At 57.5% G+C, this 57,671-nt stretch carries 52 protein-coding genes, 2 tRNA genes and 1 other RNA gene (2 of these 55 only partly in view); 31 read left to right on the forward strand and 24 right to left on the reverse strand.

The features are described 5' to 3' along the window. Positions 1-148: the beginning of an argininosuccinate synthase gene (locus BMX75_RS15580; RefSeq protein ID WP_066320407.1), read on the reverse strand. Its footprint begins 1,073 nt before the window's first position; only the first 148 of its 1,221 coding nucleotides appear in the window; the start codon lies at positions 146-148; its stop codon lies beyond the left edge, outside the window. Between the two features lie 192 nt (positions 149-340). On the opposite strand from BMX75_RS15580, the gene rnt reads away from it, so the two are divergent. Next, positions 341-1,009: a ribonuclease T gene (gene rnt, locus BMX75_RS15585; protein WP_092829479.1), complete on the forward strand. Its 669-nt coding sequence runs from the start codon at positions 341-343 to the stop codon at positions 1,007-1,009. Between the two features lie 83 nt (positions 1,010-1,092). Next, positions 1,093-2,352 carry a 6-phosphofructokinase gene (locus BMX75_RS15590; protein WP_092829481.1) on the forward strand — a complete coding sequence of 420 codons (1,260 nt, stop codon included), beginning with the start codon at positions 1,093-1,095 and terminating at the stop codon, positions 2,350-2,352. An 81-nt stretch (positions 2,353-2,433) separates the two neighbouring features. On the opposite strand, the gene BMX75_RS15595 is transcribed toward BMX75_RS15590, so the two are convergent. Next, complete coding sequence (locus tag BMX75_RS15595; RefSeq protein ID WP_092829573.1) at positions 2,434-4,149, reverse strand: bifunctional protein-serine/threonine kinase/phosphatase; 1,716 nt, start codon at positions 4,147-4,149, stop codon at positions 2,434-2,436. Between the two features lie 255 nt (positions 4,150-4,404). Between BMX75_RS15595 and ppa the strand changes: the two genes are divergently transcribed. The 8 genes from ppa to purH all read left to right on the forward strand — a co-directional run bounded on the left by ppa (position 4,405) and on the right by purH (position 13,224). After that, entirely contained in the window at positions 4,405-4,935 is a 531-nt protein-coding gene (gene ppa / locus BMX75_RS15600; protein WP_066320401.1) for an inorganic diphosphatase, read from the forward strand. 154 nt (positions 4,936-5,089) lie between these two features. Next, entirely contained in the window at positions 5,090-7,015 is a 1,926-nt protein-coding gene (gene dsbD, locus BMX75_RS15605) for a protein-disulfide reductase DsbD (RefSeq protein WP_092829483.1), read from the forward strand. Between the two features lie 259 nt (positions 7,016-7,274). Next, positions 7,275-7,748 (forward strand): acetyl-CoA carboxylase biotin carboxyl carrier protein, encoded by a 474-nt coding sequence (gene accB / locus BMX75_RS15610; protein WP_092829485.1) that lies wholly within the window; start codon positions 7,275-7,277, stop codon positions 7,746-7,748. Positions 7,749-7,778: 30 nt separating this feature from the next. Next, a complete protein-coding gene (gene accC / locus BMX75_RS15615; RefSeq protein ID WP_092829487.1) occupies positions 7,779-9,119 on the forward strand; it encodes an acetyl-CoA carboxylase biotin carboxylase subunit in 1,341 nt (446 codons plus the stop codon). Between the two features lie 73 nt (positions 9,120-9,192). After that, a complete protein-coding gene (gene prmA / locus BMX75_RS15620) occupies positions 9,193-10,104 on the forward strand; it encodes a 50S ribosomal protein L11 methyltransferase (RefSeq protein WP_092829489.1) in 912 nt (303 codons plus the stop codon). A 110-nt stretch (positions 10,105-10,214) separates the two neighbouring features. Then, the gene (gene dusB / locus BMX75_RS15625; RefSeq protein WP_092829491.1) at positions 10,215-11,255 is read left to right on the forward strand and encodes a tRNA dihydrouridine synthase DusB; all 1,041 of its coding nucleotides are present in this window, start codon (positions 10,215-10,217) and stop codon (positions 11,253-11,255) included. Next, positions 11,252-11,593 carry a DNA-binding transcriptional regulator Fis gene (fis, locus tag BMX75_RS15630; RefSeq protein WP_092829493.1) on the forward strand — a complete coding sequence of 114 codons (342 nt, stop codon included), beginning with the start codon at positions 11,252-11,254 and terminating at the stop codon, positions 11,591-11,593. The genes dusB and fis overlap by 4 nt, the downstream gene beginning before the upstream one ends. A gap of 50 nt (positions 11,594-11,643) precedes the next feature. Next, positions 11,644-13,224 carry a bifunctional phosphoribosylaminoimidazolecarboxamide formyltransferase/IMP cyclohydrolase gene (gene purH, locus BMX75_RS15635; protein ID WP_092829495.1) on the forward strand — a complete coding sequence of 527 codons (1,581 nt, stop codon included), beginning with the start codon at positions 11,644-11,646 and terminating at the stop codon, positions 13,222-13,224. A gap of 90 nt (positions 13,225-13,314) precedes the next feature. On the opposite strand, the gene BMX75_RS15640 is transcribed toward purH, so the two are convergent. The 4 genes from BMX75_RS15640 to BMX75_RS15655 form a co-directional block, all read right to left on the reverse strand. Then, the gene (locus BMX75_RS15640; RefSeq protein ID WP_092829497.1) at positions 13,315-14,772 is read right to left on the reverse strand and encodes an NAD-dependent succinate-semialdehyde dehydrogenase; all 1,458 of its coding nucleotides are present in this window, start codon (positions 14,770-14,772) and stop codon (positions 13,315-13,317) included. Positions 14,773-14,880: 108 nt separating this feature from the next. After that, entirely contained in the window at positions 14,881-15,432 is a 552-nt protein-coding gene (folE, locus tag BMX75_RS15645) for a GTP cyclohydrolase I FolE (RefSeq protein ID WP_066320379.1), read from the reverse strand. Positions 15,433-15,683: 251 nt separating this feature from the next. Continuing rightward, positions 15,684-16,658, reverse strand: coding sequence for a serine/threonine protein kinase (locus BMX75_RS15650; protein ID WP_092829499.1), 975 nt, complete (start codon positions 16,656-16,658; stop codon positions 15,684-15,686). 54 nt (positions 16,659-16,712) lie between these two features. Then, the gene (locus BMX75_RS15655) at positions 16,713-17,426 is read right to left on the reverse strand and encodes a ComF family protein (protein ID WP_092829501.1); all 714 of its coding nucleotides are present in this window, start codon (positions 17,424-17,426) and stop codon (positions 16,713-16,715) included. Positions 17,427-17,502: 76 nt separating this feature from the next. On the opposite strand from BMX75_RS15655, the gene BMX75_RS15660 reads away from it, so the two are divergent. Both BMX75_RS15660 and BMX75_RS15665 read left to right on the forward strand, forming a co-directional pair. Next, a tRNA-Leu gene (locus tag BMX75_RS15660) sits at positions 17,503-17,587 on the forward strand. A 226-nt stretch (positions 17,588-17,813) separates the two neighbouring features. Continuing rightward, positions 17,814-18,449, forward strand: coding sequence for a hypothetical protein (locus BMX75_RS15665; protein ID WP_092829503.1), 636 nt, complete (start codon positions 17,814-17,816; stop codon positions 18,447-18,449). A 34-nt stretch (positions 18,450-18,483) separates the two neighbouring features. Here BMX75_RS15665 and BMX75_RS15670 read toward each other — a convergent pair whose 3' ends face one another. Further along, positions 18,484-19,245 (reverse strand): SDR family oxidoreductase, encoded by a 762-nt coding sequence (locus BMX75_RS15670; RefSeq protein WP_092829505.1) that lies wholly within the window; start codon positions 19,243-19,245, stop codon positions 18,484-18,486. Between the two features lie 182 nt (positions 19,246-19,427). On the opposite strand from BMX75_RS15670, the gene BMX75_RS15675 reads away from it, so the two are divergent. The 4 genes from BMX75_RS15675 (at position 19,428) to BMX75_RS15690 (ending at position 23,022) form a co-directional block, all read left to right on the forward strand. After that, positions 19,428-19,934: an FxsA family protein gene (locus tag BMX75_RS15675; RefSeq protein WP_092829507.1), complete on the forward strand. Its 507-nt coding sequence runs from the start codon at positions 19,428-19,430 to the stop codon at positions 19,932-19,934. Between the two features lie 225 nt (positions 19,935-20,159). Beyond that, the gene (locus BMX75_RS15680; protein WP_066320359.1) at positions 20,160-20,453 is read left to right on the forward strand and encodes a co-chaperone GroES; all 294 of its coding nucleotides are present in this window, start codon (positions 20,160-20,162) and stop codon (positions 20,451-20,453) included. A gap of 57 nt (positions 20,454-20,510) precedes the next feature. Continuing rightward, positions 20,511-22,154: a chaperonin GroEL gene (gene groL / locus BMX75_RS15685; protein WP_092829509.1), complete on the forward strand. Its 1,644-nt coding sequence runs from the start codon at positions 20,511-20,513 to the stop codon at positions 22,152-22,154. A 133-nt stretch (positions 22,155-22,287) separates the two neighbouring features. Then, positions 22,288-23,022 carry an RNA methyltransferase gene (locus tag BMX75_RS15690; protein ID WP_092829511.1) on the forward strand — a complete coding sequence of 245 codons (735 nt, stop codon included), beginning with the start codon at positions 22,288-22,290 and terminating at the stop codon, positions 23,020-23,022. Positions 23,023-23,135: 113 nt separating this feature from the next. On the opposite strand, the gene BMX75_RS15695 is transcribed toward BMX75_RS15690, so the two are convergent. Continuing rightward, positions 23,136-23,822: a type 1 glutamine amidotransferase domain-containing protein gene (locus tag BMX75_RS15695; protein ID WP_066320355.1), complete on the reverse strand. Its 687-nt coding sequence runs from the start codon at positions 23,820-23,822 to the stop codon at positions 23,136-23,138. Between the two features lie 119 nt (positions 23,823-23,941). Then, positions 23,942-25,288, reverse strand: coding sequence for a Na+/H+ antiporter family protein (locus BMX75_RS15700; protein ID WP_092829513.1), 1,347 nt, complete (start codon positions 25,286-25,288; stop codon positions 23,942-23,944). A 208-nt stretch (positions 25,289-25,496) separates the two neighbouring features. On the opposite strand from BMX75_RS15700, the gene BMX75_RS15705 reads away from it, so the two are divergent. The 3 genes from BMX75_RS15705 to BMX75_RS15715 all read left to right on the forward strand — a co-directional run bounded on the left by BMX75_RS15705 (position 25,497) and on the right by BMX75_RS15715 (position 28,989). Then, positions 25,497-26,891: a GntP family permease gene (locus BMX75_RS15705; RefSeq protein ID WP_092829515.1), complete on the forward strand. Its 1,395-nt coding sequence runs from the start codon at positions 25,497-25,499 to the stop codon at positions 26,889-26,891. Between the two features lie 64 nt (positions 26,892-26,955). Beyond that, positions 26,956-27,405, forward strand: coding sequence for an ion channel (locus BMX75_RS15710; protein ID WP_092829517.1), 450 nt, complete (start codon positions 26,956-26,958; stop codon positions 27,403-27,405). Between the two features lie 30 nt (positions 27,406-27,435). After that, positions 27,436-28,989: a cation:proton antiporter family protein gene (locus BMX75_RS15715; protein ID WP_092829519.1), complete on the forward strand. Its 1,554-nt coding sequence runs from the start codon at positions 27,436-27,438 to the stop codon at positions 28,987-28,989. A gap of 8 nt (positions 28,990-28,997) precedes the next feature. Here BMX75_RS15715 and BMX75_RS15720 read toward each other — a convergent pair whose 3' ends face one another. The 3 genes from BMX75_RS15720 to BMX75_RS15730 are packed head-to-tail and all read right to left on the reverse strand — an operon-like array spanning position 28,998 to position 31,687. Then, the gene (locus BMX75_RS15720) at positions 28,998-29,924 is read right to left on the reverse strand and encodes a metal ABC transporter permease (RefSeq protein WP_092829521.1); all 927 of its coding nucleotides are present in this window, start codon (positions 29,922-29,924) and stop codon (positions 28,998-29,000) included. 11 nt (positions 29,925-29,935) lie between these two features. Next, on the reverse strand, positions 29,936-30,763 hold the full coding sequence (locus tag BMX75_RS15725; protein ID WP_092829523.1) for a metal ABC transporter ATP-binding protein: 828 nt from the start codon (positions 30,761-30,763) through the stop codon (positions 29,936-29,938). Positions 30,764-30,769: 6 nt separating this feature from the next. Further along, positions 30,770-31,687, reverse strand: coding sequence for a metal ABC transporter substrate-binding protein (locus tag BMX75_RS15730; protein WP_092829525.1), 918 nt, complete (start codon positions 31,685-31,687; stop codon positions 30,770-30,772). A gap of 163 nt (positions 31,688-31,850) precedes the next feature. Here BMX75_RS15730 and mntR point away from each other — a divergent pair, with 163 nt between their 5' ends. After that, a complete protein-coding gene (mntR, locus tag BMX75_RS15735; protein WP_092829527.1) occupies positions 31,851-32,327 on the forward strand; it encodes a manganese-binding transcriptional regulator MntR in 477 nt (158 codons plus the stop codon). Between the two features lie 19 nt (positions 32,328-32,346). Here mntR and BMX75_RS15740 read toward each other — a convergent pair whose 3' ends face one another. The 6 genes from BMX75_RS15740 to BMX75_RS15765 form a co-directional block, all read right to left on the reverse strand. Further along, a complete protein-coding gene (locus BMX75_RS15740) occupies positions 32,347-33,072 on the reverse strand; it encodes an RES family NAD+ phosphorylase (protein ID WP_092829529.1) in 726 nt (241 codons plus the stop codon). Next, complete coding sequence (locus BMX75_RS15745) at positions 33,066-33,470, reverse strand: antitoxin Xre-like helix-turn-helix domain-containing protein (RefSeq protein ID WP_245748597.1); 405 nt, start codon at positions 33,468-33,470, stop codon at positions 33,066-33,068. Before BMX75_RS15745 ends, BMX75_RS15740 begins: the two co-directional genes overlap by 7 nt. Positions 33,471-33,585: 115 nt before the next feature. After that, entirely contained in the window at positions 33,586-34,359 is a 774-nt protein-coding gene (locus BMX75_RS15750; protein WP_092829531.1) for a DUF3750 domain-containing protein, read from the reverse strand. A gap of 279 nt (positions 34,360-34,638) precedes the next feature. Beyond that, positions 34,639-34,735: signal recognition particle sRNA small type (ffs, locus tag BMX75_RS15755), an RNA gene on the reverse strand. Between the two features lie 46 nt (positions 34,736-34,781). Then, positions 34,782-34,858: transfer RNA gene (locus tag BMX75_RS15760), tRNA-Met, on the reverse strand. Between the two features lie 87 nt (positions 34,859-34,945). Continuing rightward, a complete protein-coding gene (locus tag BMX75_RS15765) occupies positions 34,946-35,860 on the reverse strand; it encodes a choline ABC transporter substrate-binding protein (protein WP_422822080.1) in 915 nt (304 codons plus the stop codon). Positions 35,861-36,063: 203 nt separating this feature from the next. Here BMX75_RS15765 and betI point away from each other — a divergent pair, with 203 nt between their 5' ends. The 11 genes from betI (at position 36,064) to BMX75_RS15820 (ending at position 50,619) form a co-directional block, all read left to right on the forward strand. Next, positions 36,064-36,687, forward strand: coding sequence for a transcriptional regulator BetI (gene betI / locus BMX75_RS15770; RefSeq protein ID WP_175474756.1), 624 nt, complete (start codon positions 36,064-36,066; stop codon positions 36,685-36,687). Positions 36,688-36,697: 10 nt separating this feature from the next. Then, positions 36,698-38,167, forward strand: coding sequence for a betaine-aldehyde dehydrogenase (gene betB / locus BMX75_RS15775; protein ID WP_092829535.1), 1,470 nt, complete (start codon positions 36,698-36,700; stop codon positions 38,165-38,167). A gap of 59 nt (positions 38,168-38,226) precedes the next feature. Continuing rightward, the gene (betA, locus tag BMX75_RS15780) at positions 38,227-39,900 is read left to right on the forward strand and encodes a choline dehydrogenase (protein WP_092829537.1); all 1,674 of its coding nucleotides are present in this window, start codon (positions 38,227-38,229) and stop codon (positions 39,898-39,900) included. 177 nt (positions 39,901-40,077) lie between these two features. Continuing rightward, the gene (locus BMX75_RS15785) at positions 40,078-42,567 is read left to right on the forward strand and encodes an acyl-CoA dehydrogenase (RefSeq protein ID WP_092829539.1); all 2,490 of its coding nucleotides are present in this window, start codon (positions 40,078-40,080) and stop codon (positions 42,565-42,567) included. 200 nt (positions 42,568-42,767) lie between these two features. Further along, the gene (locus tag BMX75_RS15790; protein WP_092829541.1) at positions 42,768-43,868 is read left to right on the forward strand and encodes an ABC transporter ATP-binding protein; all 1,101 of its coding nucleotides are present in this window, start codon (positions 42,768-42,770) and stop codon (positions 43,866-43,868) included. Further along, positions 43,861-44,967, forward strand: a complete 1,107-nt coding sequence (locus BMX75_RS15795; RefSeq protein WP_092829543.1) for an ABC transporter ATP-binding protein — start codon at positions 43,861-43,863, stop codon at positions 44,965-44,967. Before BMX75_RS15790 ends, BMX75_RS15795 begins: the two co-directional genes overlap by 8 nt. After that, positions 44,960-45,844, forward strand: coding sequence for a carbohydrate ABC transporter permease (locus BMX75_RS15800; RefSeq protein ID WP_175474757.1), 885 nt, complete (start codon positions 44,960-44,962; stop codon positions 45,842-45,844). Before BMX75_RS15795 ends, BMX75_RS15800 begins: the two co-directional genes overlap by 8 nt. 1 nt (position 45,845) lies before the next feature. Then, positions 45,846-46,742 carry a carbohydrate ABC transporter permease gene (locus BMX75_RS15805; protein ID WP_092829547.1) on the forward strand — a complete coding sequence of 299 codons (897 nt, stop codon included), beginning with the start codon at positions 45,846-45,848 and terminating at the stop codon, positions 46,740-46,742. 11 nt (positions 46,743-46,753) lie between these two features. Further along, the gene (locus BMX75_RS15810; RefSeq protein ID WP_092829549.1) at positions 46,754-47,026 is read left to right on the forward strand and encodes a DUF2160 domain-containing protein; all 273 of its coding nucleotides are present in this window, start codon (positions 46,754-46,756) and stop codon (positions 47,024-47,026) included. Between the two features lie 73 nt (positions 47,027-47,099). Continuing rightward, positions 47,100-48,839, forward strand: a complete 1,740-nt coding sequence (locus BMX75_RS15815) for an ABC transporter substrate-binding protein (protein ID WP_092829551.1) — start codon at positions 47,100-47,102, stop codon at positions 48,837-48,839. Between the two features lie 130 nt (positions 48,840-48,969). Continuing rightward, positions 48,970-50,619: a glycerol-3-phosphate dehydrogenase/oxidase gene (locus tag BMX75_RS15820; RefSeq protein WP_092829553.1), complete on the forward strand. Its 1,650-nt coding sequence runs from the start codon at positions 48,970-48,972 to the stop codon at positions 50,617-50,619. Positions 50,620-50,719: 100 nt separating this feature from the next. Here the strand turns inward: BMX75_RS15820 and BMX75_RS15825 are convergent, their stop codons facing one another. From BMX75_RS15825 to BMX75_RS15850, 6 genes are all read right to left on the reverse strand, one after another. After that, on the reverse strand, positions 50,720-50,944 hold the full coding sequence (locus tag BMX75_RS15825; protein ID WP_066320283.1) for a hypothetical protein: 225 nt from the start codon (positions 50,942-50,944) through the stop codon (positions 50,720-50,722). Between the two features lie 537 nt (positions 50,945-51,481). Then, positions 51,482-52,969, reverse strand: a complete 1,488-nt coding sequence (gene glpK / locus BMX75_RS15830; RefSeq protein WP_092829555.1) for a glycerol kinase GlpK — start codon at positions 52,967-52,969, stop codon at positions 51,482-51,484. Between the two features lie 122 nt (positions 52,970-53,091). Then, on the reverse strand, positions 53,092-53,850 hold the full coding sequence (locus BMX75_RS15835; protein ID WP_066320278.1) for a DeoR/GlpR family transcriptional regulator: 759 nt from the start codon (positions 53,848-53,850) through the stop codon (positions 53,092-53,094). 155 nt (positions 53,851-54,005) lie between these two features. Continuing rightward, the gene (locus BMX75_RS15840) at positions 54,006-55,856 is read right to left on the reverse strand and encodes an SLC13 family permease (protein ID WP_092829557.1); all 1,851 of its coding nucleotides are present in this window, start codon (positions 55,854-55,856) and stop codon (positions 54,006-54,008) included. Between the two features lie 174 nt (positions 55,857-56,030). Beyond that, positions 56,031-56,834: an enoyl-CoA hydratase-related protein gene (locus tag BMX75_RS15845; RefSeq protein WP_092829559.1), complete on the reverse strand. Its 804-nt coding sequence runs from the start codon at positions 56,832-56,834 to the stop codon at positions 56,031-56,033. Further along, positions 56,831-57,671: the end of an acetate--CoA ligase family protein gene (locus BMX75_RS15850; RefSeq protein WP_092829561.1), read on the reverse strand. 1,337 nt of this gene lie beyond the right edge of the window; 841 of the gene's 2,178 nt are visible here — the last part of the coding sequence; the start codon falls outside the window, past its right edge; its stop codon occupies positions 56,831-56,833. The genes BMX75_RS15845 and BMX75_RS15850 overlap by 4 nt, the downstream gene beginning before the upstream one ends.

Here is a 57,671-nt window from a genome sequence, read left to right on the forward strand (position 1 = left end):
CGCGCGCTGGCTCAACCTCTTCGCCTTGACCGATGTCGGCGGTAAACGTCACTACCTCGCAGTTGTAGGTTTCTTGCAACCACTTAACGATAACGGATGTGTCCAGGCCGCCTGAATATGCCAGCACAACCTTTTTGACATCGGACATTCTTGACTCCTTTTCTGAACGAGTGCGCGCCAGACTCGCTAATCGGGGAATGGCTCACGCTGAAAAACACCAGCCTCCAAGTATAGCGTTCTCAGTGCTCAGCGAATACCGCCAACGACGCCTTAACAGGAAACTGCTAGAATCACCCCACGAAAAGCGCTAACCGATTACTCGCAGACTAAGGAGAGCTGCATGAGCGAGGCGATTGCCCGCGAATTAATGGCCCAACGTTTTCGCAGTTACCTGCCCGTTGTCGTTGATTTGGAGACCGGGGGCTTCAATGCACAAGGCGACGCCTTGCTGGAAATTGCTGCCGTTACCCTGACAATGGACCCAGAAGGCAACCTTTTGCCCGATGCCACTCATGCCTACCATATTCAGCCGTTTGAGGGCGCCAACGTTGAGCAGTCCGCGCTGGATTTCACCGGCATCAACCTGGATGACCCCTTACGTCAGCAGGTCGCACTGAGTGAGGAAGAAGCCCTGGGCGAGATTTTTCGGCCTATCCGCAAGTCGATTAAAGCCCATGGCTGTTCGCGGGCGATCCTGGTCGGTCATAACGCTGCGTTCGATCATGGTTTTTTAAACGCGGCCGCCAACCGTTGCGGTGTCAAGCGCAACCCCTTTCACCCTTTTTCCAGCTTCGACACGGCGACCCTGGCGGGGTTGGTCTACGGCCAGACCGTTCTGGCACGCGCCTGCCATGCAGCGGGTATCGAATTTGATAACAAGGCGGCTCACTCGGCGCGCTACGATACCGAACGCACAGCCGAGCTGTTCTGCGCCATGGTCAACCGCTACAAGGATTTAGGCGGCTGGCAACTGGCCCAGCGCGAACAGGCCCTGGATAGCGGCGACTAGCCGTATGCAGGCCTTAATGCTTTACGCTAAACTTCGCCCACTTATCATTACGCTTTCCGACTTTCAGGAGATGAGACGTTTCCATGGCTCAGTATAATGCCTTTTACGCCCAATCAGGCGGTGTTACCGCCGTGATCAATGCCAGTGCTTGCGGCGTCATCGAAGCTTGCCGCCAAGCCCCCGACCAGATCGGCAAGGTCTATGCCGGTCATAACGGCATTATTGGAGCCCTGACGGAAGACCTCATCGATGTCACCCAGGAAAGCGATGAGGCCATCGCGGCCTTGCGCTACACGCCGGGGGGCGCGTTTGGCTCTTGCCGCTACAAGCTCAAGGATATCGATACCCACCGCGCCCAGTACGAGCGCCTGATCGAGGTCTTCAAGGCCCACGATATCCGCTACTTCTTTTATAATGGCGGCGGTGACAGCGCGGATACCTGTCTGAAAGTGTCCCAGCTTTCCGAAAAACTGGGCTATCCACTGACGGCCATTCATGTGCCCAAAACCGTCGATAACGACCTGCCGATTACCGACAACAGCCCTGGCTTTGGCAGCGTGGCAAAGTACATCGCCACCTCTACCCGTGAGACGTCGCTGGATATCGCCTCGATGTGTGCCACATCAACCAAGGTGTTTGTGCTTGAAGTGATGGGTCGCCACGCTGGCTGGATCGCAGCGGCAGGCGGGTTAGCCGGTGAAGGCGCGGGCGAGCCCCCCCACCTGATCGTATTCCCGGAAATTCCGTTCAACCGCAAAGCGGTCATGGAAAGGGTCGAGCAAAGCGTCAAGCAGAATGGTTACTGCGTGATCGTGGTGTCGGAAGGGGCGCGCTACGAAGACGGCACCTTCCTGGCCGATGCGGGCAACACCGATGCTTTCGGTCACCGCCAACTGGGCGGCGTTGCCCCCACGCTGGCCGGCATGATCAAGCAGGACCTGGGCTATAAGTACCACTGGGCGGTTGCGGATTACCTGCAACGCGCCGCCCGTCACCTGGCGTCCAAGACCGACGTCGAGCAGGCCTACGCGGTCGGTCGTGAAGCGGTGACGCTGGCGCTGGCAGGCAAGAACGCCATGATGCCCGCCATTCGCCGGATTTCTCAGTCGCCCTATCAGTGGGATGTCATTTCTGCGCCGCTGTCCCAGGTGGCGAACCAGGAGAAGTTCATGCCCCGGGATTTCATCAGCGAGGAAGGCTTCGACATTACCGACACCTGCCGCGACTACCTCTCGCCGTTGATTCAGGGAGAAGACTTCCCTCCCTTTGAAAATGGCCTGCCCAAAATGGCCAAGCTGAAACTGGCCAAGGTAGAACGCAAGCTGCCTGTGTTTACGCTCTAGGCATTTACTGCGTCGCCGCTACCCATAACACAAGCCCAGGCTCGTCCCGCGACGCCTGGGCTTGTTTATCCAATGGAACCGTTAACGCAACAGCCACGACAGCACCAGCAACAGCAGCAGAATACCGGCGACTCCCTGCCAGAAATGGCGCGGCTCCTTGCGCTCTTTATCCTCCGCTGCCCGCTTGCCCAAGGGCAACCGCAGGGCATGCAGAAACTCTGATAACCGCCTGAAACGCAGCGCTCGCTGGGGGTCCAGGGCGCGCCGCAGGGCCTCGTCGAGCTCTGGCGATATTTCCGGGTTGGTGGTGCGTGCGTTGCGGTAGGTCAAGCCTTCCAGATCGGTATGGCTGCGCAGCCGATTAGGCGTCATGTTGTAAGGCAGCTCGCCGGTCAACAGCCAATAGACGGTCGATGCCAACGAATATTGGTCACTGCGCCGCCCGACACTGTCCCCCAGGGCATACTCCGGGGCGGTGTGCTCGTTGAAGCCCACCTGTCTCAACAGTTCGCCCGAGTGGCGATGGCCGTCAACCTCGCGCATATGGCAGGCGCTGAAGTCGGTAAGCACGACCTTGCCGTGGGGGTCGATCAGGATATTATCGGGGTTGATTTGTTGGTGGATGATTTCCCGGTGGTGCAAGGCCTGAACGGCTTTGCCCAGCTGATTGGCGATATCCAGTCGCTGGGACAGACTTGCCTGGGGATGGCGCTCGGCCCAGTGACGCAGCGTCTCGCCTTCAATGTGCTGCATCAGATAATAGAGGTAACGCCGCGGCCGCGACGGCTCGACAACCTTGACCACGAACGGCGAATTGACCCTTTCCACCACCCACTGCTGGAGCAGAAAGTGCTCTAGATAGGCATTGCGCAACGAAAGCTCGGGGCTCGGCGCTTTCATGACCATTTCCCGCTCGGAGTAGACATCGCGGACACGGTAGATACGTGATTGGGCGGTACGCGACAACACTGCCAGCACCTCCAGGCCATCCAGCCTGGCCCCGGGTGCCAGTTCGGGCGGTATCGGCAGCTCGCCGTATAGCTGCCCCGGATGATCGCTGCTTTCTTCAGGCAATTCATCGATGCGCACCAACTGGAAACAGAATTGGTCACCGCCATAGCCGCGTTCCTGAGCCCGCTGCTTCGCTTCATTGGCGAGACGCTCACAGGCCGCATCCAGGTCGCTGGCATCCTGGCGGATCAGCCGCACGTAGTCAGACGGCAGCAAGGTGCCCCCCACGGCCTGGGTGGTAAACAGGAACAGATCGCCCTGCTTCATGGGCAGATGGGTGTAGTCAATGTCCAGACTGCCATCCATGCCCAGCGCCCGGGATGGATAGCGGTAGCCCCCCAGGTCCGTGACGTGATCACGCGTCAGCTGTTCGAACTCGGCGCCTCGCAGCCGGAACACCAGCGTGTCCCCCATGTGGAACAGATGGGCATCGCGTTCACGGAATATCAAGGCCGACAGCGATGACACGAAGCTGCCGTTCTGCACATGCTGGCTCTGGCCGTAACACCAGCTATTGAGCGCTCTGAGCACGCGCGTCGCCGACGTCTTGACGTCCCAATGATCAGGCGTGGAAAAATAATCGGCTAAAAAGCCCCGTACGCTCAAATCTCCCGCCTGTTTGGCCAGGGTATTGCGCGCGAGGGAGTCGCTAATGACCGCGCAACCTCCTTTTGCCTTGAGCAACGGCGGTTCGGGGAAGCGTACCGACATGGAGCTGCGGTGCAGACGCCGGTCCGGGGCAACAAATGCCTGACCGTAACTGATCAGCAATTGGGCATGGGCCAAGTCATCCTCCTGAGCATACAGCATTGGCAACTGACATCACTGTCTAGAAACGCCTATGATACACGCTGGCGATACGGAACGATGCTCGCCAAACGTCGTGACGTCGTAAAGCAGGCCGTGCAGCACGATCGCGAGACGCTTTGGCGTCGCAACACCTATGTCGCATTGGTAATCTTGCGGCCATGTTCGTATAATCCGGTGCTATTCATACAGCAACTTCGATTGCCTAGCCATTGTACGACCAAGGAATTAACGATGAACTTCGACAACATCCCCGCTGGTAAGGATCTGCCCAACGACCTGTATGTGGCGATTGAAATTCCTGCCAATCATGCGCCGATCAAATACGAGATCGATAAAGACATGGGGGCCCTGCTGGTCGACCGCTTTATGGCCACGCCCATGTTCTACCCGGCCAACTACGGTTTTATTCCCCACACCTTGGCCGACGATGGAGACCCGTTGGACGCACTGGTCGTCACGCCGCATCCGGTCCAGCCCGGCAGCATCATCCGCGCACGCCCGGTCGGCATCCTGAACATGACCGATGAAGCCGGTGAAGACGCCAAGCTGGTATGTGTTCCGCACCCCAAGCTCAGCTCGCTCTATGACGACGTTCAGGAAGTCACCGACCTGCCCGAACTGCTGCGTCAGCAGATTGCCCACTTCTTCGAAAACTACAAAGATCTCGAAAAAGGCAAATGGGTCAAAGTCGAGTCCTGGGAAGGCGTAGACGCGGCACGCAAAGCCATTGAAAAATCGGCGGCGGCTTACCACAAAGCCTGAGCAGTTCCGCGTCAGTGATTAATGAGGCCACCTTCGGGTGGCCTCTTTCGTTGGCGTTCAGCATTTTTCCTGACGCCCGGCGCCAACCGTTACCGGCGCGCCATCTTGCGTTATGCTAGCGGCCTGTTATGACGTTATCGACCAAGGATACATTTTGCATACGATTCGACGTTTAGGGCTCTTGTGTCTGCTCGGCACGCTTCCGCTATTGGCCCAGGCGCAGTGGTTTTCCTCAAGCGATCAGAACGACGACTTTCTTCCCGTCCTGGAAGCCTTTCAACCCACCGCCTGGCATGACGGTGACACCCTTTTCGTAGGCATCGAAGCCGCTGACGGGTATTACCTCTACCGCCACCAGTTTGCCGTGGAGAGCCTGACGAACCAGGCTCGCCTGGGAGAGCTCGAACTGCCCGAGGGCACCTTCACCAATGATGAATTCATGGGTGACGTCTATATTTTCCGCGACCGGATGGTCATGGAAGTGCCGCTGGAAAGTGACTTTTCAGGTCCGCTGGATATCGACTTTACCTTCCAGGGCTGCGCCGATGCCGGGCTGTGTTACCCGCCGGAAACCGTCGCGCTGCAGGCTACCGAAAGCCAACCGCCGCGCGCGTACGCCGACTGGGAGGCCGGGGCGGATACTGACGAGACACCTGCCTCATCGCCAGTGGAAGCGGCGGATGACGCCACCGACACGGCAGCACCTGCCGACGTGTCCGCGGCAGTGAATGACAATGCCACTCGCCCTGGCGCGCCGCAGAGCGAGGACAGCCGTTTCAGCCAACTGATGACCGACGCCAGCCTGCCGTTGGCGCTGGGACTTTTCTTCCTGGCAGGCATCGGGCTGACATTCACGCCCTGCGTATTACCGATGGTGCCCATTCTGTCTTCAATCATCATTGGTCAACAGCCCTCGCGCCCTCGAGCCTTCATGCTGTCGGCCAGCTATGTGCTCGGCATGGCCGTGACCTATGCGGCGGTCGGCGTGCTGATGGGGCTATTCGGGGCCGGTCTCAATCTCCAGGCACAGTTGCAGTCTGCCCCGGTACTGATCACCTTTGCCATTCTGTTCAGCGTGTTTGGCCTGGCCATGCTCGGCGCCTTTGACCTGCGCCTGTCGCCACGTCTGGCCCAGCGCATCGACGCCTGGCAGGCACGGGCACAGCGCAGCGGCCCGGCAGGGTTGGCACTGGCAGGCGCGCTGTCGGTACTGGTGGTGTCTCCCTGTGTAACGGCGCCCCTGGCCGGGGCGCTGGTGATCATTTCCACCACCGGCGATGCATTCACTGGCGGCGCCATGCTGTTTGCGCTGGGCATGGGAATGGGTGTTCCGCTCCTGTTGGTGGGCACCTTCGGGGCAACATCACTGCCGCGTTCCGGCCCGTGGCTGAACGGGGTCAAAATCGCTTTTGGGCTGTTGCTGTTTGGGGTGGCCATCTGGATGGTAGAACGTCTGGTGGCCCCGCCGGTTGCCTTGCTTCTCTGGGCAGCGCTTGCCATCGGCACCGCCCTGACCCTGGGGGCTTTGCAAACCAATACGCCATCGGGCTGGGCGAAAGCGCGTCAAACCCTGGGCCTTATCCTTTTGACCTGGGGCATCGCCCTTACCCTTGGCGCTGCCTTGGGCTCGCATGATCCCCTGCGCCCGCTAAACTTCCAAACGGTCAATAACAACGACGCTTCAGCCCCATTGGCTTTTCAGCGTTTGGACAACTTGCCAGCACTCAACAGCGCCATCGATACAGCCAAGGCAGAGGGTAACCCCGTCTTCGTTCATTTTACGGCTGACTGGTGCATCGCTTGTCGCCAGCTGGAACGCGACGTCTACACGGACCCCGCTGTCATCGAGCAACTTGCCGGCTTTGAGCGCATTGCCGTCGATGTCACCGATACCAATGCGCAAAGTCGCGAACTGTTGAACCGCTACCAGCTATTCGGCCCACCCAGCCTGCTCTTTTTTCAGAATGGCCAGGAGGTCCGCGAAGCACGCATCCAGGGCGATATCAACGCCACCGACTTCGCCCGGCACCTGCGCGAACTGGCACGTTGGGAAGAGAGCCGCCAGACGGGCCAAGGTTAGATATTGAGGCGTCCTGTCGCGAATGTCGTCAAACGATCGTTTGGAAATAGCGCTATGTGCCCAGCATGCGATAGCTGGACATCGATAACGTTTTTCGGCAAACTTCGCCACCATATTGATTGATTTTCTGCTTTTTGAAGCAGTATAAAAGGGTAACGTTCGTTATCATGCGGCGTTCTCTTCATTTTAACATTTGGTTTACTGCGCTATTGACGCGCGGTGAGCACACCACTCTTAACGATAGTGATGGGGCTAGGTAATGGATATCCGTAAAGTCAAAAAACTGATTGAACTGCTCGAAGAATCCAATATTAGCGAGATTGAAATCCAGGAAGGCGAAGAGTCGGTGCGCATCAGTCGGCATCCCAATGGCGCGACGTGGCATCCGCAGTCCATGCCCCAGTACGCTCAGCATGCCCCTCAACAGGCACCTGCCGCGCCCGCTGCCAACACTGCTCCGGCGCCTGCAGAGGATACCGCTCCGGGCACCAGCTATCGCGGTGAAGCCATCAACTCACCGATGGTCGGCACCTTCTATCGCAGTCCCGCACCCGGCGCCAAATCCTTTGTGGAAGTTGGCGATACGGTCAAGCAAGGCGATACGGTGTGTATCGTGGAAGCCATGAAGATGATGAACCAAATCGAAGCCGACCGTGACGGCGTGGTGGAAGCCATTCTGGTAGAAGACGGTGAGCCGGTGGAATTCGATCAGCCAATGATCGTCATCGCTTAATCCTTCATTTCAATACGGGTGGACTCTCCCATGCTCGACAAGGTACTTATCGCCAACCGCGGCGAGATTGCTCTACGTATCCTCCGGGCCTGTAAAGAGCTAGGCATTAAAACCGTGGCGGTTCATTCAAAGGCGGACCGCGAACTCATGCATGTACGCCTAGCCGATGAGGCGGTATGTATCGGTCCGGCCTCCTCTGCTCAGTCCTATCTCAATATTCCGGCCTTGATCAGCGCCGCGGAAGTGACCGATTCCAGCGCCATTCATCCCGGCTACGGCTTTTTATCCGAAAACGCCAACTTTGCCGAACAGGTAGAACGCTCGGGCTTTACGTTTATCGGCCCCCGCGCAGAAACCATTCGCCTGATGGGCGATAAAGTCAGCGCCATTGAATCAATGAAAGCGGCTGGCGTTCCCACGGTTCCTGGTTCGGACGGCCCGCTTGGCGACGATGATGAAACCAATCTCGCGACTGCCCGGCGCATCGGCTATCCGGTTATCATCAAGGCGGCAGCCGGTGGCGGCGGGCGCGGCATGCGCGTTGTGCATGCCGAGGGCCACCTGCTTTCCGCGATTACCGTCACCCGCACCGAGGCCCACTCCTCGTTTGGCGATGGCACCGTCTACATGGAGAAGTTTCTCGAAAATCCCCGCCACGTGGAAGTTCAGGTACTCGCCGACGGCCAGGGTAATGCCATCCACCTCTTTGACCGGGACTGCTCGCTCCAGCGTCGCCACCAGAAAGTCCTCGAGGAAGCACCGGCCCCCGGCATCGACCCTGACGCGCGCGCCAAGGTGCTGGAAGCGTGCCGCCAGGCATGCGTGGAAATCAACTACCGGGGCGCAGGTACCTTCGAGTTCCTCTACGAAGACGGCAACTTCTTCTTTATCGAGATGAATACCCGCGTCCAGGTGGAGCATCCGGTCACCGAGATGGTAACCGGCGTGGATATTGTCAAGGAACAGCTACGCATTGCCTCGGGCATGCCGCTGACGATCCGCCAGGAAGACGTCGTACTCAACGGCCACTCGTTCGAATGCCGTATCAACGCCGAAGACGCGCGCACCTTCATGCCCTCACCCGGCAAGGTAAGCCTTTACCACGCGCCAGGCGGCCTCGGGGTACGCATGGACTCGCACATGTATACCGGCTATACCGTACCGCCCCATTACGACTCGCTGATCGGCAAGCTGATCACCTGGGGAGAGGACCGTGAAATTGCCCTCACCCGCATGCGCAACGCACTGGATGAGCTATTGGTCGAAGGCATCAAAACCAACATTGATCTGCAAAAAGACTTGGTGCGCGACAGCTACTTCCGCCAGGGTGGCGTCAATATCCACTACCTCGAAAAGAAACTCAGCAGCTAACCCACGCTGAGATTGATGATCACGGGATGGCCATCGTCATCCCGCTTTTTTTTTGCTGCTGCGGAGATCCGGAATGCCCTGGCTTCAACTCAAAGCGCACGTCCCGCCCGAGCAGGCAGAGCTGCTGGAAGAGTTGCTCCTTGAAGAAGGCGCGACAGCGATCGGGCTTCAAGACGCCCATGACGACCCGGTCTTCGAGCCTGAACGCGGTACAACGCCTTTATGGCAGGACACTGTCGTCACCGGCCTATACGATGATCTCGAGGGCATCGACGCCATGCTGGCGCGTATCGAAGCCGCCTGGTCGGAACAGGTACCGGACGAACCCTGCCCGAGCATTGACTACGAGCTACTCGCGGATCGCGATTGGGAACGCGAGTGGATGAAAGACTTTACCCCCCTGCGCATGGGAGAACGGCTCTGGATTGTGCCAAGCTGGCATGAACCGCCCGAATCCGATGCCGTCAACCTGATCCTCGACCCGGGGCTGGCGTTTGGCACCGGCACCCACCCGACCACTGCATTGTGCCTGAAATGGCTCGACGGCCTGGCCGTCAGCGGTCAACTCGCCAGCCAGTCTGTACTCGACATCGGCTGTGGTTCGGGCATTCTGGCCATTGCCGCATTAAAGCTCGGTGCGGCCCATGCCGATGGTACCGATATTGATCCTCAGGCGCTGCAAGCCAGCCGCGAGAACGCGGAGCGTAACCAGATTGATGAAACGGCTCTGACCCTTTGTTATCCCGAGCAGCTCGCCAAAAGCCGCTATCCGATTGTCACCGCCAACATTCTGGCGGGTCCGCTGATTGAGCTGGCATCAACGATTGCAGGCCACGTTGCGCCCGGCGGTCGCATTGCCCTTTCAGGCATTCTGGCCAACCAGGCTGATGACGTCATGCAGGCCTATCAACAAGAGGGGCTGAGCATGGATACGCCTGTCATGCAGGAAGGCTGGGTACGCCTGACCGGACAACGTATCGCTTAATACGTCGATTACGACCCTGGCCGCCTTCACCCCGCCGTCGAGTAAGCGTATCATACGCCACCTCGGGCGACCTGACGGTCGTTAACCGCACCATCAAAGCGTCAACTGCCATGACCCTATCGACATTGCCACCGCTCAAGATTGGCCCCTACACCCTGCCGAACCGGGTCATATTAGCGCCCATGGCGGGTGTGACCGATCGCCCTTTCCGTCAGTTGTGTCGGCAACTGGGAGCAGGCTGGGTGGTTGGCGAAATGGTCACTGCCGACCCGAGCCTGTGGCACACACGCAAATCGAAGCTGCGCATGGACCATCGCGGCGAACCTGATCCCAGGGTTGTGCAAATTGCCGGGGGCGACGCCGAGATGCTCGCCCAGGCAGCCCGGCTCAATGCCGACCTTGGCGCACAGGTCATCGATATCAACATGGGCTGCCCGGCCAAGAAAGTCTGCAACAAGGCAGCAGGCTCTGCCTTGCTTCGCGATGAAAAACTGGTTGGCGAGATTCTCGATGCCGTGGTCAACGCCGTCGACATCCCCGTTACCCTGAAAATACGCACCGGCTGGTGCGCCGACACGAATAATGGTGTCCGTATTGCGCGCCTTGCCGAGGAAGCTGGCATTCAATCACTGGCGGTTCATGGCCGACACCGCGAGCAGCGCTATACTGGATGGGCGGAGTACGACACCATCGCCGATATAAAATCACGACTGAACATTCCGGTGATTGCCAATGGGGACATCACGACCCCGGAAAAAGCGGCAGACGTGCTGCGCTATACGCAAGCAGACGCCGTCATGGTAGGACGGGGCGCTCAGGGAAATCCCTGGATTTTTGATCAGATTCAGTACTTTCTGGAACATGGTGAGCACCGCGCTCAGCCCAGCCTGGAAGAGCGTCGTAGTGTGCTCATTGCCCATCTAAGCGCTCTACATAGCTTTTATGGCGACACCATGGGCGTGCGCATTGCGCGTAAGCACCTGGGCTGGTACCTGGGCGAAGATGCCCGTTTTACTCCCGCTCAGCGGCGTGATTTAAAGCAACAATTTAACGGATTATCCTCTAACGAAACACAAGTTAATTGGATCAATGACGCCATGGCACCCGATGCCATCAAGCGTCTGCTAGCCAAAGGAAGCTATGCAGCATGACCGAACGCGATCTTGATCTTGTTTCCAGCGACAGTGCCCCCGATAGCCATACCCCGCTCAATGGGACACTGGCTGATTCCGACGCCAGTATGCCCGCGCAGCCACTGCGCGAGTGCGTGGAAACCGCGATGCGTCGCTACTTCGAGCATCTCGATGGCAGTCAGGCAACCGACCTGTACGCCATGGTGATGGCCGAAGTAGAGGCGCCACTGCTCGCCTGCGTGCTTGAGCACACCGAGGGCAACCAGACCCGCGCAGCGGATGTACTGGGCCTCAATCGCGGCACGCTGCGCAAGAAACTGAAGCTTTATGGACTTATTGAAGGTGACGCCCCATAGCCTTGGGGCATCATTGTTTTTTATTCTCTACTCTGCATACGAGCACCCTCATGGCTGATAGCACTGCGACCCCCGTACGCCGCGCCCTTCTGAGCGTTTCTGATAAAACCGGCATCGTCGAATTTGCCCGTGGTCTGTCCGAGTCCGGCGTGGAGCTTCTCTCCACGGGCGGTACATTCCGCCTGCTACAGGAACACCAGATTCCGGTTAAGGAAGTTAGCGAGCACACCGGTTTCCCCGAGATCATGGATGGCCGTGTCAAGACACTGCATCCCAAAATCCATGGCGGCATCCTCGCTCGTCGTGGGCAGGATGATGCCGTCATGGCGGAGAACGACATCACGCCGATTGATATGGTTGTGGTGAACCTTTATCCCTTCGCCGCCACCGTCGCCAAACCGGACTGCACACGCCAGGAAGCCATTGAAAACATCGACATTGGCGGCCCGACCATGGTCCGCGCCTGCGCCAAGAACCATGCCTACACGACGATTGTTGTGAACGCCGCCGACTATCCACGGGTACTGGGTGAGCTCACCGCCCAGGACGGGCGTGTCAGCGAAGCCACCCGTTTCGATCTTGCCGTCAAAGCGTTTGAGCACACGGCGGGCTACGACGCTGCCATTGCCAATTACCTGGGTCGCCAGGTTGAAGCCGCAGATGCCAATTTCCCGCGCACGTTCAATCTACAGCTGCACAAGAAACAGGCCATGCGCTACGGGGAAAACCCCCACCAGCAGGCGGCTTTCTACGTGGAGGAAGAAGCGAACGAACCCGGCGTGGCGACGGCGAGAATGCTGCAGGGTAAACCGCTGTCGTACAACAATGTCGCCGATACCGATGCCGCTTTCGAGTGTGTCAGAGCCTTCGAAGACACCGCCTGCGTTATCGTCAAACACGCCAACCCCTGCGGCGTTGCGATTGGCGCCACCGCCCTTGACGCCTACGACAAGGCCTTTGCGACCGATCCTACCAGTGCGTTTGGCGGCATCATCGCGTTCAATGTGGCGCTCGATGCCGACACGGCTCGGGCAATCATCGACCGCCAATTTGTAGAGGTGATTATCGCCCCCGGCGTCAGCGCCGACGCCGCTTCCATCGTGGCCGCCAAGCAGAATGTCCGGCTACTGGATGTCAGCGCACACTGGCCCAGCGAAACCCAGCCGGCCTTCGACTTCAAGCGCGTTAATGGTGGCCTGCTGGTTCAAGAGCGCGACCAGGGCATGGTGCCCCGCGATGCCCTGACGGTGGTCAGCGAGCGCGCGCCGTCCGAGCAGGAACTGCGTGACCTCACATTTGCGTGGCGGGTGGCCAAGTTCGTTAAATCCAATGCCATCGTCTACGCCAATAACGGTCAGACAATAGGCGTTGGCGCGGGACAGATGAGCCGTGTCTACTCCGCCAAGATTGCGGGCATCAAGGCGGCCGACGAAGGCCTCTCGGTGCCGGGTTCCGTGATGGCGTCAGACGCTTTCTTCCCGTTTCGTGACGGCATTGATGCCGCCGCCGCAGCGGGCATCACCGCTGTCATTCAGCCGGGAGGCTCAATGCGCGACCAGGAAGTGATCGATGCAGCCAATGAAGCCGGCATTGCCATGGTATTTACCGGCATGCGCCATTTCCGCCACTAGGCCCGGCTAGCCTCCCGCCATCAAAAAGCCCTCATTGATGTCTTATCGATGAGGGCTTTTTCGGTGCAGGAAAGCTTATACAGCGGGGGTTTAACCGAGGTCAATGCACAGGTACTTGGTTTCCAGATACTCTTCCAGGCCCTGATGCCCCCCTTCGCGCCCCAGGCCGGACGCTTTCACGCCGCCAAACGGCGCCGCTGCATTGGAGATCAGGCCGGTGTTAATGCCGACCATGCCATATTCGAGTGCTTCAGACACCCGCCAGACCCGCGACAGGTCACGTGAATAGAAGTACGACGCCAGCCCATACTGAGTGTCGTTGGCCATTTCAATGGCCGTCTCTTCGTCGTCGAAGGGAAAGACCGCCGCCAGCGGGCCAAAGGTCTCTTCATGGGCCACTTTCATTTCACTGGTGGCAAAGCTGATCAAGGTAGGGCTGAAGAAGTTACCGCCCAGGGGGTGGGGATACCCGCCCAATAACAGCTCGGCCCCATGATCGACAGCATCCTGGACGTGCTCACTGACTTTGTTGACGCCATCCTGATCAATCAACGGCCCGATGTTGATATTGTCCTGAGTGCCATCGCCCACATTCAGCTCGCTGTTCATCGCGACGGCGAGTTTTTCGCAAAACGCATTGATCACGCTGGACTGGACCAAAAAGCGGTTGGTGCAGACGCATGTTTGACCTGCGTTTCGGAACTTGGCGGCCATGGCGCCATCCACTGCAGCGTCAAGGTCTGCATCCTCAAAGACGATAAAGGGCGCATTGCCGCCCAGCTCAAGGGATATTTTCTGCACATGCTCGGCGGCCTGCGCCATCAGCTTGCGGCCAACCTCGGTTGAGCCGGTAAAGGTAATCTTGCGCACCTTGGATGACTGGGTGAGCGCTTCGGCGATATCAGCAGCGCTGCCCGGCACGACGTTGAAAACGCCCCGGGGGATACCGGCACGTTCCGCCAGCATGGCCAGCGCCGTGGCCGAAAACGGCGTCTGGCTTGCGGGCTTGACCACAATGGTACAGCCAGCCGCCAGGGCCGCACCCGCTTTACGGGTAATCATCGCCGCCGGGAAATTCCAGGGCGTGATGGCACCGACAACGCCTACAGGATGCTTGGTCACCACGATACGCTGATTGGCATTGGCTGCCGGAATGGTTTCGCCGTAGACACGGCGAGCCTCTTCCGCAAACCAGCGCAGAAAGCTCGCCGCATAGGCGATTTCGCCTGCCGCCTCTTTCAGAGGCTTGCCCTGCTCGTGGGTCATCAACATGGCAAGATCATGCTGATGCTCGAGCATCAGGTCATGCCACTTCAATAGCAAATCCGCCCGTTCCTGGGCAGTCAGCGAACGCCATGCGGGAAGCGCTGCATCGGCCGCTTCAATGGCCCGTTCCGTTTCGGCTTTCCCCAACCTTGGCATATCACCCACTACTTCGCCGGTGGCCGGGTTAAGGACGTTGATCTGATCACCGCTGTCGGCCGCTACCCAACTTCCATCGATATAGGCAAACGGACAGTACAGCTGTGTCTCTTTAAGCGCTTCCATGACAGACTCCTGCCCCCAGATAAGGGACTCATCAGCAAAATAACCTCTTCATGCTATGACGAAACAGGGTAGCAGACCAACCGTAATGCCGTATCGTGTCGCCCTGGGTTAATTGACCAGCGTCAAGAACTCCTGACGCGTTGCCTGATTGGCCCGGAAATCGCCCAGCATGACAGACGAGGTCATGCTCGAATTTTGTTTCTCGACACCCCGCATCATCATGCAAAGATGACGGGCTTCAATGACCACGGCGACGCCACGTGCCTGGGTAACCTGCTGCACTGCCTCGGCAATTTCCCGGGTCAGATTCTCCTGGATCTGCATGCGCCGGGCGTACATATCGACAATGCGAGCAAATTTGGAGAGTCCCAAGACGTTACCGTTCGGCAGGTAAGCAATATGGCACTTGCCAATGAAAGGCAGCAGGTGATGCTCGCACATTGAATACAGCTCGATATCCTTGACCAGTACCATTTCGTCGGTCTGCGACTCGAATACGGCGCCGTTGACGATTTCCTGAAGCGATTGATGGTAGCCATGCGTCAGGAACTGCATTGCCTTCGCTGCACGAAGCGGCGTGTCTTTCAGCCCTTCGCGCTCAGGGTTTTCCCCAAGTGCGCTGATAATCTGCTGATAATACTGGGCGATATCATCCGTCATGGTAAGCCTCGTCGAAAGTGTCTTGCACGATGGATAAGGCACCATCGCGCTAAAAGGAGTCGGCCTTTGGCCGCCATGGCAATGATTGGACGCGATCCAGACACAACCATGTACAGAAAATATACTTTAAATAAGTTATGTACAATAAAATATTAACATAACGCAATGAAACGGTGCATCTTAGCGCACCTCGACGCTGTGTGGCAGCCTGGCATGATGAGGCATGCCGCTATACGGATGATAGAAGGACACTATGCCAGCCACTGCGGCTTTTTAAGGACCAGCAACTGTTGCTCGAGTTGCCGGATATGCTGGTCCCAGTACCCTTTATCAGCCACCCAGGGAAACGCCAGCTGGAAGGCAGGGTCTTGCCAGCGAGAGACCAGCCATGCGCTGTGCCGTATCAGCCGGTAGGCACGCAGCGGCTCAATCAGCTCTATCTGTTGATGGGGAAAGGGGCGCGTTTCTTCGTACCCTTCGACAATCTCACTTATCTGACGGCGCCACTCGACGGGCTCATTGGCGGATAGCAGCATCCAGATATCCTGGATCGCCGGTGCCATCAGGCAATCATCAAAATCCACCAGTGAAAAATGCTCATCACGCCCCAGGATATTGCCCAGATGGCAATCACCGTGGCAGCGTATCATCGCTTCCTCACCCCACTGATAGGGAAGAAGCGCTTCCAGCATGCGGGTAATGACGCTTTCATAACCTCGACGCTGATGACGATCCAAACGCTGGCTATCGAAGACCCGTTGCTGGGCATCTCTCACCCCCTCCAATAACTCAAGGCGTGGACGATGGGTAAAAGTGCCCTTGTCGGCCACCGCGTGCAGCCGCCCCATCAGCTCTCCCAGCGCGAAAAGATGGGCATCGTTGTCCAGCTCGGGGGCCTGACCAGGGCAGTGGCGGAATAACGCAAAACGATACCCTTCATAGTGATGCAGACTCTGCCCCCGGCGATCACGCCAAACGGTGGCCACCGGCACCTCGGCCTGGCTCAGTTCGACGAGAAAATCGTGCTCTTCCTGAATAGTGGCGTCCTGCCAGCGTTCAGGACGGTAGAACTTGATGATCCACTGACTGCCGTGCTCATCGCGAAACATCATCACGCGGTTTTCATAGCTGTTCAGCGCAAACGGTTCTGACGTTGGCCATATATCCAACGACTCCACCGCTGACATCACAAGACCGGGAGAAAGCGTTTGAAAAACATGCGTCATGGTGTCTCCAGGGATCCATCCGTAAAAGGCTATCGTCGACGATGGGTCATGCCGTTAGACATCATCCACCACCAGCGGTGTACGCGCTGCCGCCCATACATCAACACGCTGCGCCCCCGCCCGCCGCAATGCCAGGGCGAGCGCATGAGCCGTGGCGCCCGTCGTGACAACATCATCGACAATCGCCACATACGCAGGCGGTGGTGTCTCGACCACAAAAGCGCCCGCCAGATTGGCAAAACGCGCCTGACGGTTCAAGCCGCGCTGTGAAGGCCCCTGCTTGAGTCGCCGGGCTTCGAGCAGGGGCAGGCCGCTTCGCTGGGCGAGCTCGAAAGCCAACCAGTGCGCCTGATTGAACCCGCGGTCGCGAGCGCGCTCGGGCGTCATGGGCACAGGCAGTATCGCATCAAAGGGTGGCGAGGGCAGGCTGTCCTGCATTAATTCGCACAGCAACATGCCTGCCCGGGGCCGGGCGTTGAACTTGAAATCGCGCACCAGTGCATTGATGGGGGATGCATAGCGTAACGCCACATGAGCCGCCTCAAAGGCAGGCCGCTTACTGATGCAATGCCCGCACAAGGATGGGTGATCGTTCGTTAGCTGATCACCACAGCACGGACAGGCGGGGCGATTCCAGGGCAACTGCTCGAAACATTCCGAGCACCAGCTTGCGCCACCTTCAAGGGGTGCCAAACAAAACGCGCAATAACCCGGTAGTGCTCGTTTTACCAGAGCACTACCGGCAGCTACCCAGCGTTTCAATCGCATTCGCGCTCCCTGACCGGCGGATTGAACACTTTGTCGTTGACTTTATACAAAAGATTGATAGTATACCCCCCGTTCCGCGGATGTGGTGGAATTGGTAGACACGCTAGATTTAGGTTCTAGTGCCGTAAGGCGTGGGAGTTCAAGTCTCCCCATCCGCACCAATTCAGTTTCAAGCGTCATTCCCTCCTGGCACCCTGTTTGCTGCCCTCCTGACGGCCTCATCAATGATTGCCCGTTTTCCTCGTATTCGACTTTTTTTGCATCCATTATATGCGTTTAGTCTGATATAAATGTATCAGCTATGTGACTGGCATCTCCAGCGTATTGAGCTAGCTTTTGTTTTACTTGGCAGATCCTCAATCAAACATCCGGCGAAGGAACGCATCCATGGAATGGCTCAATAATAACGCTCAGGCAATTTCCGCCGTCACGAGCATCCTGACGCTTCTTGTCTGGTTATTTTACGCGCAGCTACTCTATAACGGCTACGTTCGCCAGCGGCGCCCACGCATCATCATCAACCGCGGCCTGGGCACCGGGCAGAATGCGCTGTGTTTGATCAGCAACATGAGCAGTGAATCCATCTATATCCAGCATGTGGTGGCGATTCTTCACACGCAGGAAAACAGCTACATGGTCGACGTCGCGGAGTACCAGGAAGAGAAAGAGGATGAACAGAAAGGGAAATCCATCAGAAGCCACCAGGGGCCGCTGGCCTCTGGCGATTACCTGCATATGCAACGCTTTGCCGACATTGCCGATCAGATCTGCACCACCTGGCGACTGGACAACGCCATCTATGACCAGACGGGGTTGCAACTGGAGCTGCGGGTGATTGCCATCTATGGATCGGAGGACAGGCCTGTCGGGGCGTCACGGACATTCTATCTAAGCGACCCATCCACTTCCGAAAAAGCATTGATCCCCATCAGTGTGGACACCAAACGTCTCAACGGGCGGCTTCAGCGCCGTAAGGTAAAGCGCTGGGCCGAAGAGGTGGATAACCTGGAAACGAAACGCTAGGGCCGGGACCACCAACACCGCCCCTGGAACCTGGCTATAGCCGCAGCCCACCGTCGCACTCGATGATCCGACCGGAGAAATAGTCGTTCTCGAGGATAAAGGCCACGCTTTGCGCAATGTTCTCCGGCTCGCCCAGGCGCTTGAGCGGCACCTTCGACGCAATGCGTTCCAGCATATCCGGGCGCATTGAGGCCGTCATGTCAGTATTGATAAAACCGGGTGCCACCGTGCCCGTGCGAATGCCGTACCGCGCAAGCTCGGCTGCCCAGGTGACGGTCAATGCGTGAACCCCCGCCTTGGCGGCCGCGTAATTGCTCTGGCCGGGATTACCTGCTTTCGAGATGCTGGAAATATTGACAATCACGCCTTCGTGCCGGGCTTCGATCATTTGCGTCGCCGCTTCCCGGCCACACAAAAACACGCCCGTCAGGTTGATATCGATAACGCGCTGCCACGCCGCCAGGGACATACGCGTTTCCACCTGCCCCTCCTTGGCTTTCACCATCAGGGCATCGTCGGTAATCCCCGCATTGTTGACACACCCGCTGATCGGGCCCTGCTTCTCGGCAATGTCCGCAAAGGCCTGCGCAACCGAGGCTTCATCGGCAACATCAACGACCACCCCCTGCGCATCGACCCCCTCCCGGGCCAGTGCCGAGACAGCGCTATCCAGAGCTTCGCCACTAATATCCAGCAACGCCAGCCTTGCCCCCTTCTTCCCCAGTTGCTGGGCCACGGCATAGCCCAGACCCTGTGCGCCTCCGGTTATCGCAATTACCCGACCATCCAGCTTCATTTGACACTCCTTCCCATCCGTTTTTAAGCACGTTGATATATCTCGTCATTCAAACTGACACGCAAACCATCACCCGGCAATCCCCAAAAAGCGCAATGCAGCTTCGCTGGGCTATTTAGCCCAACTTGTTTTTCGATCAGACTGTCACCATATCTCTCATGACGTTTATTACGGAGTTGGTTATGCCTATTTTGGTGTTTGTTTCCCTGTTCACGCTGCTTGATTTTGTCATCCTGTTCTCGATTGGCAGCCAAATCGGTTTGTTAATGACCCTGCTGCTGGTGATTGGCACCGGGGTCGTGGGGCTTCATCTCATTCGCAAGGAAGGCGTGGCAACCTTTGCCCGCGCCCGCCAGCGCATGCAGGCAGGCGAAATTCCCTCCAGCGAGCTGTTTACCGGTGCCGCCCTGATATTTGGCGGCGCGCTATTGATGGCACCTGGTTTTCTGTCTGACGCCCTGGGCCTTGCCTGCCTTGTGCCGAATGCCCGCCGCCTGCTGTTTAAACTGCTGACCGCCCTGGGGTTAAAGGTCGCCACCCACCGCACATCCGGGCATGACTCGTCGTGGGCCTACCAGCAGGATGAACCCGGCTATCGTCACGGTGAGCGCGCCTCATCCGCGGACAAGCCGGAAGGGCCGATCGAAGGTGATTTTATTAGTCGGGATGAGCCGAAACACCGTGGCTAGCAAACGGGTCGGCGCTTGAGATTTTTTTATTAGCGACCCCTTGAAAGGCCATCCGCAGCCCCCACTTTTGAATCAGCACACAAGTTCGGTAACTGCTTCACTATAAAGTGGTTGCCATTTACAGCGAAGGCATCCTGCCTTCATTTTTCGCGGGCACCGCCCACGAAAACCATCAACACTAACCGCCCTGACTGGGGCTTTGACGATACTCAGGAGAACGTAAGCATGAATATCCGTCCTTTGCACGATCGCGTCGTCGTTCGTCGCGTGGAAGAAGAGCAGAAAACCGCTGGCGGCATCGTGCTTCCGGGCAATGCGCAGGAAAAGCCTACCCGTGGTGAAGTTATCGCTGTCGGTAACGGCCGCATTCTAGAAAGCGGCGATGTTCGCCCATTAGACGTGAAAGTTGGCGATAACGTGATCTTCAAAGACGGCTTCGGCGTTGAAAAACAGAAGATCGACGGCGAAGAAGTCTTGATCATGAGCGAAGCCGATATTCTGGCAGTTGTCGAAGGCTAATCACCGCCTCGACCCATTACTTTCCCATTTCTTGAATTTTATTAGGAAGTAACGAACATGGCAGCTAAACAAGTCAAGTTTTCAGATGATGCTCGCAAGCGCATGGCGCGCGGTGTTGACACTCTTGCCAACGCAGTAAAAGTTACCCTGGGCCCGAAGGGACGCAACGTCGTTCTCGAAAAATCCTTTGGTGCACCCACCGTCACGAAAGATGGCGTATCGGTCGCCAAGGAAATCGAACTGAAAGACAAGTTCGAGAACATGGGCGCCCAGATGGTCAAGGAAGTCGCCTCGCAAACGTCTGACGTGGCAGGTGACGGTACTACCACCGCGACCGTGCTGGCCCAGGCCATCATTGCGGAAGGCCTGAAAGGCGTGACCGCCGGCATGAACCCGATGGACCTCAAGCGCGGCATCGACCAGGCCGTCACCGCAGCGGTCAAGGAAATCCAGGCGATGTCTGTGCCCTGCACCGACACCAAGTCCATTGCCCAGGTAGGCACCATCTCCGCCAACGGCGACAAGCGTATCGGCGAGATCATTGCCGAGGCGATGGAAAAAGTCGGCAAAGAAGGCGTCATCACCGTTGACGAAGGTCGTGGTTTCGAAGACGAGCTGGAAGTCGTCGAAGGCATGCAGTTCGATCGTGGCTACCTGTCGCCCTACTTCGTGACCAACCAAGACACCATGTCCGTGGAACTGGAAGATCCTTACATCCTGCTGGTGGATAAGAAGATCTCCAACATCCGCGAACTACTGCCGGTCCTCGAAGCCGTTGCCAAGCAAGGCAAGCCGCTTGCCATCGTTGCCGAAGACATCGAAGGCGAAGCACTGGCCACGCTGGTCGTGAACAACATGCGCGGCATCGTCAAAGTTGCGGCCACCAAGGCTCCCGGCTTTGGCGATCGTCGCAAGGCGATGCTTCAGGATATCGCGATCCTCACCAACGGCACCGTGATTTCCGAAGAAGTTGGTCTGACCCTCGAGCAGGCGAACCTGGATCACCTGGGTACTGCCAAGCGCATGACCATGACCAAGGAAAACACCACCATCATCGATGGCGCTGGTGTTGAAGCCGATATCGAAGCCCGTGTAGGTCAGATTCGCACCCAGATCGAAGACACGTCTTCCGACTACGACAAAGAGAAACTGCAAGAGCGGGTTGCCAAACTGGCAGGCGGCGTTGCGGTTATCCGCGTCGGTGCGGCCACCGAAGTGGAAATGAAAGAGAAGAAAGCACGCGTTGAAGATGCGCTGCATTCAACTCGCGCCGCCGTTGAAGAAGGCGTTGTGCCGGGTGGTGGTACCGCACTGGTTCGCGTCATGGCCAAGGTACAGGGCCTGACCGGTGATAACGAAGACCAGAACCACGGCATCAACATGGCACTGCGCGCCCTGCAGTCGCCGCTGCGCCAGATCGTCAGCAACGCTGGCGAAGAACCGGCTGTGATCATCAACCGCGTAAAAGACGCTGAAGGCAACTTCGGCTACAACGCGCAGACCGGCGAGTTCGGCGACCTGTTCGAAATGGGCGTCCTCGATCCGGCCAAGGTAACGCGTTCCGCGCTGCAGTCTGCGGGCTCCGTTGCCGGCCTGATGATCACCACCGAGTGCATGATCGCCGACGATCCGGACGAGAAAGAAGCTGCCCCGGATATGGGTGGCATGGGCGGAATGGGAGGCATGGGCGGCATGATGTAATTGCCCCCCCCCCGAGCCTTTCCGCTCTGACGGCCTGCCGTCATCAAGAACCCCGCCCTGTGCGGGGTTCTTGTCGTTAAAAGCGTGTTAACATCACATTTTCTTATACCGCTATTCAGGCTGCTTTATCACCGTGCTTTCCAATATCCGCATTGTGCTGGTGCAAACCTTCCATCCAGGCAACATTGGTGCCACCGCCCGAGCCATGAAAACCATGGGCTTGACGAACCTGGTGCTGGTCAATCCGCGGCAATTCCCTGACGACGAGGCTACCCGCCTTGCCGCGGGCGCCACCGATGTCCTCGACAACGCCCAGGTGGTCACGCAGCTCAACGAGGCTTTGAGCGACTGCGTTCAGGTAGTAGGCGCCAGCGCGCGGCTGCGCAGCCTCCCCCTGCCCCATTTTGAAGAACCCGACGACATGGCCCAGGCGGTCACCCAGAACGCGCAGCATGCGCCGGTAGCACTGGTGTTTGGCCGTGAACGCTCAGGGTTGACCAACGACGAGATTCGCTGCTGCACGCATCAGGTGAGCATTCCCGCCAACCCTGACTACGGCATTTTAAACCTTTCTCAAGCCGTACAGATCCTTGCCTACGAAGTCCACCGGGCATGGCGCAGGCGCGACGACAGCGACTATATTTATCAGCAGCCGACGGAGACCACGCCGCCGAGCCGCGAGCAGTTCTTGCACTTTCAGGCGCACTTGGGGCGACTGATGCAACAAAGCGGCTTTATTACCCAGCCGCATGCGCGCACAGAGGAACAGCTGCAGGCGCTGTTTACCCGCGCTCAGCCGAGTCGCAAGGAGCTTTCCCTGCTGCGCGGCCTGCTAAGCGCTTTCGAATCCCACTTGCCTGATCGATAACTCGAGCCACACAGGCCCATCGTGCAAGGTCCGTTATACATACCCAAAAAAACGGCGAGCTTGAGCTCGCCGTTTGTGTCTATACCGCTGGCTGATTGTGGGCGTAACGCTGATTAACGGGCCAACCACGCCATCAGCGCTTTACCGGTCGCCGCTGAGGAAGGCGGGTTTTGGCCGGTAATCAACTGGCCATCCTCACGCACATAAGGCGTAAAGTCGTCTGCCTTGCTGTAAATACCGCCACACTGCTGAAGCGCGTCTTCCACCAGATGAGGCACGACATCCGTCAGCCCCACGGCCGCTTCTTCACCGTTGGTAAAGCCGGTCACTTCACGGCCTTTCACCAATGGTTCGCCGTTCGTGCCTTTCGCATTGACGAGCACAATCGGCGCATGGCAGACCGAAGCTACCGGCTTGCCTTGTGCGATAAAGGTTTCGATCAGGTTGATAGAATCTTTATCATCGACCAGATCCCACAACGGGCCGTGGCCGCCCGGATAGAACACGGCATCAAAGTCATCCGCCTTCATATCGCTCAGGCGATGCGTCGCCGCCAGGGCAGCATTGGCCTGCTCATCCTGCTTGAAGCGCCGCGTTTCATCGGTCTGCCCATCTTCGGCATCGCTTTTTGGATCAAGCGGCGGCTGCCCCCCTTTCGGTGAGGCCAATGTCACTTCGGCCCCGGCGTCCTTGAACACATAGTAAGGCGCGGCAAGCTCTTCCAGCCAGAAACCGGTCTTTTCGCCGGTATCACCCAGCTGATCATGCGACGTCAGTACTATCAAAATACGCTTGCTCATCTAAATTCTCCTAGCGTGATGCGTTCAAAACTCCGCTTAACACTCTTCTAGGTGGGGGCGTACCCGCTGAGTTGCAAGCCGAACCTGACTGTCCTGGCTGGATGTCTTGCCCTGGATGCTTAAAGCATCATCGCCGCCAGCCAGCCAAAGCCGATCAGCGGCAGGTTGAAGTGCAGGAAGGTGGGGACCACGCTGTCCCACATATGATCGTGCTGACCATCCACGTTCAACCCCGCGGTTGGGCCAAGCGTTGAGTCGGATGCCGGCGAGCCCGCATCCCCCAGGGCCGCCGCGGTGCCCACCAGCACGACAGTCGCCATGGGCGAGAAGCCGAACTGAACCGCCAGCGGCACAAAAATAGCCGCAATAATGGGAATCGTCGAAAATGACGAGCCGATGCCCAGCGTGATGAACAGCCCGACTAGCAACATGACCAGGGCGGCCAAGCCGCGATTATCACCAAACAGGTCGACCGCACTCGCGACAAGCGTATCGATATCGCCGGTGGTTTTCATGACTTCCGCAAAACCGGCCGCCGAAATCATGATAAAGCCGATCAACGCCATCATGCGCATCCCGCTGGTGAACAAGTCGTCGGCCTCGCGCCATTTAAAGATGCCACCCAGCGACAGCAGCCCGATCCCTACCAGGCCGCCCAGTATCATCGAGCCGCTATAAAGCTGAAGCCCTAGAGCGGCCACAATGGCGACCCCCGACATGACCAGCCCAAGCCTGTGTGGCGTGGCGGGCGTCGCCGAATGCCCTGCCGAGGTGTTCGCTAACGGTTTGGCGTCATAGTCGCGCCGACCGCGATAGCTGAAGGTTAGCGCCACGATTAAGCCCATCAGCATCCCGACGACGGGGATCGCCATCGCCATGGGCAGCATCTCGCGTGAGATTTCCAGGCCCAGCGGCTCGCCCGCGCTATTCAGGTTGGCCAGCAGGATATCGTTGAGAAAGATCGCGCCAAAGCCAACGGGCAGCAGCATGTAAGGGGCCGTCAAGCCGAAGGTCAGCGCACAGGCCACCGCGCGACGGTCAAGCCGCAGACGGTTCATGACCACCAGCAGAGGCGGAATCAACACCGGAATAAAGGCGATATGCACGGGGATTGCATTCTGGGAAAGAACCGCGACCAGCACGATGGCGGCCAACAGCACCCACTTCACGCTATTTTGGTTGGCCGTATGGGTTTCTTTTCCCAGCATCCTGATCAGCACCTTGGCCAGCATGTCTGGCAGGCCCGAGCGGGAAATCGCGACAGCAAAGGCGCCCAGCGTTGCATAGGCAAGCGCCACCTGGGCACCGCCGCCCACACCATCGTTGAACGCCTCGAGCGTCTGATCCAATGAGAGCCCACCGACGAGCCCGCCCACTAACGCGCCCACGATAAGGGCAAACACAACCGACACCCGCGCAAGCGAGAGCGCGACCATCACAAGTACGGCAATAATTACAGCGTTCATCAATCTTCCTAAAGCAGGGCAGTGAAGTGGTAAGCGATAAAACGCGGGATTTTATCAAATAAAACACCTGCTCGCGGTGCCACTTGCCAGATATATTGCCAAATCAAGTGATTTCCACTCTTTCTAAAACCTATTGCTGCCTTGCAACATGCTGCCTACTATTTAGTTTTCGCTTACCTTTGTCCGTTAAATTTCTCCGGGAGCCCCCATGAGCACTTTCGCCATTATCGTTTCGTTAATACTGCTCATCTTGCTTGCTTACCGTGGACTCACTGTCTTGCTCCTGGCACCACTTATGGCGGCACTCGCCGTTATTCTTTCGGGAGACGCTGCATATCTGCTGCCCATTTACACCAACACTTTCATGGGAGCACTGGGCAACTTTACCATCCAGTTTTTTCCGCTGTTTTTCCTGGGCGCCCTGTTTGGGCAACTCATGTCGGATTCGGGCGCCGCTCAGACAATTGCCAACGCCATCGTCAATAAGCTGGGTACCCAGCACGTGGTATTAACCGTCGTGATGGCCTGCGCCATCCTCACCTACGGCGGTGTATCGCTGTTTGTGGTTGCCTTTGCCATTTACCCCATCAGCCGCGAATTGTTTTACCGTACCGACATCCCTAAACGACTCATTCCAGGCACTATTGCCTTGGGCTCGTTCACCTTTACGATGACGGCGCTTCCGGGCACACCGGCCATTCAGAACGCAATTCCTATTCCCTATTACGAAACCAACAGCTTTGCTGCTCCCGGCTTGGGGATTATCGCGGGTCTTATCATGCTAGGCCTGGGAATGCTTTACCTGTTACTTCAGGTTAAACGCGCGGCAGCAAACGCCGAGGGTTACGGGCAGCACAAGGAGCAAGAGACCGTTGACCTGGATACATCAAGCCCCACACCTGACATGCCTCTGATCTTGGCCATTGCGCCCTTATGCATGGTGATTGGCCTGAATGCGCTATTCACCTACTTCATTTTTCCGTCACTGGATTTAAGCTTCATCAGCGATGAATTTGAAGGGGTAACGCCCAGTCGTCAGACGGGGCTGTGGGCGGTCCTGATTGCCTTGCTAAGTGCTTCAACCTGGCTTGTCATAAGCCGCTGGAGAGATTGGACTGATTTGAAAAGCACAGTGAACAAAGGCTGCTTCGACTCATTATCCCCCATATTCAACACGGCCTCCGTCGTTGGCTATGGCGCCGTGATTGCTGGCCTTAGCGGTTTTACCGCCATTCGTGATGCGGTACTCAACGCCTTCCCGGGCAACCCCTTAATTTCCGAGGCCATGGCGATGAGCGTGCTTTCGGGCCTTACCGGCTCTTCCTCAGGCGGTTTATCCATTGCACTTGAAACACTGGGCAGCGAATATCTCGCAATGGCCCTGGAAGCCGGCATCGACCCTGAACTCATGCACCGGGTGGCAACGCTGGCCGCCGGCGGCATGGATACGCTGCCACACTCCGGGGCGGTCATTACGCTGCTGACCATATGTGGTCTCACCCACCGCCAGTCCTATGGGCATGTTGCCATGGTCACCATCGTGCTGCCGGTTGCCGCACTGATCAGCGTGATTGCACTGGGCACGCTGTTTGGCAGCTTCTAAAATAACCGCGCGCATGTGATAGTATTGCCCTATCCAGCGTCAACAACCACGGGCCCAGCTTTACGTGACCATTCCGTACCCCGAACACGTATTAGTGGTCGTCACCACCTCCATCGCTGTCGTACTCGCGGTTCTGCTGCACTATGAAGCCCTCTGGCTTATTTCCCGCCAGATTGAGCGATCACACAGACCCCACCGTCAGCGCATTCTGGCCATGGCATTCGGCGTGCTGATGACCCACATCGCCGAAATCTGGCTGTTTGGGCTTACGGGGTGGTGGTTGGTCGAGCTGCAGGGTATCGGCGCATTAAACGGCTATAGCGTTTTCAACCTCCTGGATCATATATTCTTCGCGGCCGTCACCTACACCACGGTTGGCTACGGTGATATCTATGCCACCGGCCCGACCCGCTTCCTCTACGGCACCCTGGCACTCACCGGTTTTGTCTTGATCACCTGGTCGGCGTCGTTCACCTTTATTGAAATGCAAAAACATTGGCGAGTAAGAAAATAACCCGTCCGTTCCGTACGCTAGGGATTGTGCATGTTTGAAGTTATTAGTTTATCGTTTGCGTTTATCTTCGGGATTGCCGCTCGCCAACTCAGCCTGCCCCCACTGGTGGGCTTTTTAACGGCCGGTTTTGCGCTTAGCTTTTCCGGGCCCTATCTGGGTTTACCGAACGAGGCCGGCCCGTTGCTCGAACACCTGGCGCATCTGGGCGTATTGCTGCTGTTATTCACCATTGGCTTGAAACTCAACCTAAAAAACCTCGTCGAGCCTGCCGTGCTGGGCGGTGCTTTTATACACCTCATCATCACGACGTTTATTTTCACTGCCGGCTTTGTGGTCTTTATGGGCCTGGCACTCGATACCGCCATTCTGCTGTCCATTGCGCTATCGTTTTCCAGCACGGTACTGGCTGCCAAGGTGCTTGAAGGCAAAAGAGAATTGCGGGCGCTGCATGGGCGACTGGCGATCGGCATCCTGATTATCCAGGATCTGGTGGCATTGGCCGCCATCAGCATTTACAGCGGTCAATCTCCCTCATGGTGGGCACTTTGGATACTGGCGCTGCCGCTACTACGACCGGTGCTTTACTGGCTGATGAGCATTGCCCAGCACGATGAAATGCTGGTACTAATGGGAGCGGTGTTGGCCATTGCCATCGGCGGCATGGGATTTGATGTCGTGGGGCTTAGCGGCGAAGTGGGCGCTCTGGTGATGGGGCTATTGCTGGCCAAGCATCCACGTGCCCAGGAAATGTCCAAGGCGCTATGGGGGCTCAAGGAAATACTGCTGATCAGCTTTTTCCTGCAGATCGGCATGTCGGGCCTACCCGACGCTAACGCACTGATCTTCGTTGGCGTGATGGCGATACTATTGCCGCTAAAAACCGCGCTGTTTTTTGCCCTTCTGGTTATTTTCAAGATCCGGGCCCGTAGCGCTTTTTTGGGGAGCCTCAGCCTAACAGCCTACAGCGAGTTCGGCCTGATCGTGGCGTCCAGCCTCTTGGAAGAGTGGCTAGTACCGCTGGCACTGACAGTGGCGCTTTCATTTATCATCTCAGCACCGCTCAACCGAGTCGCCCACGCCTTGTTTGATCGTTACGAAGTCGGCCTGACGCGCTTTGAGCGTCATTTACGTCATCCCGATGAGCAGCCCGTCACCCTCGGCGATGCTAAAATGATGGTGATTGGCATGGGCCGGACCGGCAGTGCCGCCTACGACTTTTTCGTTGAGAACCATTTGCGGGTGGTCGGTATTGATTCTGACCCGAATAAAGTAGCGGCATCCCAGCGCGATATACGCTATGCCGATGTCGAAGATATCGCCTTCTGGTCGCACCTGGATATTCATGCTCTTGAAGCCGTGATGCTAGCAACGCCCAACACTGAGAGTAAGCTCTTTGCCACTCGCCAGCTTCGTAAAGCGGGTTTTAAAGGTACGATCATTGCCGGTATCAACTACCCCGATGAAGAAGCCCCCTTGATGGCAGCTGGCGCTGACCAAACCTACTTGCTGATGGCCGGTGCCTGTATCGGTATCGCCGAAAAAACCTGGGAAAGCCTGCAGTCTACTGCGCCAACCACGTTTTGAGGGACAGATTAGCCCATTCGCCAGCGTCGCCACTGACGGGCCAGCACCCCATACTTGGGTGACAGCAATAACGCCATAAAGAACCAGCCAGTGGCCACCAGCACGATCGTGCCGCCCGAGGCGACATCCAGCATCGCCGACAACCAGAGCCCGACCACCGCGGAGCTGACACCTACCGACACGGATATCAGCATCATGGTACGAAAACGGTCGGTCAACAGATGGGCCGTTGCGCCAGGGGTAATCAACATGGCCACCACCAGGATGATCCCCACCGTTTCAAGGCTTGCCACAATGGTCAGTGTCAGCAGCAAGATCAGCCCGTAGTGGATCACGCTGGTGTTGAAGCCGAGCGCCTGCGCCTGCTGGGGGTCAAAGGCGTAGAGCAACAGCGGACGAAAAAATAGCCATACCGCCAACAACGCAATGATACTGGCGACCAGCGTCAGTAACAGCGCAGACTCCCGGACGCCCAGCACGTTGCCAAACAGAATGTGCATCAGGTGAGTACTGGAGGCAATCTTGCTGATGATAACGATCCCCAGCGCAAAGGCCGCCGTGAACATCAACCCCATGGCAGCATCTGACTTGATTCGGGTATGCCGTTCGATAGCCCCGATGCCTATGGAGGTCAGCGCCCCGGTAATGAAAGCGCCGATAAAGAACGGCCAGCCGAGCAGGTAGGCAATCGCTACGCCGGGTAGCACCGCGTGAGAGATGGCATCGCCCAGCAGTGACCAACGTTTGAGAACCACATAGCAGGAAAGCAGACCGCAAATCGCCCCCACCATCACCGAGGTCAGGAGGGCGCGCTGCATGAAGCGGTACTGAAAGGCGTCCGATAGTGTATCCGGCAGCAGGTTGACCACTACCATGAGCGCATTCATCAAGCCATTCACCAGCGCAGTGCCGAAGGCGTCTAAAAGCTCTATCATGCGGCGACTCCTTATCGGTCCAAAGCAGTGGATAGGGGGCTTGCAGCTGGGGCCATCTCGCGCGCCGTCGATTCAACTCTGGCAATCGCGAGCGCCGCCAGTTTAGCGTCGCTGAGCATGTCGTCGGGCCGCCCTGCCCCACGAATCACGCGATTGATCAGTACGACATGGTCAACGTAGCGCCGCGCACTGGGCATATCATGGGTCACCATGATCACCGTCTTACCCTGCTCCCTCTCACCGCGCAACACGTCCAGGATTAGCTGCTCGCTGGGAGGATCAACACCGGCAAGGGGTTCATCCAGAAGCAGAATACGCGCCTGCTGCGCAAGCGCCCGGGCGAGAAGTACGCGTTTTTTCTGCCCGCCGGAAAGCGCGCCAATCGGCCGGTCCGAAAACCCCAGCATATCGACAGCGGCCAAGGCATCACGCACAGCGTCGCCGTGACGCGGGTGATACCAGCGCGCGGGCATATAGCGTCGCCACCAAGCATCCCTACGCATATGACCAAAGCGCCCGCCCATCACCGTTTCCCAGACAGAGACAGGAAAGTCCCATTCGATGGCCTCACGCTGGGCCATGTAGGCAATATGACCCGCGCGGCGGTGCTCGGCAATCGGGTGACCAAAGGCATGCACGGTGCCGCGCAGCGGCTTCATGTTGCCCGTCAGGACATGAAAAAGTGTCGATTTGCCAGCGCCATTGGGCCCCACGATGGCCGTCCATAGCCCGGCTGGGAAGGTCAGATTGATGTCTTCCAATACCGGCTGACGCTGGTAGGCCGCATGGAGGCCGTGGATCTCGACAGCGGCGGTCGGCGTATCAGGGATGGTGGCCATGATGATTTACTCGTCTACCAGATGACGACGCAACAGCTCAGCATTGTGGCGCAGCATGGCAAAATAATCGGGGGCGTCACCATCAGGCTCACTCAACGAGTCTACGTAAAGCGGGCCGGCAACGGGCGTATTCGTATCCTTTGCCACACTCGTCACATGACGATCAGAGATGGTGCTTTCCCAGAAGAGCGCAGCAGGTTGGCGCTCGTTAATCATGTCAATGACCCGCATCAACTGGCGCGGCGAGCCTTCCGTTTCAGCATTGGTGCCCCATATGCCGTTGTGTTCAAAATGGTAGGCATCGGCAAAGTAAAGAAACGCCGCTTCGCTGGAAAGCAGAACGCGTCGCTCATCGGGAATCGAAGCAAGGGTTTCCTGTAGCTCTAGATGAAGCTCGTGGAGAGAGGCTTCAAGTGCCTCAGCACGGCGTTGAATATCATCGGCCTGGTGTGGCAGAACGTCTTCAAGCTGATTGGCAATCGCCTGCACATAGGCCGCTGCAGCGCGCGGGTCCATCCACAAATGGGGATCGACATCACCCGCCATTTCACCGGTCACGATGCTCTGAGTGGGATAGCCCGAAGCCTCTGCCACCGGCACAACAGGGGTATCGACATCCACCGTGGCATTGACCTGCGACATCCATTGCTCAAGCTGGTAGCCGTTATAAAACACCACGTCGGCGTCTTCCAGGGCGGCAAAGTTGTCAGGGGTCAATTCCCACTCATGCACTTCGGCATCAACCGGGGTCAGAACAGAGATCTGGGCGCTGTCTCCCGCCACTCTCTCTACCAGGTCACCCAATACCGAAAATGTCACCGCCACATTGATGGACGACGTCGTCTCGTCGGCATGCACACCGGTCGCGGCACCAGCAAAAACGAAAGGGATCGTACACGATAACCATATATCTCGTTGGCGCATGGCAACTCTCCACTGTGATAGGCTTGCGTTGGCGACAACTGTAGCTCAACAAAAAAGTATTATGCAAATAGTTTAGCCTTGGCTAACAATTATTCCAAAAAATACGCTACCATCCTAATCAACGTTTTTTCTCACTCTGATATAGCCAACCTATATAGCCATTATGAGCGATCACGAACAGCAGCCATTGCCCCCTACTTCTCGTCTGAGTGGCGATGCATTGCCGCCTGTAGAGCAGCACGCGCAACAGTACGAAACCGTGCGCAACGCCCACGAAACCGAACTGATAGAAGATTACGTGGAACTGATCGGGGATCTTTTACGTCATCGTGGCGAAGCACGCGCGGCTGATATCGCCAGCCGCATGGCGGTTAGCCAGGCGACGGTGTCGAAAATGATACGACGCCTGAATGAGCTCGGGCTGGTAACGAGCCGCCCCTATCGGTCACTCTTCTTGACCGAGGAAGGCCACAAAATGGCCGAAACCTCACGCGCCCGACATGATATTGTGCTGCACTTCCTCCGCGCCCTGGGCGTTCGCGACACCACTGCTCGCATCGATGCGGAAGGTATGGAGCATCACGTCAGCGATGAAACACTGGCGATCATGCAGCGTTTTACTGAAAAGCATCAGCCATAAAACAGCCACTTCATTGTTTTCACGATTGTTTTTGCGATTGTGTTGGCGGCCCGGATACGGCTGAAAGCCGATTAACCTGGGCGATGGCACCGTTCCAGATCATTTCAAAGTGAGTGGTCTGTATCACCTGTTTGACATGACGCGGCGTCATCAGCGCCCAGCAGACGGCTCCGCTGTGCCGCACAGAATGATAACGCAATCCAACGGCTGCTGAGTGTCGCAAGGCCCCACCCAACGCCTGCGATGCCTGATAATCGTCGGCACGATAAATGGCATGGGTTGGCGCCAAGGCTAATGCATCCCGGCTCCCACCTTCATCGAACACGCATTTCAGGCCTCTGAAAACGAAGCGCTCATAGTGCAATGACGGCACTTTCTGCCAGTACGCTTGCTGGTGGTATTTTACCTCCGCAATCGCGGCGCTCAGCGAATCGGCAACATACAGTACGCCAAAGCTGCCGTCGCTGAAGCGTGAGCCATTGGGGTTGACGTGGGTAAAGGGTGCGGTGGCATAAGAGCAGCCGCGAATACCAAAGGGAATATCTTCAATGGGCAAAAGCCCCAGATCGCCGACCTCGTTTCGCAAGCGTGGATTGGTTAATGCCTGAAGCGCGTAGAGCGCTTCAAACTCCTCGACATCTGCTACATCGTCAAACAGCTCGATGGGTGGAAACTTGCTGTTGACCAAGCGGTAACTCTCGACCCGTTTTGCGGCACATGCAGGCAGCTCCTCAGGCGTTACCACTGGGCACCCCGCAGGCTATCGATACGTTTGAAGGTCTCGTAAAGCGCGGCAAAATCACCACTACTTATGACGTCAAGCGGCGTACGGCCGTTGAAGTAGGGGTTGTGGTTGGCCATCGAGACAAATCCATACAGGTTCTCGGGGTTCTCAAACAGCATGCGTAATGCCGCATGAATATTGAGCAGATAGCTAATTCGCGTGAGTTGATCGCTGTCGAGCTTGATTTCAGCCACATCACCACGGCGCGCTCGGGCATAGGTGCTGTGGGAGACGCGCAAAATGGCCTCCCCCTGCTCACCGGTCGCCCGCCACTTATCCAGAATACGCACCGCGGCTTTCAGCCCTACCGCTGCCGCTGCCTTATTGTGAGCCAGTTCGCTTGCCGTTTGCATCGTCATCCCATGGCCCTGTTCTGCAAATACAAAAAATCTATAAATGTCTCTGCAAAAAGCATACACCATTATCATCTTTTCTGCCTGCCTGCAGCAGGACAGGCAACAAGCGCACTGGCAATCAATGATTCCCCATGACCCCGGCGGGCATGCCCAACCGGCCGATACCCGGCAGCTTGATCGCCGGCCGCATGATATCGACCCCCACGCCAAGCCCGAGCACATTCACCTCAACACCTTCTTCCCGGGCGACAAGCACCCCCACCACGCCACCCAGTGAAAACTGGTAACCGGTGCCACTTGGTACAGGGGCGAAGACATTGTCAAACAGGTAGTCTTTACCAATCGCCGTAATCGGCAGGGAGACGTCAAACCCCGGCACTTCCCGAGCCACCCAGGCAATAAAGCTATTGCTGTTGGGGCCGGGCCAGACGCGATACAGGTCAACATAGGGAAAGCGTGCCACCGCATCGTCAATCCGGGGAATCATGGCCTGCGCCTGCTCGCCGCGGTAATCCGCCAGCAGCTCAGGTGAGTTGCCAAACCAAAAGCGATCAGGCATGTCGATCGACGATACCACCGTAGGTCGACGCCAACTCAATACCTGGTGCAAACGGTAGTAGTCAGCGTCTTGCGCCTTGGTGGCAATCCAGGCATGAACCCCGAAGGCACCTCGCCAGTTGTATGCACGGGCGGCGTAAACCTGCACCACCGCCTCCGAAACATCCTCAGGCGACGGGGCAATATTCGCCGATGAGCGATCAAGCGCCGACCAATGCGCTTCGGTCACGATCTGGTCACTGGCCAGCATCCACACCGGACCAGCCAACAGGACCCCTAGCAGCAAGATCAACAACGCTGCCCAGCGCCCCAGTAACGCTAGCGTTTTTTTCATAGAAGCCTCTTGTCGCCAACAATCGTACCGGCAAGATGGCCAAGGTACCGTGAGGTCTGGCACAAATCGAGCGACGCTCTAAACGTGGTGCACACGCTAAAGCGTTATCCATCCGCTCGCGAGACTTAATCAACCATCAAGGATGTGCCAAATGAAGACAAACAAGGGAGGCAACTTATCTCTTAGACACAAGGCGTTGCCGTCTGGCGTACAAACCGACTGAAAATCAACCAATAGGAGGGGGTATAAAAACTACGGAGGGCCTAGAAATGGAGGCGGCCCCAAAAGCCACATCCCGGCACACGCATCCACCACTACCGTTGCTCCCTTCCGGGCCTGGCGGGGTTTGCAGTTTAGCGTTGCGGGAGGACCTAAGGGGCCACCATGACGGCTGACTCGTTTGCGAATCCGCCTACGCTGAGTGGTGGCTACGCCCTGATTTGAACAGGGGACCCCATCATTATGAGTGATGTGCTCTAACCAACTGAGCTACGTAGCCTTTCCGACATCAGCGGAGACGCATTGTGCCTACCTTGATGGCAAAAGGCAAGCCGTTATCGACCTGCCTTTTGCCCCAGGCACCGTTTTATTGCAGTGCGTTACGCACCGCTTCTTCAGCAGGCTCGCCGTCGATGGTTTCCACACCCGCCAACCACTCGCCTAGCAGTTCGTCATTCTCCTGCAGGTAAGCACGCGCGGCATCACGGGGATCTTCGCCATCGTCCATAATTTCGCCCATCAGCTGGTTTTCCATCTCGAGCGTGAACGTCATGTTGTTGAGCAGTTCACCGACGTTGGGGCACTCTTCCACGTAACCACCACGGGTGTTGGTATACACCGTTGCGCCACCCAGATCAGGGCCGAAGTAGTCACCTGCCCCTTCAAGGTACGCCATGTCAAAGTTGGTGTTCATGGGGTGTGGCTCCCAACCCAGGAACACCATCCAGTCTTCGTTGGGCACCCGCGCCCGCAGCTCGGCCAGCATCCCGGCCTCGCTGGAGTCGACCAGTTGCCAGTCGCCAAGACCGAAGGCATCGTCGTCAATCATCTGCTGGATCAACTCGTTGCCGTCGTTGCCGGCTTCAATACCGTGCAGTTGCTGGTCGAACTGGTCGGCATGCTCGGCCAGATCTTCAACCGACGTGACGCCTGCATCGTACACATACTGCGGCACTGCCAGGGTGTATTTGGCACCTTCAAGGTTGGCAACAAGACGATCAACGGTGCCCTTTTCAACGTAAGGGTCGCTGATTGAGGCCATTGACGGCATCCAGTTGCCCAAGAAGACATCAAAATCACCGTTTTCCATGCCTGAGTAAGCAATGGGCACCGACACGGTATCCACGCGTGTATCGTAGCCCATGCCTTCAAGCACTTCGCTGGCAAGCGCCGTAGTGGCGGTAATGTCGGTCCAGCCTACCTCTGCAAAGCGAACCATGCTGCATTCGTTAGCCATCGCCAGAGAAGGAAATCCCGCCGTGACGACAACCGCCCCCATCATGCTCAAATGTGCTTTCTTCATTCAGCGTCCCCTTTTCATCAGATTATCGATCATCCGCCCCGTATTGATATCGAAGCGGGAACTAACACCTTTTTATTGATTGAACGTTCAATAAAAAAATGCCATCATTGTTAGGTAATCATGCCTACCGTCGTTTTTCAAGGTTATGGGTGGATAGGCATTCAACGCGACAGGAGATAGCCATGCCTAAGGTTGGAATGGAACCAATACGCCGCGAGCAGCTAATCAACGCCACCATGGCGGCTATTGACGAGGTTGGGTTGGCGGAAGCCACTGTCATGCGGATTGCCCGCCACGCAGGGGTGTCAGCGGGCATTATCAGCCACTATTTCGGTGGCAAGGATGGCTTGCTGGAAGCCACCATGCGGCAAATTCTGACCGACCTTAACCACGCCATTTCCATGCGTAGGCACGCGTTGGAAGACAACACGCCCCGCGCCCACATTGGCGCGATTATTGAAGGCAACTTCGACCGAACTCAGGTCACCGGCCCGGCCGCCAAGACCTGGCTCGCTTTCTGGGCAAGCAGCATGCACAAACCGATGCTGCAACGCTTGCAAAATGTCAATGACCGTCGCCTGTACACTAATTTATGCCACCAGTTTCGCCAGGTAATGCCGCGGGCGGATGCTCGCAACGCGGCTCGGGGGCTGGCCGCCATGATTGACGGCCTTTGGCTACGCGGTGCCCTTACCCCCGAAGGTCTGGATGCCGACGAGGCCCGGCACCTGGCCCATAACTATCTAGACCAGCTACTTGCTTACCATGGATGCCAACCACGTGCCTCCATGACCGAAACTTATTAAGGAGACCATCATGGCCGCTCAAGACATACAGCCTCTTTACATCAATGGTCGCCGGGTTGATGCCACCTCAGGCGATACGTTTACCATCACCAACCCCTTCGATGGCAGCCTGCTGGCAACCGTCGGCCAGGCAAGCCAGGCCGACGTCGACAGCGCAGTTGAAGCCGCCCGCCACGGCCAGCGCGAATGGGCCGCGATGACCGGGATGGAACGCTCGCGCATTTTACTGCGTGCCGTTGCCATTCTGAGAGAGCGCAATGACGAACTGGCTGAGCTTGAGACGCTCAACACAGGCAAGCCGATCAGCGAAACCGCAAGCGTCGATATCGTGACCGGTGCTGATGCGCTTGAATACTACGCCGGTTTGGCCCCCGCGATTGAAGGCAGCCAGATTCCCCTTCGCGATAGCTCCTTTGTCTATACCCGCCGCGAGCCGCTGGGGGTCATCGGAGCCATCGGGGCATGGAACTACCCTATCCAGATTGCCTGCTGGAAAGCCGCCCCCGCGCTGGCGGCAGGTAACGCGATCGTGTTCAAGCCCAGTGAAGTAACCCCGCTCACCACCATGAAGCTTGCCGAAATCTTCACCGAAGCGGGCCTCCCCGACGGCGTGTTCAACGTGGTACAGGGCGATGGCCGCGTAGGCGCCATGCTCACCGCGCATACAGGTATCGACAAGGTGTCGTTTACCGGGGAAGCCGGTACCGGCAAGAAGGTCATGTCCGCGGCTGCCGAATCGACCCTTAAAGACGTCACCATGGAACTGGGCGGCAAATCACCGCTGATCGTGTTTGCCGATGCCGACCTCGACCGCGCCGCCGATGCAGCCATGATGGCCAACTTCTACTCCAGCGGCCAGATTTGCACCAACGGCACACGTGTATTTGTCGAGCGCAGCGTTAAAGATGCCTTTGAAGCCAAACTGGTGGAACGCGTCAAGCGTATCAAGGCAGGCGACCCGCTGGATCCCAGCGTCAACTTTGGCCCGCTGGTCAGCTTTGAGCATCAGGAAAAAGTGCTCTCTTATATTGCCCTGGGCAAAGAACAAGGCGCACGGGTCCTGATTGGCGGCGACGACTGGAACACCGGCAACTGGGCCAATGGCGCCTGGGCGGCGCCGACCATCTTCACCGACTGCACCGACGATATGCGTATCGTGCGCGAAGAGATTTTCGGCCCGGTAATGTCGGTACTTGCCTTTGACGACGAGGCAGAAGTGATTCGCCGCGCCAACGATACGACCTATGGCCTCGCCGCTGGCGTCTTCAGCGAAAGCCTGAACCGTGCCCACCGCGTGATCCACCAGCTGGAAGCCGGTATCTGCTGGGTCAACACCTGGGGCGAGTCACCGTCTGAAATGCCGGTAGGCGGCTATAAAGAGTCGGGCATTGGCCGCGAAAACGGTGTCGAGACGCTCAACCACTATACCCAGACCAAGTCCGTACAGATCGAGATGGGCCCGTTCGAGTCAGTGTTTTAATCCCTGAAACAACGCTTTCAATTACTTAGCTCATTACCAACTTGACCAGGGAAACACTGATGTCTCAACCACGCGAATTTGATTACATCATTATCGGTGCAGGTTCGGCAGGCAATGTGCTTGCTACTCGCCTTACCGAAGACAGTAACGTCAGCGTGCTGCTGCTGGAAGCAGGCGGCCCTGACTATCGCTTTGATTTTCGTACCCAAATGCCCGCTGCCCTGGCTTTCCCGCTGCAGGGCAAACGCTACAACTGGGCATTTGAAACCGACCCGGAGCCGCATATGGACGGCCGCCGGATGGAGTGTGGCCGTGGCAAGGGGCTGGGCGGCTCCTCGCTGATCAACGGCATGTGCTATATCCGCGGCAACGCCCTTGATTACGACAACTGGGCCAAACAACCCGGCCTCGAAGACTGGGATTACCTAAGCTGCCTGCCCTACTTCAAGAAAAGTGAAAGCCGCGATATCGGGCCTAACGATTATCACGGCGGCGATGGCCCCGTCAGCGTGACAACCCCAAAGGCGGACAACAACCCGCTTTATCGCACCTTTATCGAGGCAGGCAAACAGGCGGGTTACCCGGAGACCGACGACGTCAACGGCTATCAGCAGGAAGGCTTCGGCCCCATGGACCGCTTTGTGACGCCAAACGGTCGGCGTGCGTCGACGGCCCGTGGCTACCTGGATACCGCCAAGCAGCGCGACAACCTGACCATCGAAACCCACGCGGTGACCGATGTGATCGAGTTCGAGGGCAAGCGTGCAGTGGGCGTTCGCTATGAGCGAAAAGGCGAAAAACGGCAGGCCTACGCTCGCCGTGAAGTGCTGCTGTGTGGCGGTGCTATCGCTTCCCCGCAGATTCTTCAGCGTTCGGGTATTGGCAACCCGGCACTGCTTGAAGAGCTCGATATCGAGACGGTTCACGACCTCCCTGGCGTGGGTGAAAACCTCCAGGACCACCTGGAAATGTATATCCAGTACGAGTGCAAAGAACCTATCTCGCTCTACCCGGCGCTGAAATGGTACAACCAGCCGAAAATCGGCGCCGAGTGGCTGTTCAAGGGAACCGGTATCGGTGCCAGCAACCAGTTTGAATCCTGTGGCTTTATCCGCAGCCGCGATGAGGAAGAGTGGCCCAACCTGCAGTACCACTTCCTGCCCATCGCGATCAGCTACAACGGCAAAAGCGCGGTGCAGGCCCACGGCTTCCAGGCCCACGTCGGCTCCATGCGCTCGGAAAGCCGCGGTCGCATTCGCCTGACCTCAAAAGATCCCCATGCGGCGCCCAGTATCCTGTTCAACTACATGGCCAAGGACAAAGACTGGCAAGAGTTCCGCGATGCCATTCGCCTGACCCGCGACATCATCGCCCAGCCAGCCTTTGATCCATACCGTGGCCGCGAGATCGCCCCCGGCCCCGACGTCCAGTCGGATGCCGAACTCGATGCCTTCGTCAAACAACACGCCGAAACCGCCTACCACCCCTGTGGTAGCTGCCGGATGGGCAACGACGAAATGGCAGTCACGGATGGCCAGGGCCGCGTCCACGGCGTTGAAGGCTTGCGCGTGGTCGATGCTTCCTTGTTCCCGGTGATTCCCACCGGCAACCTGAATGCCCCCACCATCATGCTGGCTGAAAAGATCGCCGACCGGATTCGGGAGCGTGAGCCGTTGCCCCGGGCCAACGTCGACTATTACGTTGCCAACGGCGCACCCGCCAAGCGCCACTGAACCAAGCGTCGGTAGCAAAACTCTAAAACGTCGTGGCCTAGCGCTGCGACGTTTTTTTATGTTGCTTTAACGCATCGAAATACTTGCACTGGGTGGCGCAGGTCTGCCAATATTCAAACATCTGTTTAAATCCGCCCATTAACAACCCTGCTCTACCTCAATAACTGGAGAGGCACTATGCTCACCCTACTACTGATCGTGCTGGCGGCTGTTGGCCTGCTCGCGGTGATGCGCCGCGAAGCCGGGGCAACCGCCGCTCTGGTCGTGCTTGCCGTGCTGGGTCTTGTTGGCCTGCTGTTCGATGCCTCCGTCATCGGCGTGCTATTACTGCTGGGTGCCGCCGCTGTGGCCGTTGCCGGTCTTCCTGCGCTACGCCGCCAGTGGTTGACCCCGCGTCTGTTTGCAATGTTCAAGAAAGTCGCACCCAAGGTCTCCGATACCGAGCGCACCGCCCTGGAAGCGGGCACGGTTTCCTGGGATGGCGAGCTGTTTTCCGGCAAGCCCCAATGGAACAAGCTGCTCAACTTTAAAGACGACGGCCTGCGTGAAGACGAGCAAGCCTTCCTCGACAACCAGTGCGCGAAAGCCGCCGGTATGTGTAACGCCTGGGATATCGCCATCGAACGTGCGGACCTGCCCCAGCAGCTTTGGGATTACCTGAAGAAAGAAGGCTTCTTCGGCATGATTATCCCGAAGGAGTATGGCGGCCTGGGCTTCTCGGCCAAGGGTCAGTCCATGGTGCTGCAAAAGCTTTCGGCCAATGAGACGCTGATGGTCACCGTCGGTGTGCCCAACTCGCTGGGCCCAGGCGAGCTACTGCTCAAATACGGCACCCAGGAACAGAAAGATCACTACCTGCCGCGCCTGTCCGATGGCCGTGAAATCCCCTGCTTTGGCCTGACGGGCCCGCGTGCCGGTTCAGACGCCACCTCGCTGCCGGACACCGGCGTCGTTTGCAAGCAAATGATTGACGGTAAAGAAGTCCTCGGTCTGCGCCTCAACTTTGAAAAGCGCTGGATCACGCTGGCGCCCATTGCCACCGTTGTCGGTCTTGCTTTCCGGCTATTTGACCCCGACCACCTGCTCGGTGATGAAGAAGACCGCGGCATTACCCTGGCGTTGATTCCCCGCGATACCGACGGCATGGAAATCGGCCGCCGCCACCATCCAATCGGCAGCCCCTTCATGAACGGCCCGATCAAGGGCAAGGACGTCTTTGTGCCGCTGGATACCATCATCGGCGGCCCCGACATGATCGGTCAGGGATGGCGTATGCTGGTCGAGTGCCTCTCGATCGGCCGCTGCATCACCCTGCCCTCCGGCGCCACCGGCACCGCGCGCTATGCGCTGGGCTGGAGCGGCGGCTTCACCCGCGTGCGCCGTCAGTTCAACGTGCCCGTAGCGGAAATGGAAGGTGTTCAGGAACCTTTAGCGCGGATGGCTGCGCTTGGATATATCTCCCAGGCGACGGTCTATCAAACCGCCAACCTGATCGACCACGGCGAGAAGCCCGCGGTCCCCTCGGCGATTCTGAAAAGCCAACTGACCGAATTCCAGCGTGACATCCTGGCCGACGCCATGGACGTACACGGCGGCAAGGCGGTTACCCTGGGCCCGCGCAACTACCTGGGGATCGGCTACAGTGCCAACCCGGTGGCGATCACCGTGGAAGGCGCCAACATCATGACCCGCAACCTGATGATCTTCGGTCAGGGCGCGATTCGCTGCCATCCCTACGTGCTCGAGGAGCTCGCCGCCAAGGACGCCAACGATATCAAGGCATTCGACAAGGCGTTCTTCAGCCATGCGGGCCTCATCTTCGGCAACGCAGCGCGCGCCTTTACGCTGGGCTTCGGTATCGGCAAACCCCAGGTGCCATTTGACGGGCCTGCAACGGCCTATGCACAGGACATTGCCCGCCTCTCCGCAGGCTTTGGGCTGTGCGCCGATGCGGCCATGGCAAGCCTTGGCTCGGCTCTGAAAAAGCGCGAGATGCTCTCGGCTCGCCTCGGCGATGTGCTTTCCAACCTTTACCTGGCCTCGATGGTACTCAAGCAGTGGCAAGCGGGTGACAAGGTGGAAGGCGAAGAAGCCCTGCTGCATTACAGCTGCCGCTTCCTGCTCCAGCGCGCTGAACAGGCCTTTGTCGAGATTTTCGATAACCTGCCCAACCGGGCGCTGGGCAAAACGCTGAAAGTGATCGTTATGCCGACCGGTCGCCGCTGGGACAAGCCCCACGATGACTATGCACGGGATATCGCCACGCGGGTGTCCACCCACAGCGCCCTGCGCACCAAGCTGTTGCACAACACCTGGGACGCCGACGACGGCGAGCAGCGCAACCCGCTGGCCCGTTACAATGCCCTGCTGTTGGACTACGACCGTGCCGAGGCGATCTACCGGACGGTCAACAAGGCCTACGCCAAGGGTGAACTGCCGCAGACGGCCCTGCACCCAGAAGCACGGGTGGAGGCGGCATTGGAAAAGCGCCTGATCAGCGAAGAAGATGCCCAGTTCATGCGTGAATTCGAAGCAGAGGTGTTGGCAATGCTCACCGTGGATGATTTCCCCTACGACACCTTTGCTACCGACAAATCGACGCTGATTGACCACAACGCCAAGGGACAAGCCAGGGAAGCATCCGAGACAGCGGACAGCATTAAGTAGCCTCTCGCTCGTACCTACCTTCAACCGGCCTCATCGAGGCCGGTTTTTTTGATCCTAGACTTTCGTTTAATTTTCGATTTTTTATCCAAAAACTGAAAACGAAAGCATATAAAGGCATTGCAGGTTCGAAAACGATCAACTAGGATTTCGTAAACGAAAGCTAGATATTCTCCAATAACAACGACGCTAGCGAGATCCGCATGTCTCTACATTTGCAAAATATCGCCCATACCGTCGGCGGTGTTCCCTATATTAGCGACGTTGACCTAGCACTCGAGCCAGGCTCTTTCAATGTGCTACTGGGTAGAACACTCGCAGGCAAGACCACACTGATGCGTTTGATGGCAGGCCTTGAACCGCCTACCCAAGGCCGTATCTTGATGGACGGCAAAGACGTCACCGGGGTACCGGTGCGCCATCGCAACGTATCGATGGTGTATCAGCAGTTCATCAATTACCCCAGCTTGACGGTCTACGACAACATTGCGTCGCCGCTTAAACTCGCCAAGCTGCCAAAAAGCGAAATTGACAAGCGCGTCGGCGAAATGGCTGAAATGCTGCATATCGAGCATCTGCTTGACCGCTACCCTCTGGAATTGTCCGGGGGCCAGCAGCAGCGCACCGCCATGGGCCGCGCTCTGGTCAAGGATGCCGATGTCATTCTCTTCGACGAGCCGCTGGTCAACCTGGACTATAAGCTCCGTGAGGAATTACGCGACGAACTGCGTGATCTGTTCAAAGTGCGTAATTGTATTGCCGTGTACGCCACCACTGAGCCTAATGAGGCCCTGGCACTCGGCGGCAACACGGCCATTCTTCACGAAGGGAAGCTGCTTCAGTACGGCCCCACCGATCAGATCTACCGGCAGCCCAACGGCATTCTCAGCGCCGAGATGTTCTCCGAGCCGCCGATCAACATCGTGCCGGGCCGGCTCACCGACAACGAGATCACCTTCGATAACGACACTCACTTTACCTGCGACGATGCCTTGCAAAAGCTGCCGCCTGGTGACTACCAGTTCGGGGTTCGCGCCTCGCATTTGAGCCTGACCCCGCAAGCCCCGGATGACCTGGAACTGCCGGTCACCGTGGATGTCGCCGAAATCAGTGGGTCCGAAACCTTCCTCCATGCGCGTCATGCGCACTTCCCCCTGGTATTGCACCTTCTGGGGATACACGAGCTGAAGGTCAATCAGCCCATCAAGGTGTATTTCCCCACTCATAAACTGTTTGTTTTCGACCAGCAGGGCCACATCGTGCATACCCCGTTGGCTCAGACGGAGGGTGCTGCCCATGGCTGAGATCGTACTCAAGACACTCGCGCATACATACAGCGCCAACCCGCAATCGGCCAAGGATTACGCCATCCGCCATATGGAACACGTATGGCATCAAGGCGGGGCCTATGCCTTGCTGGGGCCGTCGGGGTGCGGCAAATCCACCCTTTTGAACATCATTTCAGGGCTGCTGGCGCCCACCGAAGGCGATGTGCTCTTTGATGGTCAGCGGGTCAATGAACTGCCACCGGAAGAGCGCAACATCGCCCAGGTGTTCCAGTTCCCGGTGATCTACGACACCATGACGGTGTTCGATAACCTCGCCTTCCCGCTGCGCAATATGAACACCCCCGAATACCGGGTTAAACCCAAGGTGCTGGAAGTTGCCGACATCCTTGAGCTGACACCGCTGTTATCGCGCAAGGCCAAGAACCTGACCGCCGATGAAAAGCAGAAGGTCTCCATGGGGCGCGGCCTGGTCCGCGACGACGTTACCGCCATTCTGTTTGATGAGCCGCTTACCGTCATCGACCCGCAGTTGAAGTGGAAACTGCGCCGCAAGCTCAAGGAAATCCACGAGCGCTTTAACATCACCATGATCTACGTCACCCACGACCAGCTTGAGGCCTCGACCTTCGCTGACAAGATCGCCGTGATGTATGAAGGCCAGGTAGTTCAGTTCGGCACCCCAAGGGAGCTATTCGAGACGCCCGCACATACTTTCGTGGGTTATTTCATCGGCAGCCCCGGCATGAACTTTTTCGAGCTTCGCTACGATCAGGCACAAAATACGGCCTATTTCGGCGACCAGTCACTGCCGTTAAGCAATGCTTATCTGGCCACGCTTAAAAAGGCCGAGAGCGACAATCTCAAGCTCGGCATTCGCCCGGAGTTCATCGAGGTACACTCAAGCCACGAACCCGACACGATTGCTGTACAAAAAGAGAACCTGCAGGACCTTGGGACCTACGCCATTCTCACCTTCTCGCTCAATCAGCAAACCTTCAAAGCCAGGCTGCCCGAAGACCATCCTGACTTGGGTGACACCGTCTATATCCGTTTTCCCGACGACAAACTGAGCCTTTACGTCGATGAATACCGAGTCGAGGTAGATCATGAATAAAGTCTATAACAACCGCGCCTGGCTATTGGTACTGCCAATGCTTGTACTGGTCGCATTTTCCGCGATCGTGCCGCTGATGACCGTGGTCAACTATTCGGTGCAGGACGTGCTGGGCGCCAACGCCCGTTTCTTTACCGGCACCGAGTGGTTTGAAACCATGCTCAACGACCCGGCCCTGCAAGCGGCGTTTCTTCGCCAGATAATATTCTCGCTCACCATTCTCGCGATCCAGGTTCCCCTGGGAATCGGCATTGCGTTGATCATGCCCAAACGCGGCTGGCAGGCGTCGGCGGTACTTATTCTGATTACCCTGCCCCTGCTGATCCCCTGGAACGTGGTGGGCAGCATCTGGCAGATTTTCACCCGCGGCGATATCGGTCTGATGGGCTGGGGGCTACGCCAGCTGGGCATCGACTACAACATTACCCGTAACGCCGGCGATGCCTGGGTGACGATCATCTTGATGGACGTATGGCACTGGACCCCGCTGGTCGCCATGCTTTGCTATAGCGGGCTGCGCTCGATCCCCGAAGCTTACTATCAGGCGGCGCGTATTGACCGTGCCTCCAAATGGGCGGTATTTCGCTACATTCAGTTGCCCAAGCTGACCAATGTGCTGGTCATTGCCGTACTGCTGCGCTTCATGCATTCGTTCATGATTTACGCCGAGCCCTTTGTACTGACCGGCGGCGGGCCTGGCAGCTCAACGACTTTCCTGAGCCAATCGTTGACCACCATGGCCGTGGGCCAGCAGGACCTGGGCCCCTCTGCTGCGTTCTCGATCATCTACTTCCTGGTCATCCTGCTGGTGAGCTGGGTGTTCTACACCGCCATCATGAACATGCAGAAAGACAAGCATTCCCAGGGAGGCGCATGACATGAGCTATCAACTGGAGAACACCCAGCCGGGTGAAAAGTACAACACCATTTTCAGCCGCATCACACCGGCACAACGCCGCAAGCGCAATGCAAGAACAAGGCTGCGCTCGCGCTTGTTGCTGGGCATCTACCTGGTCCTGATGATTCTGCCCATCTACTGGCTGCTCAACATGTCGCTGCAAACCAACAGCGAGATACTGGGCTCCATGACCATGTGGCCGGAGAACCTTACCTTTGATAACTATATCGGCATCTTTACCAACTCAAGCTGGTACATGGGCTATGTCAACTCGATTGCCTATGTACTGATGAACATGCTGATCACCATTTGTGTGGCGTTGCCTGCTGCCTATGCCTTCAGCCGCTACAGCTTCATTGGCGATAAGCACCTGTTCTTCTGGCTGCTGACCAACCTCATGGCACCGCCAGCGGTATTCCTGCTGCCCTACTTCCAGCTTTATTACTCGGTGGGGCTGTTCGACACGCACATTGCCGTGGCGCTGGCGCACTGCCTGTTCAATATTCCGCTGGCCATCTGGATTCTGGAAGGCTTCATGAGCAGCGTGCCCAAGGAGATCGACGAAACCGCCTACATCGACGGCTACAGCTTTCCCCGCTTTTTCGTCAAGATTTTCATCCCGATGATTCGCTCAGGTATCGGCGTCACGCTGTTCTTCCTGTTCATGTTCTCCTGGGTTGAACTGCTCCTGGCCAGAACGCTGACCGCCACCGACGCCCAGCCCATTGGCATGATCATGACCCGCACGTCCACTGCATCGGGGATTGACTGGGGCACGCTCGCCGCAGCCGGTGTGCTGACCATTCTGCCGGGGATTCTGGTGGTCTACTTCGTTCGCCACCATATCGCCAAGGGCTTTGCCCTGGGCCGTACCTAAGGAGGTGATGTATGTCTTGGATGGTATGGACGGTACCCACCGCTATTTTCTTTTCCGCCATTGCCGCCATGCTGGCCGGGATGACGGTTTGGGAGATTGTCTCACCCACCATCGAACGCAAGGGCTTTCTGCCCATCTCCACGACCCGTGGCGACCGGCTGTTTGTTGGCCTGCTGTGCGCTGCGTTTATTCATCTAGGCGTGATTGGCTACACCTCATTATCAATTTGGTTAGCACTGGCAGCTTCGCTTGCATGGCTGGTGGTGCTGATGCGCTGGGGATAACCGGCGCAACAACCAAAAGCGGTCTCATGGACGGTTCCGACATTAGGGAAGATCACAACACAACGAGGTCTATATGCGACATAACAATTTCAAACTCACCACCCTCGCCGCCAGCCTGCTGCTAGCGTCCGGTTCGCTAGCCGCAGATGACCACGATGCACGTGCGGTGGCCGAGCGGCTGGTCGACGAGCATTTCCAAAACTCGACCCTGAGCCGCGAGGAACAGATCGAAGAGCTGATGTGGTTTGCCAAGGCGGCCGAACCATTTCGCGACATGGATATCCAGACCGTGGCCGAGGGGTTAACCACCCACGTCTACGAAAGCGAAGTGCTGGCGGAAGCTTTTAGCGAACTGACCGGCATCAACGTCACTCACAACATCATTGGCGAAGGCGATGTTGTCGACACCATGCAAAACCAGATGCAGTCGGGTAACAGCATCTACGATGGTTTCGTCAACGATACCGATGCCATCGGCACCCACATCCGCTATGGCACCACCATCAACCTCTCCGAGGCGATGGAAAACGAATGGGCCGACTACACGCTACCCACGCTGGATCTGGACGACTTCATTGGGCTTCAGTACGGGACCGGACCGGATGGCAGCTTATATCAACTGCCAACCCAGCAGTTCGCCAACCTCTACTGGTTCCGCTACGACTGGTTCCAGCGCGAAGACCTGCAAGCGCAGTTCCGTGATATTTACGGCTACGACCTTGGCGTCCCCACCAACTGGACCGCCTATGAGGACATTGCCGAGTTCTTTTCCGAGCATGTCGGCGAGATCGACGGTGAAAAGATCTATGGCCACATGGACTACGGTCGGCGTGATCCGTCACTAGGCTGGCGTTTCCACGACTCCTGGCTGTCCATGGCGGGTATGGGCAGCCCCGGCGTGCCGTCCGGCAACCCGGTGGATGACTGGGGCATTCGCGTCAACGAGGATAGCCAGCCGGTGGGCGCCAGCGTCAGCCGCGGCGGCGCCACCAACTCGCCCGCTTCAGTATTTGCCATGCAGAAAGCGGTGGACTGGCTGCGCGACTTTGCCCCCCCAGAGGCTCAAGGCATGACCTTCGGTGAAGCCGGCCCGGTACCTGCTCAAGGCAACATTGCCCAGCAGATCTTCTGGTACACCGCCTTCACCGCCGACATGACCGACCCCGATGTTGCCGTGACCGATGACGAAGGCAACCCGAAATGGCGCATGGCGCCCTCGCCTACCGGCCCTTACTGGGAAGAAGGCATGAAGGTTGGCTATCAGGACGTAGGCGCCTGGACGTTCTTTGACTCTACCCCCGAAGACCGTCGCACAGCGGCGTGGCTGTTTGGTCAGTTCACCGTGTCCAAGACGGTGTCGCTGGAAAAGCTGATGCATGGCCTGACACCGATCCGCGAGTCCGACATCTTCTCTGAGCAGATGACCGAAATGGCGCCCAAGCTGGGCGGGTTGGTCGAATTCTACCGCAGCCCCAACGAGTCCAACTGGACGCCAACGGGTACCAACGTACCCGACTACCCCCGCATGGCGCCGCTGTGGTGGCAAAACCTTGCACCGGTCATGAGCGGCGAAGTTACGCCACAGGAAGGTCTCGATGCACTGGCGGCGGATATGGATAGCACCATGAACCGGCTTGCTCGTGCCAACGTCTTCGACAGCTACGCCCCCCTGCTGAACGAAGAGCGTGACCCGCAGTACTGGCTGGACCAGGATGGCGCGCCGAAAGCCAAGCTGGATGACGAAATGCCGCAAGGCACCACCATGCCTTACGACGAAATGATGGAAGAATGGATGTCGGCCGGTACGCGCTAATACCGGCTGGGCGGGCCCCACGGCCCGCCCTTTCCGGCTTCATTGGCGGCAACCTCTATCGACATTTACCAACAGCGCGGTCGCCATATAGCGCCGTGAACGGGGCTTTCTTTGTTAATTTGGATCCGCTATGAAACTGCGTAACCGTAATATCGAGAAACTACATTCGGATGAATTCGATGTACTGATTATAGGTGGCGGCATCAATGGTGCCGCCACCGCTGCTGCGCTCTCGGGTAAAGGTGCCAAGGTTGCCCTGATCGATCGCGGCGACTTCGCTGGCAGCACCAGCATGCATTCCTCGAACCTCGTTTGGGGAGGCATTAAATACATGGAAAGCAAAGACTTCGCATTGGTCAGAAAGCTTTGCAAGAGTCGCAATCATTTAATTAAAAGTTACCCATCCACTGTTCAGGAAATTCGTTTTCTGACCAACATCACCCGTGGGTTTCGCCATTCACCACGCTACTTGTGGATTGGTACCTGGCTTTACTGGCTGATGGGCAATGGCTTTACCAAGCGTCCCCGCTTGCTGTCACCCAAGGCAATCAAGCAGGAAGAACCGATTATCGATATCGGCGACTCCGTCGGCGGCTTTGAATATTCAGATGCCTACCTGCACGACAACGATGCCAGGTTTGTCTTCAATTTCGTTCGTCATGCTCTCAATCATGGGGCAACTGCCGCCAATTATGTTGAGTCACTGGGCGCCGAGCGTGAAGGGAATATCTGGGTCACCAAGGCGCGTAACGTGATGGATGGCCAAACCTTCGATATCCGTGCCAAGGTCCTGATTAATGCAGCGGGCCCCTGGGTCGATCAGCACAATACCCTGACCGGGCAAAAGACCACCCACCAACACCTGTACTCCAAGGGCATTCACCTGATTGTGCCCCAGTTGACGGATTCCCAGCGCGTGCTGGCCTTCTTCGCCGACGACGGGCGGCTGTTCTTTGTGATTCCCATGGGCAACCGGACCTGCATCGGGACCACCGATACGCACATGGAACACCCCGAGGTGGATGTTACCGCTGACGATATTGACTTCGTGCTGGAAAACATCAACAAGCGCCTGACACTCGACAAGCCACTGGGCCAGGCCGATATCATCTCGACCCGCTGTGGCGTGCGCCCCTTGGCCATCAAGGCGGATCAAGGCAACGACCGTGACTTTCTCCAGCTATCCCGCAAGCATGTGATCGACACCAATCAGGATAGCGCACACATCAGTATTTTTGGCGGCAAGTTGACCGACTGCCTGAACGTGGGCGACGAGATCGCTGAAGCCGTCGCGAAGCTTGGGATCGAACTACCCGACCAGGGCTTCCGCTGGTATGGCGAGCCACCCGATGCCGTGAAACAACAGTTCATGGATCACGCCAAGCGCATGAACCTGGACGCCATGACAGCAGCCACATCGTCAGAGCCTCTCTCATCACGCCTTTGGCGGCGTTACGCCGAACAGGCCATGCCCATGCTGGAAAAAATCCGCCAGGATCCGGCAGAGGCCGACATTCTGATCGAGGGCACGGAATATATCCGCTGCGAGCTTGAACATGCCCGTGATCATGAAATGATCACCCAGCTTGAAGATTTCCTGCGCCGCCGGGCCAAGGTGTCACTCGTGGTACACCACGAGCAACTGCGCCACTCCAAGGGGTTGAAAGAAGCCTGCCGTGTTCTCTTCGGCGAGCAAGCCGAAGAGCGCTTTGAGGCGTACTTCGCCCAGAACCGGGATACCGCCCAACCCTATGCCCCCAAACAGGAAGTTCCCTCATAGAGAACGGCGGCAGGAAACACAGTGGCAAATAAAATCCCCCTCACGGTGGCCGCAGGGGGATAGAGGAAAGTGACGAGCGTCAAAAACTGATCTTTAGTCGCTATTCTTCGTTTTCAACCAGCAGCTGGGAATCCCCTGCCAGCACCTCGTCCCAGGCTTCTTCAATGGTGTACCCCATACGGTTATCAATGGTGTCGATGACTTCAACCGCGTGCTGAAGTGACTCCCGCTGTCCTTTTAGCGCTACTACCAGCTTGGCCAGATCCTGCTTGCTAAACGTATTGGCGATTCGGTCGGCTTGTTGGCTTAATTCGATGCAGTTCATGGTAAAACCCTCATGGTATGGTCATCCGCTGCTTACTATTGTCGTTAATCGTTAAGCAGCCATCTTGTTAATGACGAATGGTGACGTTGCTACTCATGCTGGACCGGATAAGTGTCCAGTTCGGTGACTGCGATAAGGTCACAAGCGTTACAAGACCTTCGCTTCAAGCGCCCGGGTAATTCAAAAGCGCATCAAATGTAGCAGTGGTCAGAAGGGTCAATCGGGATAACGAAACACCGCCCTGATCCATGACTTCACTATGGTGCACTGCCGTAAAGCTCACAATGCTTCATTGGCCGCAGGCAGCGTTGTAGCTCGACTACATAAGCGCCGAATAGCCCCAAAGGGTGTCATAGAATTTCACGAGAGAGGGTCAATACGCGGGAAGGCGTTGATAAAGACGAGAAACTTGGCCGAGATGGCCTGGAAAAACGAGAGCAGTATACGCCATCACCCCGACAACGCCAGTCGACCAAGGGTTAATAAAATGACGCCGCTATCACAACAATGGCGATAGCGGCTTCTGGCGGGAATGGGTCAATCCGTTGAACGTACGCGGGAAACCGCGTCCAACCACCCTTGGTACAGCTGTTCGCGGTTTGCCTCCTCCATGCTCGGTATAAAGCTGCGCTCGCAGCGCCAGAGCTGCTCTATCTCGTCCAGGGTCTGATACCAGCCTAACCGCAGGCCAGCCAGGTAGGCGGCCCCCAGCGCGGTGGTCTCCAGAATCGTGGGGCGGTCTACCTGCACGTTCAGCATGTCGGCCAGAAACTGCATGACCCAGTTATTCTTGACCATGCCGCCATCGACACGCAGATTGCCGGGAGGGGCTTCCATATCGTCGTTCATGCAATGCTGGAGATCACGCGTCTGGTAACAGACCGCCTGAAGACCAGCGGCGACAATTTCCGCAATCCCGGTATCGCGGGTCAGGCCAAAAATCGCCCCACGGGCTTTGGGGTCCCAGTGCGGTGCCCCGAGACCGGTAAACGCGGGCACCAGATAAACGCTGTGCCCACGGCGGGTTTTACGCGCAAGGGCTTCGGTTTCCGCCGCATCCGCAAATAAATTCAGCCCATCGCGCAGCCACTGGACGGTGGCGCCGGCGACAAAGATACTGCCTTCCATGGCGTAGGTCGGCTTGCCATTCAGGCGATAGCCAATGGTTGTCAGCAAGCGGTTGCGTGACAGCGACGGTGTATCCCCGGTGTTGACGATCATGAAGCAGCCGGTTCCATAGGTACTCTTCCCCATACCCGGCTGAAAGCACGCCTGACCGACCAGCGCGGCCTGTTGATCACCCGCCACGCCCGCAATCGGCAGCTCAACACCCAGCCAGCGGGCATCCATGGTTCCAAAGTCATCGCTCGAGTCTTTCACCTCGGGCAGCAAGCTTGCCGGAATATCGAACAGGTCGAGCAGTTCATCGTCCCAGCATTGCTCGTGGATATTGAACAAGGCGGTGCGCGAGGCATTGGTGGCATCGGTTACGTGATGGTGACCACCGGTCAATCGCCAGATCAGGAAGCTGTCGACGGTACCAAAGAGCAATTCACCTTTCTCAGCCCGGGCTCGGGTCCCTTCGACGTTGTCCAGCACCCATGCAAGCTTGGTGGCGGAAAAGTACGGGTCGATCAGCAGGCCGGTCTTGGCCTGCACACGCTCGGTATGGCCACCATCGCGTAGCTGTTCACAGAGCGACGAGGTACGCCGGTCCTGCCACACAATGGCGTTATAAACCGGCTTTCCGGTGCGCTTGTCCCACACAATGGTGGTTTCGCGCTGGTTGGTAATGCCCACACCGGCAATCTGCGCTGGTTGGATAGCGGCCTTTTTGACGACTTCCTGGCAGGTGGCAACGACCGTGTCCCAGATATCTTCAGGATCGTGCTCGATCCAACCGTCGTAGGGATAGTGCTGGGTAAATTCCTGCTGCGCGACGGCGGTTACTTGACCTTCACGGTCAAACAGGATGGCGCGGGAACTGGTCGTACCTTGATCGATGGCAAGTATATAGGAGGACATGGCACGTTCACTTTGTTGTTGGTAGTTTCGATTATGTACATTTATTTTCGATTTATTATCACCAAAGGCTACGCCAGCCGCCAGCAATGCTCAAGTATGAAAACATCACCGCCTTCACCTGGTCAGGCCAGGTGCAGCGCGACATCATGCTGGGTCAGCAGGCGCTGAATGGCCTCAGGCGGTTTGCGGTCGGTAAACAGCGCGTCCAACTGGGCAATATTGCCTTGGCGTACCACCGGGTTACGGTGAAACTTGGAATAGTCGGCGGCCAGATAAACGCGCCGTGAATTGGCGATGATGGCCTGGGCAACGCGTACTTCCTGGTAGTCGAACTCCAGCAAAGAGCCGTCTTCGTCGATGCCACTGATACCGATAATGCCGTAATCGACCTTGAACTGGTTGATAAAGTCGATGGTGGCCTCGCCAATAATACCGCCATCCCGGGAGCGCACCTGCCCGCCTGCAATGATCACCGTAAAATCTTCCTTGTGCTGCAGAATCGCGGCGACGTTGAGGTTATTGGTGATAATCTCCAGCCCCTGATGATCGAGCAGCGCCTGGGCAATCACTTCGTTGCTGGTACCGATGTTAATGAACAGTGATGCGTCGTTGGGAATATGCGCTGCCAGGCACCGCGCGATACGCTCTTTTTCTTCCAGGTGCAGGGTCTTGCGCGTGCTGTAGGCGGTATTCACCGTGCTGGATTCAATCCCCACCCCTCCGTGAACGCGTCTAACGCGGCCATCGTTTGCCAGCGTATTCAGATCGCGGCGAATGGTTTGTGGCGTTACGGCAAAGTGGTCAGTGAGCTGCTCGATGCTCATGTACCCATGCTGGCGGACCAGCTCGATGATCGCGTCTTGACGAAACTGTTGATTCATAAGCTAGCCCGTGACGTTATTTTTTCGTTTTAGAACGTATTTACTTTTAAACTATTTACTTTGAAACCATTCACTTTGAAATCATTCACTTTCAAACATAGCAGCGTAGCAAAATTTCCCATCAAATAACGCCCATTGATGCTCGAAGACGAACATTATGCCGACAGCGGCCATACCCACAGGATCATCGGTATCGACACCAGCAGCACGACCGCCGAAAGCGGCAACCCCAGCTTCCAGTAATCGCCAAACCTATAGCCCCCGGGCCCCAGCACCAGCGTATTGGACTGATGGCCTATCGGGGTCAGGAAGGCGCAGGACGCACTGACCGCAACCACCATCAAGAAGGGGTCGAGCGATACCTCGAACCCTCTCGCCAGGCTGACGGCAATGGGCGCCATCAGCAGCGCCGCCGCGGCATTGTTGATGACATTGGAAAGCAGCATGGAAAGGATAAACAGTCCCACCAGGGTAACCACCACCGGCCAGTCGGTTCCCCATTGCAACAACGCCTGGGCAATCAAGTCCGCCCCGCCGCTGGACTCCAGTGCCTCACCGACCGGAATCATGGCCCCCAAAAGGACGATCACCGGCCCATCGATTGCCTGATAGCCTTCCCGAAGCGGCAGCACGCCGATCAAAAGCGACACCAGTGCCGCACTACTCAATGCCACCGCAGCAGGCAGTACATCCAACAGCATAGCAACGATAGCAGCCGCAAAAATAGCCAACGAAAGCAGCAATTTGCGTGGCTGGCCAAGGTTCAGATCACGGTTAGCCAGGGGTAAACAACCCAACGCTGGCAGGCTTTCGGCAATTTCATTCTCCTCGCCCTGCAACAACAGGATATCCCCGGTCTGAAAACGAATATCCCGCAGGCGCTGCTTTAACCGGGTGCCATCCCGAGCCACCGCGACCAGATGCAGACCAAACTGGTGATTGAGGCGCAACTGACGGACACTCCGGTTGATCATCATGGAGTCATTGCGCACCACCACTTCCACCAGCTGTAGCCCCTCGGTATCCACCGATGGATGCGACTCTGGCTCTTCGTCTTCGGCCAAATCGGTAGTCTCGCCATCCTCGTCATCCCGTTCAAGCTCGGCGACGGCGCTCAGCCCTGCTTTGTCTTCCAGCAGTTTTAGTTCTTCAGGGCCGGCTTCCAAAAGCAGGATGTCGCCGGCCTGTAACATGCCGTGAAACGAATAGCCCGCCTGGCGATTGTCATCACGCACTACCGCCAGTACCGGAATGGATTCTTCGAGCTCGTCGCGAAGCTGCTGCAGCGTCAACCCCTTGGCTTTTGATTCATCGTTGACCTTGAGCTCTACCAGATAGTTGGCCGTATCGAACATATCCGACGGTGATGCCTGGCCGCTCCGCTTGGGCGTTAGTCGCCAGCCAACCAGCACGATAAAGGCCAACCCGGCCAACGCCACGACGCCTCCTACCGGGGCAAAGCTGAACATGCTGAAAGTATCCTCGGATACGTTACCCCGATAACTGGAAATAATGATATTCGGCGGGGTACCGATAAGTGTCGTCAGCCCACCCAGCAGCGAGCCAAATGCCAGCGGCATCAGCAATAGCGATGGAGAGGTGTCGTGTTCCCGCGCCATACGCATGGCAACGGGCAACAACAGCGCCAGCGCTCCGACATTGTTCATGATTCCCGAAAGCACAAGGACGGTTCCCACCAACGCCAGCAATTGGAGGATCAAACGCTCTCCCACCCTGAGTATCTGGTCGGCGATAATATCGACCAGGCCAGAGCGTTCGAACCCTTTACTCAGCACCAGCACGGCGGCAACGGTGATCACCGCAGGATGGCCAAAACCGAGAAACGCATCTTCGGCGGGCACCAATCCCAGCATCACCGACCCCAAAAGCGCGGAAAGGGCGACCAGGTCGTAGCGAAACCGCCCCCATACAAAGGCCGCCAATGTTAACCCCAGCACGACAAATACCAGCGTACTCGGCGCCAGCCCCACGTCCTCGATTGCCATTGTTGCATCACCTCCCTGTGGTTCACCGTCACTACCGTGGTTAAACGCTTGCTTCACTGTAAATCAGATAGCGACGCGCAGGTAACCAATATCAGGCATTGACTATACGCCAGTAAAAAGCCCGGCGATGCCAGGCTGAGACAGGTCATTGGTTGAGCCGACAGAGCAATGACGCTATTTTTTCATGCGTTCCAACATTTGCTGAACGGCTTCAAGGTGCTCGGGTTCGTTATGGGACATACCCTGAAAAACGGCGCAGACGTCAAGAAACGCCTTTAGCTCCATGTCAGGCGCCATTTTCATCAGCCGCTTGGTCAACCGCGTGGCCTTGGGCGGCTGGGCAGCGATGCGCCCGGCATGCGCCATCGCTGCCGTCATCAGCGCATCGGGCTCGACAACCTCCAACACGATGCCATACGCCAGGGCTTCCTGGGCATCGATAACCCGTCCGGACAAGGTCAGTTCAAAGGCACGCTGGTAACCGATCTGACGCTGCATGAACCATGCCCCGCCGTCGCCGGGAATAATGCCCAGGTTGAGAAAGGTTTCGCCAAACTTGGCCTGGCGCGAAGCGATGCGTAAATCCGCCATATTGGACAGGTCAAACCCGGCACCGATCGCAGGCCCGTTGATCGCTGCAATGATGGGTACTTCCACCGCTTCAAGCGCCAGCGGCATACGCTGGATGCCCCGACGATAACGCTCGGCGACTTCCGCCGCGTCTCCCGCGAAATCGCCGTCGCGGCGGGCCATATCCTTGACGTTACCACCGGCGGAAAACGCCGAGCCAGCGCCGGTGATCACCAGTACCGACACCTCGTCTGTGTGATTCACCCAGTTAGACGTGGCAACAATGTCATCGACCAGTGCGGTGCCGGTAAGCGCATTGCGCACGTCGTGTCGATTCATGGTGAGCGTGGCTACCCGCTCTTCAAGGGTTAGTGTCGCATCCGCCAGTGTCGGCATCGATAGACTCATTCTTCGCGCTCCACGATGATTCGGGCATCCACAATGGCATACCCGTGGGGATGGCTGTCTGGATAGGCCATCACCGGGTTTAAATCCAGCTCACGAATACTCGGATAGGCGTCCACCAGCTTTGAAATGCGCATCAACAACACTACCAGCGCCTGCTTATTGACCGCCGGTGCACCGCGGACGCCTTCCAGCACTTTCTGCGCCTTGATCTGGTTCACCATGGATTCGGCGTCGGCTTGGGTGATGGGCAGTGAACGAAACGCCACGTCCTCCCAAACTTCGACGAAAACGCCGCCCAGGCCAAACATCAGTACCGGGCCAAAGACCGGGTCCCGCAGCATACCAATGATCACCTCCCCCCCTTTCTCAACCATCGGCGTGACCAGCACCCCCTCGAGCCGGGCGCTGGGGTCATAAGCCTTGGCGTTAGCCATGATGGTTTGGTAGGCATCGCGCAAAGCGGCGTCGCCTGCCAGATCGAGCTTGACCCCACCCGCGTCGGATTTGTGCAGGATGTCTCTGGAAACCACTTTCATGGCCAACGCCTGTTCACCAAAGTGACGGGCAACTTCCCCCAGCTCATCACTGCCCTGCACCCACCGTTGGTCGGGCACATGAATGCCATGCTCGGCCAAAAGCCCCCTGGCTTCGAACTCGAGCAAGTCCCGCTTTTGTTCTTTGGCGTTGGTTAGCATTGCCTGGCCTTTAGGGGATGCCTGCATCGGCGGACCAGCGGGTTGAACGGCGCATTTTGCCAGGTATTCGCCGCGCTCACCCAGCGCCGCCAGCACTCTTACCGCATGCTCGATGGAGGCGTAAACGGGCAGCCCGGCCTCG

Origin of the sequence: Vreelandella subterranea (assembly GCF_900111305.1) — a bacterium.
In the GTDB taxonomy this organism is placed as follows: Bacteria; Pseudomonadota; Gammaproteobacteria; order Pseudomonadales; family Halomonadaceae; genus Vreelandella; species Vreelandella subterranea.

Coding starts and splice junctions, on each gene's coding strand:
- rnt (WP_092829479.1), top strand. CDS start 341: ATGAGCGAGGCGATTGCCCGCGAATTAATGGCCCAACGTTTTCGCAGT.
- BMX75_RS15590 (WP_092829481.1), top strand. CDS start 1,093: ATGGCTCAGTATAATGCCTTTTACGCCCAATCAGGCGGTGTTACCGCC.
- ppa (WP_066320401.1), top strand. CDS start 4,405: ATGAACTTCGACAACATCCCCGCTGGTAAGGATCTGCCCAACGACCTG.
- accB (WP_092829485.1), top strand. CDS start 7,275: ATGGATATCCGTAAAGTCAAAAAACTGATTGAACTGCTCGAAGAATCC.
- accC (WP_092829487.1), top strand. CDS start 7,779: ATGCTCGACAAGGTACTTATCGCCAACCGCGGCGAGATTGCTCTACGT.
- prmA (WP_092829489.1), top strand. CDS start 9,193: ATGCCCTGGCTTCAACTCAAAGCGCACGTCCCGCCCGAGCAGGCAGAG.
- dusB (WP_092829491.1), top strand. CDS start 10,215: ATGACCCTATCGACATTGCCACCGCTCAAGATTGGCCCCTACACCCTG.
- fis (WP_092829493.1), top strand. CDS start 11,252: ATGACCGAACGCGATCTTGATCTTGTTTCCAGCGACAGTGCCCCCGAT.
- purH (WP_092829495.1), top strand. CDS start 11,644: ATGGCTGATAGCACTGCGACCCCCGTACGCCGCGCCCTTCTGAGCGTT.
- BMX75_RS15640 (WP_092829497.1), bottom strand. CDS start 14,772: ATGGAAGCGCTTAAAGAGACACAGCTGTACTGTCCGTTTGCCTATATC.
- folE (WP_066320379.1), bottom strand. CDS start 15,432: ATGACGGATGATATCGCCCAGTATTATCAGCAGATTATCAGCGCACTT.
- BMX75_RS15650 (WP_092829499.1), bottom strand. CDS start 16,658: ATGACGCATGTTTTTCAAACGCTTTCTCCCGGTCTTGTGATGTCAGCG.
- BMX75_RS15655 (WP_092829501.1), bottom strand. CDS start 17,426: ATGCGATTGAAACGCTGGGTAGCTGCCGGTAGTGCTCTGGTAAAACGA.
- BMX75_RS15665 (WP_092829503.1), top strand. CDS start 17,814: ATGGAATGGCTCAATAATAACGCTCAGGCAATTTCCGCCGTCACGAGC.
- BMX75_RS15670 (WP_092829505.1), bottom strand. CDS start 19,245: ATGAAGCTGGATGGTCGGGTAATTGCGATAACCGGAGGCGCACAGGGT.
- BMX75_RS15675 (WP_092829507.1), top strand. CDS start 19,428: ATGCCTATTTTGGTGTTTGTTTCCCTGTTCACGCTGCTTGATTTTGTC.
- BMX75_RS15680 (WP_066320359.1), top strand. CDS start 20,160: ATGAATATCCGTCCTTTGCACGATCGCGTCGTCGTTCGTCGCGTGGAA.
- groL (WP_092829509.1), top strand. CDS start 20,511: ATGGCAGCTAAACAAGTCAAGTTTTCAGATGATGCTCGCAAGCGCATG.
- BMX75_RS15695 (WP_066320355.1), bottom strand. CDS start 23,822: ATGAGCAAGCGTATTTTGATAGTACTGACGTCGCATGATCAGCTGGGT.
- BMX75_RS15700 (WP_092829513.1), bottom strand. CDS start 25,288: ATGAACGCTGTAATTATTGCCGTACTTGTGATGGTCGCGCTCTCGCTT.
- BMX75_RS15705 (WP_092829515.1), top strand. CDS start 25,497: ATGAGCACTTTCGCCATTATCGTTTCGTTAATACTGCTCATCTTGCTT.
- BMX75_RS15715 (WP_092829519.1), top strand. CDS start 27,436: ATGTTTGAAGTTATTAGTTTATCGTTTGCGTTTATCTTCGGGATTGCC.
- BMX75_RS15720 (WP_092829521.1), bottom strand. CDS start 29,924: ATGATAGAGCTTTTAGACGCCTTCGGCACTGCGCTGGTGAATGGCTTG.
- BMX75_RS15725 (WP_092829523.1), bottom strand. CDS start 30,763: ATGGCCACCATCCCTGATACGCCGACCGCCGCTGTCGAGATCCACGGC.
- BMX75_RS15730 (WP_092829525.1), bottom strand. CDS start 31,687: ATGCGCCAACGAGATATATGGTTATCGTGTACGATCCCTTTCGTTTTT.
- mntR (WP_092829527.1), top strand. CDS start 31,851: ATGAGCGATCACGAACAGCAGCCATTGCCCCCTACTTCTCGTCTGAGT.
- BMX75_RS15745 (WP_245748597.1), bottom strand. CDS start 33,470: ATGACGATGCAAACGGCAAGCGAACTGGCTCACAATAAGGCAGCGGCA.
- BMX75_RS15750 (WP_092829531.1), bottom strand. CDS start 34,359: ATGAAAAAAACGCTAGCGTTACTGGGGCGCTGGGCAGCGTTGTTGATC.
- BMX75_RS15765 (WP_422822080.1), bottom strand. CDS start 35,860: ATGATGGGGGCGGTTGTCGTCACGGCGGGATTTCCTTCTCTGGCGATG.
- betI (WP_175474756.1), top strand. CDS start 36,064: ATGCCTAAGGTTGGAATGGAACCAATACGCCGCGAGCAGCTAATCAAC.
- betB (WP_092829535.1), top strand. CDS start 36,698: ATGGCCGCTCAAGACATACAGCCTCTTTACATCAATGGTCGCCGGGTT.
- betA (WP_092829537.1), top strand. CDS start 38,227: ATGTCTCAACCACGCGAATTTGATTACATCATTATCGGTGCAGGTTCG.
- BMX75_RS15785 (WP_092829539.1), top strand. CDS start 40,078: ATGCTCACCCTACTACTGATCGTGCTGGCGGCTGTTGGCCTGCTCGCG.
- BMX75_RS15790 (WP_092829541.1), top strand. CDS start 42,768: ATGTCTCTACATTTGCAAAATATCGCCCATACCGTCGGCGGTGTTCCC.
- BMX75_RS15795 (WP_092829543.1), top strand. CDS start 43,861: ATGGCTGAGATCGTACTCAAGACACTCGCGCATACATACAGCGCCAAC.
- BMX75_RS15800 (WP_175474757.1), top strand. CDS start 44,960: ATGAATAAAGTCTATAACAACCGCGCCTGGCTATTGGTACTGCCAATG.
- BMX75_RS15805 (WP_092829547.1), top strand. CDS start 45,846: ATGAGCTATCAACTGGAGAACACCCAGCCGGGTGAAAAGTACAACACC.
- BMX75_RS15810 (WP_092829549.1), top strand. CDS start 46,754: ATGTCTTGGATGGTATGGACGGTACCCACCGCTATTTTCTTTTCCGCC.
- BMX75_RS15815 (WP_092829551.1), top strand. CDS start 47,100: ATGCGACATAACAATTTCAAACTCACCACCCTCGCCGCCAGCCTGCTG.
- BMX75_RS15820 (WP_092829553.1), top strand. CDS start 48,970: ATGAAACTGCGTAACCGTAATATCGAGAAACTACATTCGGATGAATTC.
- BMX75_RS15825 (WP_066320283.1), bottom strand. CDS start 50,944: ATGAACTGCATCGAATTAAGCCAACAAGCCGACCGAATCGCCAATACG.
- glpK (WP_092829555.1), bottom strand. CDS start 52,969: ATGTCCTCCTATATACTTGCCATCGATCAAGGTACGACCAGTTCCCGC.
- BMX75_RS15835 (WP_066320278.1), bottom strand. CDS start 53,850: ATGAATCAACAGTTTCGTCAAGACGCGATCATCGAGCTGGTCCGCCAG.
- BMX75_RS15840 (WP_092829557.1), bottom strand. CDS start 55,856: ATGGCAATCGAGGACGTGGGGCTGGCGCCGAGTACGCTGGTATTTGTC.
- BMX75_RS15845 (WP_092829559.1), bottom strand. CDS start 56,834: ATGAGTCTATCGATGCCGACACTGGCGGATGCGACACTAACCCTTGAA.